This window comes from Enterobacter cloacae complex sp. 277I4, assembly GCF_050031465.1.
In the GTDB taxonomy this organism is placed as follows: Bacteria; Pseudomonadota; Gammaproteobacteria; order Enterobacterales; family Enterobacteriaceae; genus Enterobacter; species Enterobacter cloacae.
In genome coordinates this window covers 3,595,260-3,651,461 of record NZ_JBLGWC010000001.1, presented here as the reverse complement: position 1 = coordinate 3,651,461, position 56,202 = coordinate 3,595,260, and the positions used below count along the sequence as shown (strand labels likewise).

The window sequence follows — 56,202 nt, the reverse complement described above, 5'->3', positions numbered from 1 at the left end:
CCAGTTAAAGTAACTGATGATGCCGGAGGCGATGGCATTGGCGATCTTCTGACGAAACGCCGCGGTACCAAGCAGACGCTCTTCTTCCGGGTTAGTAATGAAAGAGGTCTCCACCAACACGGACGGAATCGACGGTGATTTCAGCACCACGAACGCGGCCTGCTCCGTGCTCTTGCTGTGCAGACGGTGCACCGGCTTAATCCGTTTGAGGATATGCGAGCCCAGCGTCAGACTGTTTTTGATGGTATCGGTCTGCACGAGGTCGAACAGCACCTGCTGTAACAGGTGATCTTTATCGGTGGCCTTCTTCCCAGCGACTTCATCCGCACGGTTTTCACGGTCGGAGAGATATTTCGCCATGGCGCTACTGGCGCCGCGATTGGAGAGGGCAAATACCGACGCGCCCGCAGCGGAAGGGTTTGTAAAGCCATCCGCGTGAATGGACATAAAGAGATCGGCACCATGCTTATGGGCAATTTCCACGCGGTCATACAGCGGAATAAAGGTGTCGCCCGTGCGCGTCAGGCGGGCGTCAATGCCGTTGCTGCGTAAAATCGATCGCACATTTTTTGCAATTGCCAGCACGACGTGTTTTTCTTTTGACCCGTTTTTGCCAATGGCGCCGGTATCAATGCCGCCGTGACCCGGGTCGAGCATGACCAGACGCTTCGCGCCTGGTTTTTTGGCTTTGGGTTTGCTGTGTCCGTTACTGGTTTTAAGCGTGCTCTCTTCTTTTGCCTGAGCCTGCTGTGCGATGCCCGTTAACGTTAAGGCCGCCAGCCCCGCTTTGAGAACCTGACGACGCGATGTGAGTGCTTTTAATGGTTTGAATGTGCTCATGCGGCCTGAATAGTAAAAATTGCGGTCCTGGTGTTATATCGTATCGCGTTTAGCGTTACGACAGTCCTTATTGAGAATTGTTTTACTTTTCATTTCAATACGTGACAAAGTGACATTATGCCAAATTTTGGCGAGATTTTCCCCGGTTATTGGCTAAATGCCCTGTTCGCGCCATAATCACTGTTTTTAAACCCGAAAAGGCGGTTAATACCATGGAGATACGCGTTTTTCGCCAGGAAGATTTCGAAGAGGTGATCACCCTTTGGGAGCGCTGCGATTTGCTGCGTCCGTGGAACGATCCAGAGATGGACATTGAGCGTAAGCTGAATCACGACGTCAGTCTGTTTCTGGTGGCGGAAGTGAACGGCGAAGTGGTGGGCACGGTGATGGGCGGTTACGACGGCCATCGCGGCTCTGCTTATTATCTGGGCGTTCACCCGGAATACCGGGGGCGCGGCATTGCCAATGCGCTGCTCAATCGTCTTGAGAAAAAACTGATCGCTCGCGGTTGTCCAAAAATTCAGATCATGGTGCGCGAAGATAACGACGTGGTGCTGGGCATGTATGAACGTCTGGGCTATGAACACGCTGACGTGCTGAGCTTAGGTAAGCGTCTGATCGAAGATGAAGAGTATTGAGATCCACCCGGCAGATTACGACGCGCAGGGGCGTGTCAGGCTGCCTTTCTTATTCTGGTGCGTACTGCTGCTGCAGGCCCGCACCTGGGTGCTGTTTGTCATGGCCGCCGCGTCCCGCGGGCAGGGCGATACATTACTGACGCTCTTTTATCCCGATCACGACGCCTTTTGGCTCGGCCTGTTACCGGGCGTACCGGCGGTGGTGACGTTTTTGTGCAGCGGCCGACGACAGGCGATCCCACGGCTTTGGCGTGCGCTTCGCTGGCTGCTGATCCTGGCCCAGATTGCGCTGCTCTGCTGGCAGCCTGTGCTCTGGTGGTACGGTGAACCGCTTACGGGCATCGGCATTGCGCTGGTGGTTGCCGATATCGTGGCTCTGCTGTGGCTGCTGACTAACCCCCGCTTACGCGCCTGTTTTACGCATGAGTCAGATTAACGCGGCACTTTTTGCCGATGCTGCACTCCAACAAGCGTTGATTTAACACGTAAGGACGTTTCAATGAAATCGCTGCGTTTACTTTTATGCGCTCTCCCGCTGGCGTTAACCGGCTGTTCAACGCTCTCCTCCATTAACTGGTCGGCCGCTTATCCGTGGAACTGGTTTGGCTCTTCGCTGGAAGTGACCGAGCAGGGCGTGGGCAACATTACCGCCGCGACGGCGCTGGATCAGGACGCGCTTCAGGCGGCCCTGAGCAGCGACTATCGTCTGCGCAGCGGCATGAAAACTGAAAACGGCACTATCGTGCGTTACTTCGAAGCGCTGAAAGGAGACAAACTGGCGCTGGTGATTAACGGCGATAAAGGCACGGTAAACCGTATTGCCGTGCTGGACGATGCCATCCCGACGGCGAGCGGCGTGAAGGTTGGTACGCCGTTTAGCGATCTCTATAAACAGGCTTTCGGCAATTGCGCCAGCGCGCCTTCAGACGATGGCGTGGCGGTGCAATGTAAAGCACCGGACAGCCAGCACATCAGCTACCTCTTTACCGGAACCTGGAGCGGCCCTGAAGGCTTAATGCCGTCTGACGACACGCTGAAAAACTGGAAAGTGAGCAAAATTATCTGGCAGCAGTAATTTGCGCCTGAACAATCCGTCTCGCTGAAATCCGGGTATAATACCCGCCATCAATGCCACGTTGTCGTGGCATCTTTATTTCAGGAGGAGCGATGTCTCAGGTTCAGAGTGGCATTTTGCCAGAACATTGCCGCGCGGCGATTTGGATTGAAGCCAATGTGAAAGGGGATGTGGATGCCCTGCGTGCGGCCAGCAAAGTGTTTGTGGATAAACTGGCCACCTTCCAGGCCAAATTCCCGGATGCCCATCTGGGCGCTGTGGTGGCCTTTGGCAATAACGTCTGGCGTCAGCTGAGCGGCGGTGAAGGGGCGGAAGAGCTCAAAGACTTTATCCCTTACGGCAAAGGTCTGGCACCGGCAACCCAGTACGACGTGTTGATCCATATTCTCTCTCTGCGCCACGACGTAAACTTCTCCGTTGCTCAGGCGGCGGTAGCGGCGTTTGGTGACAGCATTGACGTTCAGGAAGAAGTCCACGGTTTCCGCTGGGTGGAAGAGCGCGACCTGAGCGGCTTTGTCGACGGGACGGAAAACCCGGCAGGTGAAGAGACGCGCCGTGAAGTGGCGGTCATCAAGGATGGCGTGGATGCCGGCGGCAGCTACGTATTTGTTCAGCGCTGGGAGCATAACCTTAAGCAGCTTAACCGCATGAGTGTTCAGGACCAGGAGATGATGATTGGCCGTACCAAAGAGGCCAACGAAGAGATCGACGGCGATGTACGCCCGGTGACCTCTCACCTGAGCCGCGTTGACCTCAAGGAAGACGGTAAAGGGCTGAAGATTGTTCGCCAGAGCCTGCCGTATGGCACCGCAAGCGGAACCCATGGCCTTTATTTCTGCGCCTACTGCGCGCGTCTGTACAATATTGAGCAACAGCTGCTGAGCATGTTCGGCGATACCGACGGCAAGCGTGACGCCATGCTGCGCTTCACCAAACCGGTCACCGGCGGCTACTACTTCGCACCATCCATTGAGCGTCTGCTGGCGCTGTAATTCCCTTCCTCCCTCTCCCTTTGGGAGAGGGTTGGGGTGAGGACAACAGGCCACACCCTTATTCCCTTTTCTGCTTGTAAATCACCAAACGGTATATAAAACCGTTACTCCTTTCGACCTCGTTATAAATATTATGACAATAAGATAGTCATCACATTTATAAGGGTGCGCAATGGCCGTTACTGTACTGAAAAAAGGATCCCTGGCACTGGCAGGTTTACTGCTGGTGGCACAGGCGCAGGCGACTGAGCTGCTGAACAGTTCATATGACGTCTCCCGCGAGCTGTTTGCCGCCCTTAACCCGCCGTTTGAGCAGCAGTGGGCGAAAGACAATAACGGCGACAAGCTGACCATTAAACAGTCTCACGCCGGTTCGTCCAAACAGGCGCTGGCGATCCTCCAGGGGCTTAAAGCGGACGTGGTGACCTATAACCAGGTGACCGATGTGCAGATCCTGCATGACAAAGGCAAGCTCATCCCGGCCGACTGGCAGAGCCGTCTACCAAACAACAGTTCGCCGTTCTACTCCACCATGGGCTTCCTGGTGCGTAAAGGCAATCCGAAGAATATCCACGACTGGAGCGATCTGGTTCGTTCTGACGTAAAGCTGATTTTCCCGAACCCTAAAACTTCCGGTAATGCGCATTATACCTATCTGGCGGCGTGGGGTGCAGCGGACAAAGCAGACGGTAACGATAAAGCCAAAACCGAGCAGTTCATGACCCAGTTCCTGAAAAACGTCGAAGTGTTTGATACCGGCGGTCGCGGAGCAACCACGACTTTCGCAGAACGCGGTCTGGGCGATGTGCTGATTAGCTTTGAATCGGAAGTGAACAACATCCGCAAACAGTATGAAGCGCAGGGCTTTGAAGTCGTTATCCCGAAAACCAACATCCTGGCCGAGTTCCCGGTGGCGTGGGTGGATAAAAACGTGCAGGCAAACGGCACTGAGAAAGCGGCAAAAGCCTATCTCAACTACCTGTACAGCCCACAGGCGCAGACCATCATTACTGATTACTACTATCGCGTGAACAACCCTGACGTGATGAACAAACTGAAAGATAAATTCCCCCAGACCGCGCTGTTCCGCGTGGAGGATCATTTCGGCTCCTGGCCTGAGGTGATGAAAACGCATTTTGCCAGCGGCGGTGAATTAGACAAATTGCTGGCGGCGGGGCGTAAGTAATGTTTGCCCTCTCGACTAAACGCGTGCTGCCGGGGTTTACCTTAAGCCTCGGAACCAGCCTGCTGTTCGTCTGCCTGATTTTGTTGTTGCCGCTCAGCGCGCTGGTGATGCAGCTTGCGCAGATGAGCTGGTCCCAGTACTGGGAAGTGGTCACCAACCCACAGGTCGTTGCGGCCTATAAAGTGACGCTGCTGTCGGCGTTTGTGGCCTCGCTTTTTAACGGCGTGTTTGGCCTGCTGATGGCGTGGATTTTAACCCGCTATCGTTTTCCGGGCCGCACGCTGCTCGACGCGTTAATGGATTTACCGTTTGCACTGCCGACGGCCGTTGCCGGTTTGACGCTGGCGTCACTTTTCTCTGTAAACGGTCTGTACGGCGAGTGGCTGGCGAAATTTGACATCAAAGTGACCTATACCTGGCTCGGTATCGCGGTGGCGATGGCCTTTACCAGCATTCCGTTCGTGGTACGTACCGTACAGCCGGTGCTGGAAGAGTTAGGCCCGGAATATGAAGAAGCGGCAGAAACGCTGGGGGCTACGCGCTGGCAGAGCTTCCGTAAAGTTGTCCTGCCTGAGCTTTCCCCGGCGCTGATGGCGGGAGTGGCGCTGTCGTTTACCCGTAGCCTCGGCGAGTTCGGTGCGGTCATTTTTATCGCCGGTAATATTGCGTGGAAAACGGAAGTGACGTCGCTGATGATTTTTATCCGTTTGCAGGAGTTTGATTACCCGGCAGCGAGCGCCATTGCCTCGGTCATTCTTGCCGCATCGTTGCTGCTGCTCTACACAATCAACACTCTGCAAAGTCGCTTTGGTCGACGTGTGGTAGGTCACTGATGGCGGAAGTTACTCAATTGAAGCGATACGATGCGCCCCGCATCAACTGGGGTAAATGGTTTTTGATTGGTACGGGCGTGCTGGTTTCTGCTCTCATCCTCGTGGTACCGACAATCTATATTTTCGTGCAGGCGTTCAGCAAAGGGATTATGCCCGCGCTGGAAAACCTGGCGGACCCGGATATGCTGCACGCCATTTGGCTGACGGTGCTGATTGCGCTGATCACCGTGCCGGTCAACCTGGTATTCGGTACGCTGCTGGCCTGGCTGGTGACGCGCTTTACCTTCCCGGGGCGTCAGATGCTGCTGACGCTGCTGGATATCCCGTTCGCCGTCTCACCGGTGGTGGCGGGTCTGGTTTACCTGCTCTTTTACGGCTCTAACGGCCCGCTCGGTGGCTGGCTGGATGAGCACAACCTGCAGGTGATGTTTGCCTGGCCGGGTATGGTGCTGGTGACTATCTTTGTAACCTGTCCGTTTGTGGTACGCGAACTGGTACCGGTGATGTTAAGCCAGGGGAGCAACGAAGACGAAGCGGCTGTGCTGCTGGGCGCGTCAGGCTGGCAGATGTTCCGCCGCGTCACGCTGCCGAATATTCGCTGGGCACTGCTCTATGGGGTGGTGCTGACCAACGCCCGCGCAATTGGCGAGTTTGGGGCGGTGTCGGTTGTATCCGGTTCCATTCGAGGTGAAACCCTGTCGCTGCCGTTACAGATTGAACTGCTGCAGCAGGACTATAACACCATCGGCTCCTTTACCGCCGCAGCGTTGCTGACGCTGATGGCTATTTTGACCCTGTTTTTGAAGAGTGTGGTGCAGTGGCGTTTAGAAAATCAGGAAAAACGTCAGCATCAGGAGGGAAATCATGAGCATTGAGATTGCCAATATTAAGAAGTCTTTTGGTCGCACCCAGGTGCTGAATGATATCTCGCTGGATATCCCTTCCGGACAAATGGTGGCGCTGCTGGGGCCGTCTGGCTCGGGTAAAACCACGCTGCTGCGTATCATCGCCGGTCTTGAACATCAGACCAGCGGACATATCCGTTTTCACGGCACCGACGTGAGCCGCCTGCATGCCCGCGATCGTAAAGTCGGCTTCGTGTTCCAGCATTACGCGCTGTTTCGCCACATGACGGTGTTCGACAACATTGCGTTTGGCCTGACCGTGCTGCCGCGTCGCGAACGCCCGGATGCGGCAACCATCAAAGCGAAAGTGACCAAACTGCTGGAAATGGTGCAGCTGGCCCACCTGGCTGACCGTTTCCCGGCGCAGCTTTCGGGCGGCCAGAAACAGCGTGTCGCACTGGCGCGCGCGCTGGCCGTGGAGCCACAAATACTGCTGCTTGATGAGCCGTTTGGCGCGCTGGATGCGCAGGTGCGTAAAGAGCTGCGCCGCTGGCTGCGTCAGCTGCATGAAGAGCTGAAGTTCACCAGCGTCTTCGTCACCCACGACCAGGAAGAGGCGATGGAAGTCGCGGACCGCGTGGTGGTCATGAGCCAGGGGAACATCGAGCAGGTGGACGAGCCAGAGCAGCTCTGGCGTGAACCTGCCACCCGTTTTGTCCTGGAGTTTATGGGCGAAGTTAACCGTCTGCAGGGCACCGTACGCGGCGGACAATTCCACGTCGGGGCACACCGCTGGCCGCTGGGATACACGCCTGCCCATCAGGGGCCGGTGGATCTGTTCCTGCGCCCGTGGGAAGTGGATGTCAGCCGTCGTACCAGCTTGGATTCACCGCTGCCGGTGCAGGTACTGGAAGCTAGCCCTAAAGGTCACTACACACAAATGGTGGTACAACCGCTGGGCTGGTATACCGAGCCGCTGACGGTGGTGATGCGCGATGAAGAGGCGCCACACCGGGGTGAACGCCTGTTTGTGGGGTTGCAGCATGCCCGTATTTATCACGGTAACCAGCGCATCGAGACGCGCGAGGATATTGCTCTGGCGGAGTCAGCCTGATAGGTTATTAGGATGTTTATCGCCCGGTGGCGCTGCGCTGACCGGGCCTACAGCTAAAACTGCGTCTTGTAGGCCGGGTAAGCGAAGCGCCACCCGGCTTTTTTATTGAGTAAAAATCGTGAATACACTCGAACACACCATTGGCAACACTCCACTGGTCAAGCTTCAGCGCATGGGGCCTGACAACGGCAGCGAAATCTGGGTCAAACTCGAAGGCAATAACCCGGCGGGGTCAGTCAAAGACCGCGCGGCGCTGTCGATGATTGTCCAGGCTGAGAAGCGCGGTGAAATTAAGCCAGGCGACGTGCTCATTGAGGCCACCAGCGGGAATACCGGCATTGCGCTGGCGATGATTGCCGCGCTGAAAGGCTACCGCATGAAGCTGCTGATGCCGGACAACATGAGTCAGGAGCGCCGCGCCGCGATGCGGGCTTACGGTGCTGAACTGATACTGGTGACCAAAGAGCAGGGGATGGAAGGGGCGCGCGACCTGGCGCTGGCGATGGCTGAGCGCGGTGAAGGCAAACTGCTGGATCAGTTCAATAATCCGGATAATCCCTACGCCCACTATACGACCACTGGCCCGGAAATCTGGCAACAAACCGACGGGCGTATCACCCATTTTGTCTCCAGCATGGGCACCACCGGCACCATCACCGGCGTGTCGCGTTTTCTGCGCGAGCAGGAAAAACCGGTCGCCATTGTCGGCCTGCAGCCGGAAGAGGGGAGCAGCATTCCGGGTATTCGTCGCTGGCCTGCGGAATACATGCCGGGCATTTTTAATGCTCAGCTGGTGGATCAGGTGCTGGATATTCATCAGCGCGAGGCGGAAAATACCATGCGCGAGCTGGCGGTACGCGAAGGCATCTTCTGCGGGGTTAGCTCGGGTGGCGCGGTAGCAGGTGCGATGCGTGTGGCGCAGGAGAACCCTGGTGCAGTGGTGGTGGCGATTATCTGCGATCGCGGCGATCGTTATCTGTCTACCGGCGTCTTTGGCGAAGAGAGTTATTCGCAGGGGGCGGGGATTTAAGCGTCATGGAGATGATTTTATTCCGGGATAAGACCCGGGCGCAGCAAACCGATATTGTCGCGGTGCAGTCGCAGGTGGTGTACGGCAGCGTGGGGAACAGCATTGCGGTACCCAATATTCGTACCCACCGGCTTAACGTGACCGCCGTGCCGACGGTGCTGTTCAGCAACACGCCGCACTATGACACCTTTTACGGCGGGGTGATCCCCGATGAGTGGTTCAGCGGCTACCTGAAGGCGCTGGAAGAGCGCGAGATCCTGCGCGAGCTTAAGGCGGTCACCACGGGCTACATGGGCAGCGCCAGCCAGATTGTTCTGCTGGCGCAGTGGCTGAAGACGATCAAAGTGCAACACCCGGAGTTGCTGGTGCTGGTTGACCCGGTGATCGGGGATATCGACAGCGGTATGTACGTTAAACCTGATATTCCTGAGGCGTATCGTGAGCATCTGCTGCCGCTGGCGCAGGGCATTACGCCCAACGTATTCGAACTGGAAGTGTTAAGCGGTAAACCGTGCCGCACGCCAGAGAGCGCCATCGCCGCCGCGCAGGGGCTGCTTTCCGATACGCTGAAATGGGTGGCGATAACCAGTGCGCCAGTGGCCGACGACCCGCAGAATATTCACGTCGTGCTGGTGAGTAAAGAGGGCGTTACCGTAAGCGCGCACCCGCGCGTCGAGACGGATCTGAAAGGAACGGGCGATCTGTTCTGTTCAGAACTGGTCAGCGGTATCGTGGGGGGAAAAACCGTTGCTGACGCCATACGCATGGCAGGCGATCGGGTGACTGACGTCATGATCTATACGCAGTCGAAAGGTTACGACGAGCTTATCCTCCCCGCATAAACAAAAATGGCGCCCGAAGGCGCCATTTTTCTGTGCGGTAAGAATTACTTCTTGATGCGGATAACCGGGGTTTCACCCACGGTGACGCTGCCAGACAGTTTGATCAGCTCTTTGATTTCGTCCATGTTGGAGATAACAACCGGCGTCAGGGTAGACTTGGCTTTTTCTTCCAGCAGTGGCAGATCGAATTCAATCACCGGGTCGCCAACTTTAACACGCTGGCCTTCTTCTGCGATACGTTTGAAGCCTTCGCCTTTCAGTTCAACGGTGTCGATACCGAAGTGAACGAACAGTTCGATACCGCTATCAGATTCGATAGAGAACGCATGGTTGGTTTCAAAAATTTTACCGATGGTGCCGTCAACTGGAGCAACCATTTTGTTGCCAGTTGGTTTGATAGCAATGCCATCACCAACGATTTTCTCAGCAAACACTACATCCGGCACGTCTTCGATGTTGACGATCTCGCCGGAGAGCGGAGCAACAATCTCAATAGTTCCGGAGTCTTTCTTATCATCAGAAACCAGAGATTTCAGTTTATCGAACAAACCCATGATCTTCTCCTAAGCAGTAATTTGGGCCGCATCTCGTGGATTAGCAGATTGTTTTTTCTTCAATGAACTTGTTAACCAGCGTCATTAACTCGTCCGTTGTCGGTTGAGCAAGAGCCTGCTCTGCTAACACCTTCGCATCTTCGAAGTTCGTGTTACGGATAATCTTCTTAATGCGCGGGATGGAAATGGCGCTCATAGAGAATTCGTCCAGACCCATACCCAGCAACAGAAGTGTAGCACGTTCGTCGCCTGCAAGCTCACCACACATGCCAGTCCATTTACCTTCTGCATGAGAAGCATCAATAACTTGCTTGATCAAGTTCAGTACGGACGGTGACATTGGCTGGTAGAGATGTGAAATCATATCATTACCACGGTCAACTGCCAGGGTGTACTGCGTTAAATCATTGGTGCCGATACTAAAGAAATCAACTTCTTTGGCTAAATGACGCGCAATGGTCGCGGCTGCTGGTGTTTCCACCATTACGCCGATCTCAATTGACTCGTCAAATGCTTTACCTTCGTCACGCAGTTCCTGTTTGTAGATCTCGATCTCTTTCTTCAGTGCACGCACTTCTTCAACAGAGATGATCATCGGGAACATAATGCGCAGCTTACCGAAAGCAGAGGCACGCAGAATCGCACGCACCTGGTCACGCAGGATCTCTTTACGATCCATGGCGATACGCACTGCACGCCAGCCCAGGAATGGGTTCTCTTCTTTCGGGAAGTTCATATACGGCAGCTCTTTGTCGCCACCGATGTCCATGGTACGGACGATAACGGCCTGAGAGCCACAGGCTTCAGCCACCGCTTTGTACGCCGCAAACTGCTCTTCTTCAGTTGGCAGGGCGTCACGGTCCATGAACAGGAATTCAGTACGATACAGACCCACACCTTCCGCGCCATTGCGCTCAGCGCCATCGACGTCGCGTACGGTACCGATGTTAGCGCACACTTCTACCTGATGGCCGTCCAGCGTGATGGCTGGCAGGTCTTTCAGTTTAGCGAGTTCCGCTTTCTCGGTGGCAACCTGCTCCTGAACGGTACGCAGTTGCTCGATCACATCGTTAGTTGGGTTGACGTAAACCACGTTGTTTACGGCATCCAGAATCAGATAGTCGTCGTTTTTCACCTGAGTGGTGACGTTACCGGTACCCACGATGGCAGGCAGTTCCAGAGAACGCGCCATGATTGAGGTGTGGGAGGTACGGCCACCGGCGTCGGTGATGAAACCCAGCACCTTGTTCAGGTTCAGCTGTGCGGTTTCAGACGGGGTCAGATCAGCGGCAACCAGGATCACTTCGTCCTGAATCGCGCTCAGATCGATGATGGCCAGACCCAGGATGTTGCGCAGCAGGCGCTTACCGATGTCACGTACGTCAGCCGCACGCTCTTTCAGGTATTCATCGTCCAGCTCTTCCAGGGCAGATGCCTGACCTTCGATAACTTCATGCGCAGCCGCGTCGGCCGTCATGCCTTTATCTTTAATCAGGGCTATGATTTCCTGCTCCAGCTCCTCATCTTCGAGCAGCATGATGTGCCCTTCGAAGATAGCTTCTTTTTCTTCACCGAAAGTTTCGCCAGCTTTAGTTTTGATTGCTTCCAGTTGCGCAGATGCCTTGGCACGACCGCTCAGAAAACGTTCAACTTCCTGATCAACCTTGTCGGCAGAAATTTTTTTCCGGTCGATGACGATCTCGTCTTCTTTCAGCAGCAATGCTTTGCCGAAAGCGATACCCGGGGATGCTAAAATGCCTGAAATCATAACCCTACCTTACTTGTGACTGATATTTAAAAGAACCCGGAAACTTACTCGAGCTCAGCCATCAGTTTTACCAGATGCTCAACTGCTTTCTGCTCGTCTTCACCTTCAGCAGAGATAGTGACAACGGTGCCCTGAGTCAGGCCCAGAGTCTGCAGTTTGAACAGGCTTTTTGCGCTAGCGCTTTTGCCGTTGGAAGTCACAGTGATTTCAGAAGTGAAGCCTTTCGCTTCTTTAACAAACTGAGCAGCAGGGCGGGTGTGCAGACCGTTCGGAGCGGTAATGGTAACTTCTTGCTGGAACATTGTATTTCCCCAACTTATAGGTTTAGTGTTGTGGAACTAAAGTCTAGCCTGGCGACTGAACTTTAGCCTGTATTGTTAGCGCTGACGTTTCGATCGTCATTAAACATTATGCAGCGAAAGCAAGACTTGAACCAAATCATAAAATCGATTCAGCAAGGGTATTTCGTTCGCTGATTAATTTCACGCATCAAAATAATTGCTGGTTTAAATACCAGACCCAACGGGGTGAATCAATGCCAGGAGGGGTAAAACTTTGAAGCAGGCCACAAAAAAGCACCTAAAAAGGTGCTTTTTTACGCGTTATTAACATGCTGGCATTACTGTTGCAGTTCTTTCTCGGTAAACAGATCGGCAAACAGTGCAGTGCTTAAGTAACGCTCACCTGACGAAGGTAGGATAACCACAATATTCTTGTTGGTAAAGGACTCATCTTCCTGAAGTTTGAGCGCCGCCGCAACGGCCGCACCAGAAGAGATACCGGCCAGAATACCTTCTTCTTCCATCAGGCGGCGTGCCGTCGAGATGGCTTCTTCGTTCGTGATCGTGACGACTTTATCGATAAGCTTCAGATCCAGGTTACCCGGAATAAAGCCTGCGCCGATACCCTGAATCTTGTGCGGGCCCGGCTTGAGCTCTTCACCCGCCAGCGCCTGGGTGATTACCGGCGAGTCGGTCGGCTCAACGGCCACGGTGATCAGGTCTTTTTTACCTTTCGTGCCTTTAATATACCGTGACACACCGGTCAGCGTACCGCCGGTACCCACGCCGGAGATAAACACATCAACCTGGCCATCGGTATCTTCCCAGATTTCAGGCCCGGTGGTTTTCTCGTGGATTTCCGGGTTTGCCGGGTTGCTGAACTGCTGAAGCAGCAGGTATTTCGCCGGATCGCTGGCAACAATCTCTTCGGCTTTCTGAATGGCACCTTTCATGCCTTTCGCGCCTTCGGTCAACACCAGGTTTGCGCCCAGCGCTTTGAGCAGCTTGCGGCGTTCGATGCTCATGGTTTCAGGCATGGTCAGCGTCAGCTTATAGCCACGCGCCGCAGCCACATAGGCCAGCGCAATACCGGTGTTGCCGCTTGTAGGCTCCACCAGCTCAACGCCTGGCTTGAGCACGCCACGTTTTTCGGCATCCCAAATCATATTTGCACCGATACGGCATTTTACGCTGAAGCTCGGGTTGCGGGATTCGACCTTCGCCAGAATGCGTCCATTACCGATACGGTTCAGTCGAACCAGGGGCGTATGACCGATAGTCAGCGAGTTGTCTTCATAAATCTTACTCATGGCCTGTCCTTAACTGTATGAAATTGGGATACCGACCCAGCATACCTGCTAAGCAGGTAGGGGGAAGTAAGGAATTCGCATATCTATATACTGCAAGGAAATAATGGGGATCAGTATGGAATAAGGGATAGCATAAGCCATCCCTTGTTTACACATTTTTGCATTACTTCCATAACGCGTGCTTAGCACGGTAGCAGTCGACCCACATTGCCGTTGCGCCGCACACCGCAACGGGCATGATGAAAAGATTAAGGAAGGGGATCAAGGTGAACAGGCTGGTAAGCGCGCCAAACTGCATATTGGCCACTTTCTGCGTGCGCAGCGCGGTACGCATCTCTTTAAAGGGCACCTTGTGGTTATCAAACGGGTAGTCGCAGTACTGAATAGCCAGCATCCAGGCGCTGAACAGGAACCACAGCACAGGCGCCACCGTCTGGCCGATACCGGGCACCAGATAAAGGAGAAGCAGTACAATTGCACGGGGGAGATACCAGGCGAATTTTTGCCATTCGCGCTTCATGATGCGCGGAATATCTTTCATGATCCCCAGTACGCCCGTGTCCGGTGGCGTGGCACCTGTCAGACGCGCTTCGAGCTGTTCCGCCAGCAGGCCGTTAAACGGCGCCGCAATCCAGTTGGCAATCGTTGAGAAGAAATAGCCGAACACCAACAGCACAGAAATCACCGCGAGTGGCCACAGCAGATAGCTCAGCCACTGCAGCCAGTCAGGTACATAACTCATCATGGCCGGGACCCAGCTTTCAAGCTTCGTGAAAAGCCACCAGAAGGCGCCGCCCATAAGAATAATGTTGATCAGCAAGGGCAGAATGACGAAACGTCGAATACCCGGCAGGGAGACCAGTTTCCAGCCCTGAGAAAAATACCAGACGCCGCTGCGTGGGGGAGAAGATGATGTTGAAACCATAACCAGGCTGTACTCCTTTTTTCACAACCAGTGGAATTGCCCGCCTATATTATCCAGTTACGGACCAATGACCAGTTCGGAAATGTTCGAAAAAACAGCAAAAAGCACGATTTAGTTCATCTTTATGCTGTGAATGCTCTGCACACACTTGCACTTGACGTAAACGGCAAATACTCTTAGTGAGTAAATGTTTGCCGTGGTGGCAAGGTGTTAGAACAACAGAGAATATAATGATGCAGGATTTGCGTCTGATATTAATCATTGTTGGCGCGATCGCCATAATCGCTTTACTGGTACATGGTTTCTGGACCAGCCGTAAAGAGCGTTCTTCTATGTTTCGCGATCGCCCACTGAAGCGCATGAAGTCCAGTCGTGACGACGATGACAGTGAATATGACATCGACGATCGTGATGACGACGGCGTGGGTGAAGTTCGTGTTCATCGGGTCAATACTGCGCCCGGCGCGGCTCATGGGGAGCATGAAGCCCCCCGTACTGCGCAGCACCAGTATCAACCGCCGTATGCTTCTGCACAGCCGCGCCAGCCTGCGCCGCAGCCTGTGGAAGAGCCGGTGCGTCAGCCGCCGCAGCAGCCTGTTCAACAGCAGCCAGCTGCGCCGCAGCCGGTTCCACAGCAACCCGTGCAGCAGCCTGTACAACCGCAGCCTGCTCAGCCGGTGCAGCAACCGCCGCAACAGCCTGTTCAGGCGCAGCCTGCACCACAGCCAGCCCCGGCACCGCAGGTTGAGCCAGAGCCCGTTGTAGAGCCAGAACCGGTTGTTGAAAAACCGCAGCGTAAAGAAGCGGTGATCATCATGAACGTGGCCGCCCATCACGGCAGCCATCTGAACGGTGACGTGCTGCTTAACAGTATTCAACAGGCTGGCTTCAAGTTTGGCGACATGAATATTTTCCATCGCCACCTGAGCCCGGACGGTAGCGGCCCGGCGTTGTTTAGCCTGGCCAACATGGTTAACCCTGGCACCTTCGACCCTGAAATGACGGGCGATTTCGTGACGCCGGGCGTGACGATCTTTATGCAGGTTCCGTCTTACGGTGACGAACTGCAAAACTTTAAGCTGATGCTGCAGTCCGCTCAGCACATCGCTGACGAAGTCGGTGGTGTGGTGCTCGACGACCAGCGTCGCATGATGACGCCGCAGAAACTGCGCGAGTATCAGGACCGCATCCGCGAAGTTAAGGAAGCCAACGCGTAATCGACGCGTTTTCTTCAACTCCTCCTCAACCCCCGCCTGTCGGGGGTTTTTTCTCATTGATGGTGCGATATGGACTCAATCGAACAACAAATCACTGAACTGCGAACCACGCTTCGCCATCATGAATATCTTTATCATGTGATGGACGCACCGGAAGTGCCGGATGCGGAGTACGATCGCCTGATGCGTGAACTGCGCGATTTAGAGGCGCAGCACCCGGAGTTGATCACCCCGGACTCCCCAACCCAACGTGTCGGCGCTGAACCGCTAGGTGCGTTCAGCCAGGTACGTCATGAAGTGCCGATGCTCTCTCTGGATAACGTCTTCGATGAAGAGAGCTTTCTCGCCTTTAATAAGCGTGTGCAGGATCGACTCAAAAGCAGCGACGCCCTTACCTGGTGCTGTGAGCTGAAGCTGGATGGCCTGGCCGTCAGCATCCTCTACGAAAACGGCGTGCTGGTCCGTGCCGCAACGCGCGGTGATGGCACCACCGGGGAAGACATCACCACCAACGTGCGTACCATCCGCGCGATCCCGCTGAAGTTGCACGGCGACAATATTCCTGCTCGTCTGGAAGTGCGCGGTGAAGTTTTCCTGCCGCAGGCGGGCTTCGAGAAAATCAACGAAGAGGCGCGTCGCACCGGTGGGAAGGTGTTTGCGAACCCGCGCAACGCGGCGGCAGGCTCTTTACGCCAGCTGGACCCGCGTATTACCGCGAAGCGACCGCTTACTTTCTTCTGCTATGGCGTCGGTATTCTGGAAGGAGGGGAGCTGCCGGACACCCACCTCGGGCGTTTGCTGCAGTTTAAAGCGTGGGGCTTGCCGGTCAGCAACCGCGTGCAGCTTTGCGACTCACCGGAGGCGGTTCTTGCGTTTTATCGCAAGGTTGAAGAAGACCGCCCGACGCTCGGTTTTGATATCGATGGTGTGGTGATCAAGGTTAACTCGCTTGCGCTTCAGGAGCAGCTAGGCTTTGTGGCGCGAGCACCGCGCTGGGCTGTGGCGTTTAAATTCCCGGCCCAGGAGCAGATGACCTTTGTCCGCGATGTGGAGTTCCAGGTGGGCCGTACCGGAGCCATCACGCCGGTTGCGCGTCTGGAGCCGGTGCACGTGGCCGGTGTGCTGGTGAGCAACGCCACGCTGCATAACGCGGATGAAATCGATCGTCTTGGCCTGCGTATTGGTGACAAAGTGGTGATTCGCCGGGCGGGAGATGTGATCCCGCAAGTGGTCAACGTGGTTCAGTCAGAACGCCCTGATGATACGCGCGCCATCGTGTTTCCGACGCATTGCCCGGTATGTGGCTCAGACGTAGAGCGTGTGGAAGGCGAAGCGGTGGCTCGCTGTACCGGGGGATTAATCTGTGGCGCGCAGCGTAAAGAGTCACTCAAGCATTTCGTTTCCCGACGGGCAATGGACGTTGACGGCATGGGCGACAAAATTATCGATCAGCTGGTTGAGAAAGAGTATGTCCATACGCCTGCGGATCTTTTCAAACTGACGGCGGGTAAGCTGACCGGTCTTGACCGCATGGGGCCGAAGTCGGCTCAGAATGTGGTGAATGCGCTGGAAGCCGCCAAAGAGACCACGTTTGCCCGTTTCCTCTATGCGCTTGGTATTCGTGAGGTGGGTGAAGCCACCGCAGCAGGTCTGGCGGCGTACTTTGGCACGCTGGACGCGCTGGAGCAAGCGAGCATTGAGGAGCTGCAAAAAGTGCCTGATGTCGGCATTGTGGTGGCCACGCACGTCTTTAACTTCTTTGCCGAAGAGAGCAACCGCGACGTCATCGGCAAACTGCTGGAGCAGGGCATTAAATGGCCTGCGCCGGTCGTCGTCAATGCCGAAGAGATCGACAGCCCGTTTGCCGGTAAAACGGTAGTACTGACCGGCAGTCTCAGCCAGCTTTCACGGGATGATGCGAAGGCGCGTCTGGTGGCGCTGGGGGCAAAAGTGGCGGGCAGCGTGTCGAAGAAAACGGATCTGGTGATCGCCGGGGAAGCCGCCGGTTCCAAGCTTGCAAAAGCGCAGGAGCTCGGGATTGAGGTAATCGATGAAGCAGAAATGATGCGTCTGCTGGGAGAGTAACGTGGAAAAAGAGCAGCTCGTCGAGATCGCCAATACAGAGATGCCGTTCGGTAAATATAAGGGCCGCAGGCTGATTGATTTGCCGGAAGAGTACCTTCTGTGGTTTGCCCGAAAGGATGAATTCCCGGCGGGACGACTGGGTGAGCTGATGGCCATCACGCTACTGATTAAAACCGAGGGGCTGACCCAGCTGGTTCAGCCCCTGAAACGTCCTTAAGCCTTCGCGGCGCGGGTCTCTTCCTGCGCCAGTTTTTCCGTCTGACGCTTGTAACGACGCGCCAGTACCGCACAGACCATCAGCTGGATCTGATGGAAAATCATCAGCGGCAGTACCATCATCCCAATCACTGAGGTCGGGAACAGAATGTTGGCCATCGGGATGCCGTTTGCCAGGCTTTTCTTCGAGCCGCAGAACACAATGGTGATTTCGTCTGCTTTGTTGAAGCCACATTTGCGTGCCACAAAGACGTTTACCGCAATGACAATCGCCAGCAGGACGATACTGACCACCACGATAAACAGCAGCGAGCCTGCGCCCACCTTATGCCAGATACCATTCACCACGGCTTCGCTGAAGGCGGAGTAAACCACCAGCAGGATCGACGTCTGATCGGTTTTTGAGATCCATTTCTTGTGCTTCGCCACAAACGCCCCCGTCCACGGACGAGAAAGATGACCAAGGACAAATGGCAGAAGCAGCTGCAGACAGATTTTCCCGACCTGCTCCAGATTACCGCCTGCACCGTGCATATTCATCAGCAGGCCAACCAGCAGCGGCGAGACGAAAATCCCTAACAGGCTTGATGCCGATGCCGAGCAGACAGCGGCCGCGACGTTGCCGCCTGCCAGCGAAGTAAAGGCAATCGCGGACTGGACGGTGGCTGGCAAAATACAGAGGTAGAGGAAACCGGTATAGAGCGCCGGGTCAACATTGACCGGAGCCCACCACGCAAACAGCACGCCGAGTATTGGGAAAAGAATAAAGGTGCTGCACATGACCCACAGGTGGAGTCGCCAGTGGCTTCCCCCTGCGATAATGGCTTCGCGGGAGAGTTTGGCGCCGTGCATAAAGAACAGCAGCGCGATGGCCGCGGTGGTGAGTCCTTCAAAGAATGGCACAAAACCGCCGCGCGCGGGGAAGAAGGAGGCCAGTAAAACAGTGACGACCAGGGTAAGTGTAAACGGATCAAGAATACGAAATAGTTTCATAATGACTCCTGAAAACAGATGTCGCTATTGTGCTTTGTTCCCTTTGAGAAATAAAATTGATTTATTGCATCTATTCATGAATTAAACAGATGAATTATTCCTTACGTCAGCTTCGCGTTTTTGTCACCGTGGCCCATGCCCGCAGCTTCAGCCGGGCAGGGGAGATCATTGGCCTGAGCCAGTCGGCCGTCAGCCACAGTGTGAAAGAACTGGAACTCCAGACAGGTGTGCGTCTACTCGACCGCACCACGCGTGAAGTGGTATTAACCGAAGCCGGACAGCAGCTGGCACTGCGACTGGAGCGGTTACTGGATGAACTGAACAGCACGCTCAGGGATGTCGGGAGACTGGGGCAGCAGCTTTCTGGCACCGTACGGGTGGCAGCAAGCCAGACGATTTCGGCGCATCTTATTCCGCAGTGTATTGCTGAGGGTAACCAGCGCTATCCGGATATCGATTTTGTGCTGCACGACAGGCCGCAACAGTGGGTGCTGGAGAGCATCCGCCAGGGCGATGTGGATTTTGGCATCGTCATCGATCCCGGCCAGGTGAGTGACCTGGAGTGTGAGATTGTGCTTTCTGAGCCTTTTTTGCTGCTCTGTCGGGACGACGATCCGCTGGCAATGCTGCCTCATGTTAGCTGGCAGACGCTGCAGGGCGCGAAACTGGTTTTACAGGATTATGCATCGGGCAGCCGTCCGTTGATTGACTCCGCGCTGAATGCTCAGGGGGTAAAAGCAACCATCGTGCAGGAGATTGGTCACCCGGCTACGCTGTTTCCTATGGTTGAGGCAGGCATTGGGATCAGCGTATTGCCTGCCCTGGCACTGCCGTTGCCACAGGGGAGCCGGCTGGCTGTAAGACGGTTGACCCCGGTGGTTGACAGAAAGCTGATGCTGGTTCGACGAAAAAATCGTTCTCTTTCGGGGGCGGCACAGGCTATCTGGGAAGTGGTGCGTATCCAGGCGCAACGGTTAACCGAAGCCCGCATACGCGACCCACTGTTTAATGCTGCAGATGATTAGATGTAAATATCGATCTGATTGACATCTGATGGGTTGTTTACCCCTTCCACTTTGCCCTGCTTCTGATCTTGTTTCTTCTGGGCCTCTTCCGCCTGCTGGCGCAATAGTTGTGCAAGCTGTGTCTGCAGCACTTTAAGCTGTGCCTGAATGAGCTCCTGCTGTTTTTTCTTCTCTTCCGGGCTGCCGGCACTCTCTGGCAGCTCTTTTAGCTGTTGAGTCAGTTTGGTGATTTGCTCCGTGATGCGGCTGATTTGGGCAGCAATATCGTTGCCACTGGAAGCACTCCCACCACTGTTACTGGTTTGAATAGGGTGGGTTGATGTCTGAATGGTCGTCATAGTCTTTCCTCTTACCATAAAACAGAGATATCGGCACCGATGGTGGGAGCTTGAGGAAAACTGCTATATCTGGCAGGGCGTTAGGCTGGCTGGAGCGGCTACAGGAAGTTTCTGTGCAAAAGATTCGAACCGTCCATATCGCAGATAGCAAAAAAGCGCCTTTAGGGCGCTTTTTTACATTGGTGGGTCGTGCAGGATTCGAACCTGCGACCAATTGATTAAAAGTCAACTGCTCTACCAACTGAGCTAACGACCCGAAATGGTGGGCGATGACGGGCTCGAACCGCCGACCCCCTCCGTGTAAAGGAGATGCTCTACCAACTGAGCTAATCGCCCATTTCGGAACTACTGCGATAAGGTGAGAATGGTGGGCGATGACGGGCTCGAACCGCCGACCCCCTCCGTGTAAAGGAGATGCTCTACCAACTGAGCTAATCGCCCAATCTCAATACTTATCTACACTGCGAGTCTACGTGAAGTAGATGGTGGGTGATGACGGGCTCGAACCGCCGACCCCCTCCGTGTAAAGGAGATGCTCTACCAACTGAGCTAATCACCCCCGCTGTGTGGAGTCGCATTATAGGGAGAGTTGAAAATGAGTCAACGCATTTTCTAAAGTTTTTATTCGTTCGTCGTAAAATTAAACAAAACGATCGTGAAATGGGCTGTGGCGCATGATTTCTAAACAAAAACAGCAAACTCGGTCACGATAAAGGGATCGACATTGAGGAATCGCCGCACAGTGATAGAATATTGCCCATCGTTTTTTCCCCAGGATTTGCCGATTGCCGGCATCTTTATAACGTAAGGCCATTTCATGAAAATCAAAACTCGCTTCGCGCCCAGCCCGACAGGCTACCTGCACGTCGGTGGTGCACGTACTGCTCTCTATTCCTGGCTTTTTGCACGCCACAACAAAGGTGAGTTCGTGCTGCGTATTGAAGACACCGATCTCGAGCGCTCCACGCCGGAAGCAATTGAAGCCATTATGGATGGGATGAACTGGCTGAATCTGCAGTGGGATGAAGGTCCTTACTTCCAGACCAAACGTTTTGACCGTTATAACGCGGTAATTGACGAGATGCTGGTCGCGGGTACGGCATACAAATGCTATTGCTCTAAAGAGCGCCTGGATGCGCTACGTGAAGAGCAGATGGCGAACGGCGAAAAGCCTCGTTACGACGGCCGCTGCCGCCATGACCACAGCGAGCATGCCGCTGATGAACCTTGCGTGGTGCGTTTTGCTAACCCACAGGACGGCTCTGTTATTTTTGACGACCAGATCCGTGGCCCAATCGAATTCAGCAACCAGGAGCTGGACGATCTGATCATCCGCCGTACCGACGGTTCTCCAACCTATAACTTCTGCGTGGTGGTTGACGACTGGGACATGGAAATCACCCACGTTATCCGTGGCGAAGACCATATCAATAACACCCCGCGCCAGATCAACATCCTGAAAGCGTTAAATGCCCCTGTTCCGGTCTATGCGCACGTTTCAATGATCAACGGTGACGACGGTAAAAAGCTGTCTAAACGTCACGGTGCGGTCAGCGTTATGCAGTATCGCGACGACGGCTATCTGCCGGAAGCGCTGCTGAACTACCTGGTGCGTCTGGGCTGGGCTCATGGTGATCAGGAAATTTTCAGCCGCGAAGAGATGATCGATCTGTTCTCTCTGAACTCTGTGAGCAAATCCGCCAGTGCATTTAACACTGACAAGCTGCTGTGGCTGAACCACCACTACATCAATACCATGCCGCCGGAATATGTGGCGACTTACCTGCAGTGGCACATTGAGCAGGCCAATATTGATACCCGTACTGGCCCTGAGCTGGCGGACCTGGTGAAACTGCTCGGCGAGCGTTGCAAAACGCTGAAAGAGATCGCCGAAAGCTGCCGCTATTTCTATGAAGAGTTTGATGAGTTCGATGCGGATGCCGCGAAGAAACATCTGCGTCCTGTTGCGCGTCAGCCGCTGGAAGTGGTACGTGACAAACTGGCTGCCCTCACTGAGTGGACCGCCGAGAATGTGCATCATGCGATTCAGGCTACCGCTGACGAACTGGAAGTCGGTATGGGTAAAGTAGGTATGCCACTGCGCGTAGCGGTGACCGGTGCGGGTCAGTCTCCGGCGCTGGATGTTACCGTTCACGCGATCGGTAAGTCTCGCAGCGTGGCGCGCATTAACAAGGCTCTGGGATTTATTGCTGAACGTGAAAACCAGCAGTAAAACAGCCTGAGATGCAAAAACGGCAGGGTAACCTGCCGTTTTTTTATGCGTGTAATTCAGCAATACCCAGGCGCGTAAGAAAACCACTGATGCCTTCGCGTTTTAGCAACACGTGCAGTCGTTCCTGTTCCAGCTGCGTCATGTTTTCAAGTGTGTCGACAATCTGCACGAGCAGATTCGACGACGCAGGATCGCCGTAGGGCATCGTTGCTTCTGCCAGGTGGTAAACCGCCTGACGGTTGCGAATGGCAGGGAGGTTCATGATATGCTCCTTCACCCGAGCATCAATGTGGATCAGCCGCGCCCGTCCCCCTTTCACGCCATTGATCCCTTCGGTTTTCCAGCCCTGCTGACGAATCCAGCGGTTAACGGTTTGCCGGGCAACACCCAGGCTGTTCGCCAGCTCTTCCGTGGTCATTTTGCTGCGTAATCTTTTCATATCAGTTATGGTCGCGAATCCCTAAACGTTGCAACAATCCGGTAATCCCTTCCCGCAGTAACAGCGATGTCATCTGCTTTTGCTCTTCCGGCGTCATTTCATTCGCCAGCGTCAGAAGTAATGTGTGCAGAGAACCGTTTTGCAACGCATTTTCCGGCATATCTGCGGTTTCCGTTGCCCGGCGCGCGCTGCGGATAAAGTCACGCACTTTCTCGTTCACATGTACCAGGCGCGCTTTCCCGCCCTGAACTCCCGGTTTTGGCGATGTAATCCAACCCTCTTTGCGTACCCATTTATTGATGGTCTGGCGGCTATAGCCAGTGAGGAGGGCTAACTCTTCTGGCGTCATTCGTTCCTTGATCATACAATTTCCTGAATATTTGTGGGGTCAATTAACGGTTCATTTTATAGCACCGTTTTAGGTGAAAACGTGACAGGCTTAACTCCTGACTGCGAGGCGGCTCGCAAAGTGGTTCATTTGCATGATTTTTCGGCGATTGAACGGCAGTGATTGATTTTGCCGTTGACACTCCGCAGCGGAATTCATATTATGCCGCCCGTCAACATGACAGCTTTACGATGGGGCTATAGCTCAGCTGGGAGAGCGCTTGCATGGCATGCAAGAGGTCAGCGGTTCGATCCCGCTTAGCTCCACCAAACTCTGAACCCAACAGAGTAGGGTAAGTAAAGTAACATGTGGGGCTATAGCTCAGCTGGGAGAGCGCTTGCATGGCATGCAAGAGGTCAGCGGTTCGATCCCGCTTAGCTCCACCAAAATTTGAACCCTCGTCGAAAGACGGGGGTTTTTTTATGTCTTTGTAACGACCTTCACCCTTTTTTGTTGCCAAATTAGCAGCGTTCCTATACCTCGCCTCAATCCAAATCAATAAACGAGTCTATAAATGGACTTCAACTTGATTCGAGCAATTAATAAACCTATTATCCGTCCGGCCAATAATTTGCATGGTAAAACAGATTATCCAATTTAATGAATAGAAAAACTTACAATAATGTAAAGATATTTATGATTGCTCTGGCGCTGTGTTTGATTACGGTGCCCTTTTCCCGTTATATCTCTCCACGCGCTATAGTAAATGGTCATGATGTTTATCTGGCATGGCTGCCGTTAAGCGTTATGCTGGCCGTCATTTTGTTATTTGGGCGTCGGGCAATCATTCCCATTCTTTTAAGTTTCACTATTGCTAACATCTACAATATTAATTTAGCACCACTACAATATTTAGTATTATTGATCTGTCAGACGTTTTCTGTTTTTGCTGCCTGCGCTGTCCTGCGCCTTGTGCTGGGCAAGCGCTGGCGTCACTGCGTGCCGAACAAACACATTGGGCAACGTATATTCTGGCTGGGCTTTATGGTGCCGATAGGCATTAAAGGGTTGATGTATCTGGCTGGCTTTTTATTTGATTTTCCCGTGACTATCTCAACATTCTTTGGCGAAGGCACCGTAATTTATAACATCGTTGATATTCAAAGCTTGATATGCGCAGCGTTGATTTTCACCATGATGTTCTATTATCCATTAAGAATGATAATTAATCCCCGCTATGTCAGAACCTTTTGGCTGCGGAGCGTGAAGCCAGTGTTTTTTCACAAAAAATCTTTGTATGTATTCATCTGGCTGGCTTTTTTAATTTTCACCCTTGCCGTGTTATGTGCGCCATTTGAGTCACCGGTTATTGCTGGCTATTTAATGCCAGTCATTTTTATTCTCTTTACGCTAGGCATCAGTCGCCTCAGCTATGCGCTCATCTCTTTACTGTGGGCTGCATCCGCTCTGCTGCTGTTGACCTATAACTACAACTTCCTTAATGGCGTCGAATCTGGGCATTCACTCTCCTTTATCCTGTCTGTGCTGATCTCTTTCGCTATTTGTCTGCTTTACATGTCGCGGCTCTACCAGCGAAGCAACTGGTTGAAGCAGGACTGGCAGGACAGGGCGCTGACCGACCCGCTGACTGGTTTACCGAATATTCGGGCGCTGGAAGAGTTTCTTCAGGCTCAGCCGGATGCAAAAATCTGCTGCCTGCGGATGGACAACCTGGAATTTTTAAGCCGCCACTACGGCATTCTCATGCGGGTGCATTGCAAACGTAGGGTAACCACCTCCCTGCAGCCGCTGTTGCAGAAAGATGAGAAGCTCTTCCAGTTGCCAGGCAGCGAGCTGGTCATTGTATTGCTGGGGCCTGAAACCGCTGAACGGCTGCAGCATATGGTCGATCAATTAAACAGCCGAAAAATTTACTGGAACAACACGGGGCTGGATATCGAGTTTGGCGCATCCTGGGGAATGGTCGAAAACGGCGAGAACTTGCACCATACGCTGGGCCAACTGAGCTGGCTGGCCGAGCAGTCATGCGGAGCGCATAACGTACTCGCGCTCACCAATAGCCTGGAGGCCGCGTCGGGGCAAACCACAGAACGGGTGCTGATGTTAGCGCGTATCAAACATGCCCTGGATGCCGGTCAGTTTCATTTATATGCCCAACCAATCCAGAAAGCGGACGGCAGCGGTTATTACGAAATACTGGCGCGCATGGAAAGCGAGGGTGAGATTATCACGCCTGACCGCTTCATCCCGCTGATTGCCCAGTTTAACCTGAGCCACCGCTTTGATATGTGCGTGCTGGAAAAACTGCTGTTGTGGTTGCGCGATCATCCTGCGTCGCAGGGTGGCACTCGCTTTTCTGTCAATCTGATGCCTCTGACGCTGATGCAAAAAGAGGTGGCTACCGAGATTAGCGTGTTGTTCGAACACTATGGTATCGCGCCGCAGGACGTTGTCCTTGAGATCACGGAAGAGCAGGCCTTCTCGAACTCTGGCAGCAGTATTAAAAACCTTCAGCAGCTGCGGGATCGTGGGTTCCGTATTGCGATTGATGATTTTGGTACCGGCTATGCCAACTACGAACGACTCAGACGCCTTCAGGCGGATATCATAAAAATAGATGGCTGCTTTGTTAAAGATATCTGTACCGACGACATGGACGCGATGATTGTGCAATCGATTTGTAATCTGGCAAAAACCAAATCACTGAGTGTGGTGGCAGAATATGTGGAGACGCCGGCGCAACGCGACATGCTGCTGCGTTTTGGTGTGGATTACCTGCAGGGATACCTGATAGGCAAACCGACGCCGCTTGACGCACTGCAGGCATAAAAAAACCGGGAGCCAGGCTCCCGGTTCTCATATAACGTGACGGGTTACAGTACCAGTGCTGCGATAGACGCTGACAGTACGCTCACCAGCGTTGAGCCGTAAACCAGTTTCAGACCGAAGCGAGAAACAACGTTACCCTGTTCTTCGTTCAGACCTTTAATCGCACCGGCGATGATACCGATGGACGAGAAGTTCGCGAAGGAAACCAGGAACACGGACAGGATGCCTTCCGCACGTGGAGAGAGCGTGCTGGCGATTTTCTGCAGATCCATCATTGCAACGAATTCGTTAGAAACCAGTTTGGTCGCCATGATACTGCCAACCTGCAGCGCTTCGTGAGCAGGGACACCCATCACCCAGGCAACAGGGTAGAAGATGTAGCCCAGGATGCCCTGGAAGGAGATGCCCAGAACCGCGGCGAACAGGGCGTTCAGGGCAGAGATCAGGGCGATGAAGCCGATCAGCATCGCGGCAACGATAATCGCCACTTTAAAGCCCGCCAGAATATATTCACCCAGCATTTCAAAGAAGCTCTGACCTTCGTGCAGATTTGCCATCTGCAGGTTCTCTTCGCCTTCCTCAACACGGTATGGGTTGATCAGTGACAGTACGATAAAGGTACTGAACATATTCAGCACCAGAGCAGCAACCACATATTTTGGTTCCAGCATGGTCATATACGCGCCCACGATAGACATGGAAACGGTGGACATTGCTGTTGCGGCCATGGTGTACATACGGTTACGGGACATCTTGCCGAGAATATCTTTATACGCGATAAAGTTCTCTGACTGGCCCAGAATCAGGGAGCTGACGGCGTTGAATGATTCCAGCTTACCCATACCGTTAACTTTGGACAGTACGGTACCAATGGCGCGGATCACAATCGGCAGAACACGGATGTGTTGCAGAATACCAATCAGCGCAGAGATGAAGACGATTGGGCAAAGTACTTTCAGGAAGAAGAACGCCAGCCCTTCGTCGTTCATTTTACCGAAGACAAAGTTCGTCCCTTCGTTGGCGAATCCGAGCAGTTTTTCGAACATTTCGGAGAAGCCTTTTACGAAGCCAAGCCCCACGTTGGAGTTCAGGAAGAACCACGCGAGCAAAACTTCAATAACGAGAAGCTGAACAACAAAGCGAATGCGGATTTTTTTACGGTCATGGCTGACCAGCAACGCAAGCGCAGTAACGACAACGAGTGCCAGGACAAAGTGAAGGACGCGGTCCATATTTGCTCCAAATATGAGGCAGGTTTAATTTTCGTGCACATTCTATGTAACAACCGAAAAGAAAACGAGATCGAGGACACACTATAGTTACATCCTGTGACGAGTCTCAAAAATAGTGATCCACAATACATTTTTGTTATGTTAGGTAAATGAGTGAAAAGTTAAGTTTGTGTGCTAGTCTTCACAAAAGAGCGCGCGATTTCGGTTTCTGTTAGAGCGCCCCCGCTTACCCGCCTGTCTATCGTTCATAGCTATCAGAGAAATCACTGCAACCGTTACAAATGATCTTGATAATCATTCTCATTTTGATAGCATTAAACATAGCAAAGGCTATATTTCAGAGGCAGAAATGACAAACAGTCGCGTAGAGGGTAGCAGTGGCAGAGCAGCGCGCAAGTTGCGGTTCGCATTAATGGGACCTGCGTTCATCGCTGCCATTGGCTATATCGATCCAGGCAATTTTGCGACCAATATTCAGGCCGGGGCCAGCTTTGGCTATAAGCTTCTGTGGGTGGTTGTCTGGGCTAACCTGATGGCTATGCTGATTCAGATGCTCTCCGCGAAACTGGGTATTGCCACCGGTAAAAACCTGGCGGAACAGATCCGCGATCATTACCCGCGCCCGGCGGTATGGTTGTACTGGATCCAGGCGGAAATCATTGCGATGGCAACCGATCTTGCCGAATTCATTGGTGCGGCAATTGGTTTCAAGCTGATCCTCGGCGTATCACTGCTGCAGGGGGCGGTGCTTACCGGCATTGCCACCTTCCTTATTCTGATGCTGCAGCGTCGGGGGCAAAAACCGCTGGAAAAAGTCATCGGCGGCCTGCTGCTGTTTGTCGCTGCGGCCTATATTGTCGAACTGATTTTCTCGCAGCCTAACCTGGCGCAGCTCGGTAAAGGGATGGTAATCCCAAGCCTGCCAACCTCTGAAGCGGTGTTCCTCGCCGCCGGGGTGCTGGGGGCGACCATCATGCCACATGTGATTTACCTTCATTCCTCGTTAACCCAGCACCTGCACGGGGGGACGCGCAAAGAACGCTATTCGGCAACCAAATGGGATGTGGCTATCGCCATGACGATTGCCGGGTTTGTGAATCTGGCGATGATGGCTACCGCTGCCGCAGCGTTCCACTTTAACGGTCACACCGGCATTGCCGATCTCGACCAGGCCTATCTGACGCTGGAGCCGTTACTGAGCCATGCGGCTGCGACCATATTTGGCTTAAGCCTGGTGGCGGCAGGTCTCTCCTCTACGGTGGTGGGAACACTGGCCGGGCAGGTAGTCATGCAGGGGTTCGTCCGCTTCCATATACCGCTGTGGGTACGTCGCACCGTCACAATGTTGCCGTCATTTGTGGTGATCCTGATGGGGCTGGACCCAACACGCATTCTGGTCATGAGCCAGGTGCTGCTGAGCTTCGGGATCGCACTTGCGCTGGTGCCGCTGCTGATCTTTACCAGCAACAAACATCTGATGGGCGAACTGGTTAACACCACGCTGGTGAAACGGACCGGATGGGTCATCGTGGTTGTGGTAGTGGCGCTGAACCTGTGGTTACTGATAGGCACGGCATTGGGGTTATAAAAGAAAAAGGAGCCGGGAGGCTCCTTTTTTAGATTAGTGACGACCGTGGCCGTGACCATGTCCACCGCGACCTTTACCGCCGCGATCCCAGCCGCCACGGCGGTCATCACGGTCGTTCCAGCCTTCGCGATAACCACGCTCGTAGGCGTTGTTTTTGTACCAGCCGCGGTGCAAACCATTATCATGTTTCCACCAGCGGTCGCCGCGCCACTCATAGTGACGGTGCCAGTAGTCACGGTCGCGCCAGTAGCCACCGTCCCAGTATCTGCCGTAGTCGTCACGATCGCCAATTTGTAATTTTACTGATGGCAACAGGGTGATTTCGCCAGCAGTGGCGACCAGCGGGGCCGAAGCCAGTAATACCGCTGCAAGAATCAGTGACCTGAACATACTCTTCTCCTTCACGATCGGGGCCTTAGGGGGCCTGTTAACGCAATTTTACGAGTTGGGAAAGCCTTGTTTCATCGCCTCAACTCCGAATTCAGGCGTGATAGCACTTTTTGCTAAAATAGGATTTATTTTGAGCTATTCAGGATCCCGTCAATGGTGGCAAGCTCTTCCGCCGTGAAATGGCGGTTCTCCAGCATGCCCACTGCATCGTCTATTTGCCCGGTTTTACTGGCGCCAATCAGTACGGAAGTTACCGCCTCGTGGCGCAAAATCCAGGCCAGCGCCATCTGAGACAGCTTCTGTCCCCGGCTTTCTGCCAGCGCGTTCAACTTTTTGACTTTTTCCAGTTTCTCCTGGGTTATCTGATCCGGGTTCAGGAACTTACTCCCGCTCGCAGCACGGGAGTCAGCCGGAATGCCGTTCAGATAACGATCGGTCAGTTGACCACCCGCCAGCGGCGAGAACGGAATGCAGCCGACACCTTTTTCCTGCAAAACGTCCAGCAAGCCCGCTTCCGGCGCACGTTCAAACATTGAATATTTCGGCTGATGGATCAGACACGGCGTGCCGAGGTCATGAAGTATGTCGATAGCCTGCCGTGCAAGCTCGGCCGGGTAATTGGACAAACCGACATACAGGGCTTTCCCCTGACGCACCAGATGGTCAAGCGCTTTCATTGTCTCCTGCAGCGGCGTTTCCGGGTCTGGACGGTGGTGGTAGAAGATATCGACATACTCCAGCCCCATACGTTTCAGACTTTGATTCAGGCTTGCGATGAGATATTTGCGCGATCCCCAGTCACCGTAAGGGCCGTCCCACATGGTATAGCCCGCTTTCGTCGAGATGATCAGCTCATCGCGCCACGGCAGAAAATCTTCCTGCAAAATGCGGCCGAAATTGCGTTCGGCAGAACCGGGGGGCGGACCATAGTTATTGGCAAGGTCGAAGTGTGTAATACCAAGATCAAACGCGCGCTGTAAAAGTTGACGGCTGTTTTCGATAAGCGTGGCGTCACCGAAGTTGTGCCAGAGCCCAAGAGAGACGGCGGGTAATTTAATGCCACTTTGCCCACAGCGACGATACAGCATTGTCTGATAACGGTTTTTATCTGGCTGATAGTGCATTCTCATGACCTCTGGCGCTAAAAAGTAAGAACAGTGTATGCGTTTACACTGATGCGAAAAAACAGAGCATAGCGCAGCCTTTTTTGTAAAGCATTCTTTCCATACTCTTCTTTCTGCCATTTCTGGACAGCCATCACGCTTATTTAATACTCAAAGTGAGGTCAACGTCAGAAGGACACCTGTTATGCGAACCCCGTACTGCGTCGCCGATTACCTGCTGGACCGTCTTACAGATTGTGGTGCCGATCATCTGTTTGGCGTGCCGGGCGACTATAACCTGCAGTTTCTCGATCATGTCATCGACAGCCCGGATATCTGTTGGGTGGGCTGTGCCAATGAGCTAAACGCATCTTATGCCGCTGACGGATATGCCCGATGTAAGGGCTTTGCCGCGCTGCTGACAACATTTGGCGTAGGGGAATTAAGTGCCATGAACGGCATGGCTGGCAGCTTTGCTGAGCATGTTCCGGTGTTACACATTGTGGGGGCACCGGGTACGGCCTCACAGCAAAAAGGGGAGCTGCTGCACCACACGCTGGGTGATGGTGAGTTCCGTCACTTCTACCATATGAGTGAACCGATCACGGTCGCGCAGGCGATCCTGACCGAACAAAACGCCTGCTATGAAATCGACAGAGTATTAACAACCATGCTGCGGGAGCGACGTCCAGGCTACCTGATGCTGCCTGCTGATGTGGCTAAAAAATCAGCCACGCCGCCTGTAAACGCTCTCACGTTTAAGACAGCGCATGCCGATCACGCCTGCCTGAAAGCGTTCCGAGACGCCGCCGAGAGCAGGCTGAAAACAAGCAAGCGTACCGCGCTGTTGGCCGATTTCCTGGTCCTGCGCCACGGCATGAAACATGCCCTGCAGAAATGGGTGAAAGAGGTGCCCATTGCCCACGCCACCATGCTGATGGGCAAGGGCATTTTTGACGAACGCCAGCCCGGTTTTTATGGCACGTACAGTGGTTCGGCAAGCGTCGGGGCGGTAAAAGAGGCCATCGAAGGGGCGGATACGGTACTGTGCATTGGCACGCGTTTTACTGATACCCTGACGGCGGGGTTTACCCATCAGCTGACGCAGGCGCAAACGATAGAAGTGCAGCCCCATGCCGCACGGGTGGGGGATGTCTGGTTTACCGGTATCCCTATGTCTGACGCGATCGAGACGCTGGTGGCTCTCTGCAAACAGTATGTCCACGATACCCTGGTGCCAGTCTCTCACAGCGGTATCGCCTTCCCGCAATCGGAGGGCTCGCTCACTCAGGAAAATTTCTGGAGCACCCTGCAAACCTTTATTCGCCCGGGTGACATTATTCTTGCCGACCAGGGGACATCAGCCTTTGGTGCGATCGATCTGCATCTGCCGGCAGACGTGAATTTTATCGTCCAGCCGCTGTGGGGCTCCATTGGCTACACCCTGGCCGCGGCGTATGGTGCCCAAACCGCCTGTCCAGACCGGCGCGTCATTGTGCTCACGGGGGATGGCGCCGCGCAGTTGACCATTCAGGAACTGGGCTCGATGCTGCGTGATAAACAGCACCCCATTATCCTGGTGCTCAACAATGAAGGGTACACCGTAGAAAGGGCCATTCATGGACCGGAACAGCGCTATAACGACATTGCCTTATGGAACTGGACGCAAATTCCGCAGGCACTGAGCCTGGATCCTCAGGCACAGTGCTGGCGGGTCAGTGAAGCGGAACAGCTGGCGGAGGTGCTCGAAAAAGTGGCACACCACGAGCGACTGTCACTGATTGAAGTGATGCTACCCAAAGCGGATATCCCGCCGCTGTTAGGGGCGATTACCAAAGCGCTGGAAGCGCGTAACAACGCCTGATCACTTGTCGTTACGCCAGGCCATCATCATCGGTTTGCCCGCCAGCAGGAGCCAGGCGGGCAACATCACGATGCAAAGTAACGGGATGAGAGTAGTATCCGGAACCACCACCGCGGCCATAAACAGGCTCAGCCAGGCATCACGTGTCACCACCAATACCAGCCCCAGAATAGAGCAAGAGACGGTAATCGCCGCCGGAACCGCATCCACATGTTCATGCAGCATCAGCCCCAACGCGACGCCAACAAAGACCGCCGGGAAGATCCGGCCGCCACGGAAACCGCACGCTGCCGCCACCACCAGCGCAGCCAGCTTTATGAGCGCAAACAGCAAATAATCGGACACGCTAAACACCTGACTGAAGGCCAGCTGTTGCATCTCATCCAGACCTTTAAACAGCGTTACCTTACCGCCGATGGCCCCTAATATGCCGAGGATCAATCCGCCGACCCCGAGGATAAGCACCGGATGCTTGAGCTTATGCACCAGCCGGTGCAGACGCGGCAGACACCATACGGCGATCATCCCCAGCGCAATGGCAATAGCGACCACAACCGCACCGCTGAATATATCGGCTATCTGCATCTGGCCGTAGTGGGGAAGGGAGAGCGAGAAGTGTGGATTGAAAAACAGACTGGTGGTGAGCGCACCGGCCGCGGCGGCCATCAGTGGCGCAAAGAGTTTATCCCAGAGCGGCACGTCGTTATTGCTGGAAAGCGTCTGCGAGAAAATCAGCGCGGCCGCGACCGGCGTGCCGAAGAGCGCGCCAATGGTGCCGGCCGATGCCAGAATCGTCCAGTCCAGGGCCCCGACGCGGGGTAAAATGCGTGAGCCGAGATACACCGCCAGACCGATGTTGACCGCCATGATCGGGTGTTCCGGCCCCAGGCTAACGCCGCCCGCCAGACCGATAATCAACGCGATAATAAGTCCTGGCAGCGCTGCAGGAGCGACCGGGGCACCAATCAGCGGTTCCAGCGCCGGATCAGGCCCGGCGTGCCCTGGGCTAAAGCGGATCACCAGACCCACCGCAACCCCCGTCAGGGTCAGCATCATTATGATCCACGCCGGCGAATCAACGCTGATACCCACCTGAGCCGGAAGCGCCGTCCATAACATCGTTTGCAGCACCGAGGCGACTTTCATCACGACGATAAGCACCAGGCTTGAGACAATACCAATAATTAAGGCCGGGATTGCCAGCAACAGCATGGTTCTGGCTCGCGGGTGGAGCATGATAATTTCCTTGTACAAAAAGGTATTACGTTACTTTGCACAATCAGCATTGTGGCAATAGTGCAAAAGGTGCTGAAACGGTAAAGTTATTCTGTGACGAAGATCGATAATCCCGGGGCATTCACCTTCCGGTCGTTGTTGTTATCACGCCTTGAATTTACAGTGTTCCAAAGATTTATTCTGACTTTAGCGGAGCAGTAGAAGAATGACAAAGTATGCTTTGGTAGGAGATGTGGGCGGCACTAACGCGCGCCTGGCATTATGCGATGTAAGTAGCGGTGAAATTTCCCAGGCGAAAACCTATTCAGGGCTGGATTACCCCAGCCTTGAGGCCGTTGTACGCGTCTATCTGGAAGAGCACAAGGTCAGCGTTGACGATGGCTGTATCGCGATTGCCTGCCCGATTACCGGCGACTGGGTCGCGATGACCAACCATACCTGGGCATTTTCCATCGCCGAGATGAAAAAAAACCTCGGCTTTGCACATCTGGAAATCATCAACGACTTTACTGCGGTGTCGATGGCCATCCCGATGCTGAAGCCAGAGCACCTGACTCAGTTTGGCGGTACTGCACCGGTAGAAGGCAAGCCGATTGCCGTTTACGGTGCCGGTACGGGGTTGGGCGTTTCGCATCTGGTTCATGTTGATAAGCGCTGGGTGAGTCTGCCGGGTGAAGGTGGCCACGTGGATTTTGCGCCGAACAGCGAAGAAGAGGGCATTATTCTGGAAGAGCTACGCGCTGAGATCGGCCACGTGTCGGCTGAGCGCGTGCTTTCCGGCCCGGGGCTGGTAAACCTGTATCGTGCCATTGTGAAGTCTGACGGCCGTCTGCCGGAAAATCTGCAGCCGAAAGACGTGACCGAGCGCGCACTGGCAGACAGCTGCATCGACTGCCGTCGCGCACTGTCGCTGTTCTGCGTGATCATGGGGCGTTTTGGTGGCAACCTGGCGCTTACGCTCGGCACCTTCGGTGGCGTTTACATTGCCGGTGGCATTGTGCCGCGCTTCCTGGAGTTCTTCAAAGCGTCGGGCTTCCGCGGCGGGTTCGAAGACAAAGGACGTTTTAAAAGCTACGTGCAGGACATTCCTGTTTATCTGATTGTGCACGACAACCCGGGTTTACTTGGCTCGGGCGCCCACCTGCGTCAGGTGCTCGGCCAGATCCTCTAAAACCCAGCCCCTCTCTTGCGGGAGAGGGGATTTACAGGTGCATTAACTGGCGGAACTCTTTAACCTTGCTGCGGCTCACTGGCACCTGAAAATCAAGATCCTTCAGGCGCAAAATGTAGGTATTGTTAAACCACGGCTCGATCTCGCGGATCTTGTTTAAATTCACACAAAACGAGCGGTGACAGCGGAAGAAATGCGCTGTCGGCAGCTTGCTGCAAAACTCGGTAATGTTCATCGCCATCACGTACGATTCCCGCCGCGTATAAACAAACGTCATCTTTTCATGGGCTTCGGCATAGTAGATATCGTTAACCGGCGTCACGATGATACGTTCATCCTTCACCAGGTTAATCGTGTCATTCTCACGTACTGCGGGGCTTGCGGTGACAGGGGCGTTCTGCTGTTGCCACGCGGCCTCCAGCTTTTGCAGCATGGTGACGATGCGCGACTCCTGGTAAGGCTTAAGGATATAGTCAAACGCCTCCAGCTCGAAGGCTTCAACCGCGTGCTCCTTCCAGGCGGTGACGAAGACAATAAACGGCTTATGGGCAAACTGATTGATGTTTTGCGCCAGTAATACGCCATCCAGCGACGGAATGTTGATATCAAGAAAAATGGCATCAACGCGGTTATGCTGCAAAAACTTCAGCACGTCCAGACCATCGTCAAACGTGCCCACGATCTCCATCTGACTGTGCGTTTTGATGAGCCAGCTCAGCTCCTGTTGAGCCAGAAACTCATCTTCTACAATGATCACTTTCACGGGTTACTCCGGCCTAAGGCAACAGGGATGTAGACGCATGAACGGGAGAGCGTTCATTCGGAATATAAAAGGCGATCTCGGTGCCCGGTTCAAGGCGCTGAATATGCAGCCCGTCGCCGTACAGCAGTTTGACCCGGTGGTGGACATTCAGCAGCCCAATCTTATTCCCCGGCATCTCGTTGGCCTCAACGCGCTCAATGACTTTAGGATCAATTCCGTGGCCGGTATCGCGCACGGCAATCCGCACGCGGTTGCCGCTTTCGGTCACGCTGATGGTCACCACCCCTTTCCCTTTACACGGCTGAATCCCATGGACGATAGCGTTCTCAACCAGCGGCTGGATCAGCAGGCTTGGGATCACACAGTTGACCTCTTCATCAATATCGTAAATGACCGTGAGTTTGTCACCAAAGCGCGCCTGCTCAATCGCAATGTAATCCTTGATCTGATAAAGCTCTTTTTTAATGTCGATCTGCTCGTCATCTTTTAGCTCAATGTTGTAGCGCAGATAGCGTGACAGATTGAAAATCAGCTGACGTGCGGTATCCGGATTAAGTCGAATGGACGAGGAGATCGCATTCAGCGCGTTAAACAGAAAATGAGGATTAATTTTACTCTGCAGCGCGCGCAGCTCTGCCTTATTTGCCATCTCGCGCAGCTGTTCCGCGCGTGAGACCTCCAGCTGGGTAGAGATAATCTGCGACAGCCCGATGGCCATCTCCTGCAGGGAGGAGGTGATCTGGTGCGCGTGGCAGTAGTAAATTTTCAGGGTTCCCGTCACCTCGCCTTTCTCCCACAGCGGGATCACCAGCATGGAGTGAATTTCAGGCGTTCTGTGGGCTTCATCATTGTTTTTAATGATGATTTTACCGTAATTGATCGCCTGCCTGGTGGTGGGGCTGATGGTGTCATCGCTGTCCTGATAGTTATGCTCACCCACGCCAACATAGGCCAGGACGTGGTCGATATTGGTAATGGCCACGGCATCGGCATGAATATCGCGACGGATGATATCGCAGACCTGACGTAAGGATTCAGCGTTAACATGGCGGAAGAGCGGCAGCGTTTTGTTGGCGATATCCAGCGCCAGCTTGGCCTGACGTGCGGCGCTGGCCTCTTTTTCCCCTTCAACGCTTTGCACCAGCAGCACAATAAAACCGATACAGACGCTGCCGAGGATCATCGGAATGCCGATTTTAGAGACAATATCCAGCCCCAGCGCGATGGTGGGAGCCCAGACGACCACCAGAACCATGGTCAGCGTTTCGCACAGCATGCCCGCGATGATCCCGGCGCGCCAGTGCTGCTTTTTCGGGATTTTGCGGTTAATCCAGCCGGAAAGGACGCCGGCGATGATGCTGGTGATAAAACACGGCACCGCCGTCACGCCGCCGATATCTATCAGGTAACGATGTGTCCCGGCAATGAGACCCGTAATAATGCCCACCCAGGGGCCAAACAAGATCCCGCCGGACATCACGGCGATAACACGCACGTTGACCAGCGACCCTTCTACCGGCACCCCGGACCAGGTGCTGAACAGGGCGAACAGTGAAAAGATAGCGGTAACGGCCAGCAGCTCTTTTGCCGAGTGGGCGGACTTGTGCAAAAGCTCGCGGAACAGGCGAATACGAATGAGGAAAAACAGGCAAATCAGCATTAATGCCGCACGGTCAAAAACCGCCAGCAGCATATCGAATATTTCGTGCACGAGTCGACCAGCGAAAAGAGGAAAGCCCAATGATAAAAAACCTGACGCCTGTTGACCAGCTATCCGTCGGGTTTATCAAATGAGGAAAAACCATAATCTTCAAAGGGGATTGAGAGTGGCTTCCTGAAGATGCCAGATTTTTTACACATGGACAATGACAAGGTAACAGCTTTGATATCATCATGTTAAATACTGGGTATTAAAATTGCACAATAAGCAGGAACGCTTCCGCTTTCGGTATCTGAAGGTTCCCGTTTTTAACGCGACATCTTTTTTTTGCTTAACCCCTCGACAGCATGTTTTTTTTCAGGTTATTTTCTAAACACGCCACATAAGTGGCAGCGTCGCTCGGACGGTCCGGGCGCTAACGTTAATCTGAGGAATCTATGGCTGAATTCAGTCCTGAACGCCGTTTTACGCGTATCGATCGTCTCCCCCCTTATGTTTTCAATATCACTGCTGAACTGAAGATGGCTGCGCGTCGTCGCGGCGAAGATATTATCGATTTCAGCATGGGTAACCCTGACGGCCCAACGCCTGCGCATATTGTTGAGAAACTCTGCACGGTCGCCCAGCGCCCGGATACGCACGGTTACTCCACTTCTCGCGGCATTCCTCGATTACGTCGTGCGATCTCTCGCTGGTATCAGGATCGCTATCAGGTTGATATCGATCCGGAAAGTGAAGCCATTGTCACCATTGGCTCGAAAGAGGGGCTGGCGCACCTGATGCTGGCTACGCTGGATCATGGTGATACGGTGCTGGTGCCTAATCCAAGCTACCCCATCCATATTTACGGCGCGGTGATTGCCGGCGCGCAGGTTCGCTCTGTGCCGCTGGTGGAAGGGGTCGATTTCTTTAACGAGCTGGAACGTGCGATTCGTGAAAGCTATCCGAAACCGAAGATGATGATCCTCGGCTTCCCGTCTAACCCTACGGCGCAGTGCGTAGAACTCGACTTCTTTGAGAAAGTCGTTGCACTGGCGAAGCGTTACGATGTGCTGGTGGTACACGACTTAGCCTACGCCGATATTGTGTACGACGGCTGGAAAGCGCCTTCCATTATGCAGGTTCCGGGCGCACGTGATGTGGCGGTGGAATTCTTTACCCTGTCGAAAAGCTACAACATGGCGGGGTGGCGTATTGGCTTTATGGTGGGTAACAAAACGCTGGTGAGTGCACTGGCGCGTATTAAGAGTTACCACGATTACGGCACCTTTACCCCACTGCAGGTGGCAGCTATCGCCGCGCTGGAAGGCGATCAGCAGTGTGTTCATGATATTGCCGCCCAGTATAAACGCCGTCGCGATGTGCTGGTGAAAGGGCTGCATGAGGCTGGCTGGATGGTGGAAATGCCGAAAGCGTCAATGTATGTCTGGGCAAAAATCCCTGAGCCTTACGCGGCGATGGGGTCACTGGAGTTTGCCAAAAAGCTGTTGCAGGACGCGAAAGTCTGCGTCTCGCCGGGCATTGGCTTCGGTGATTATGGCGATACCCATGTACGGTTCGCGCTGATTGAAAACAGCGACCGTATTCGTCAGGCGGTGAGGGGCATTAAGAGTATGTTCCGCGCCGACGGGCTTCTCGCATCAAAGAGTGCCGTTGAACAGCACGAATCTTAATGACATAAAAAAAACAGGAGCCAACGGCTCCTGTTTTTTTGACTGCATGTTCTTCGCTAGATCATCAGGGCGAAGGTTCCGGCCCACACTAAAACAATCACCGAAATGCCCATAAAGAAATATTTCACGTTTCATCGCTCCGCGTATCTTCTGGTACGCACTTAAAAACAGAGTCCACCTGATTATAGAGAACTGACATTTGCCTGAGACGGAAATGAGAATTATCCCGTTACGATGCAAACTCCAGCTCAGAATTCTGTGCTTTCCTGTTGCCAGACGGCGCTAATGTACGCCTAAAAATGAGGGGTGACAAGGGGCATTTTTTTAAATACTTTCCGTAACTTACGGGTGTCGTGGAACGGCGACAGTTTGATTTCAGAGCGCAATAAATCCACGTTGAGCGACGGCAAGAAAAGACAATTACTCAGGGTGATTACAGGTGATTGAAAAGGTTAGTTTCTTAGCGAAACTAACCTTTCTCCACATTAGATATAGAGAGACGCTTCGCCATGCGGCCGCGTTTTGAAACGGCGATGCATCCACAGATACTGCTCCGGCGCGCGCATAATTTCGGTCTCGATAACTTTATTGATGAACGCTGCGGCTTCGCATTCATTTTCCGGATAGTTTGCCATCTCCGGTGAGATGTGCAGACGATAGCCAGATTTATCAACCTTTCTCACCATTGTCACGGTCAGCATTGCGGCGCCTGACAGACGCGAAATCACGAACGTGCCGTTGGTGGTGGCGACATTTTTAACCGCAAAGAAGGGCGCAAAACTGCTGCCTTTACGTCCGTAGTCCTGATCGGGTGCAAACCAGACGGCTTCGCCTTTCTTCAGGGCGCCGACCATACCGCGCAGATTGTTACGGCTGATCATCTCCTTATTGGAACGCATGCGACCACGGGTTTGTACCCACTCCATCAGCGGACTGTTGTGCGGGCGGTAGGTGGCCATCATCGGCTGACAAAGCCCCATTACTCGGCCGCCCAGCTCCAGTGACATAAAGTGGACACCAACCACCATCACGCCACGGTTTTGAATTTGCGCGCGTTTCAGGTTTTCGAGACCTTCAACGTCAAACCATTTGCGGACGCGCTCATCAGGCCAGAACCAGGCCATACCGGTTTCAAGCAACGCCATACCGATAGATTTAAAGTTCTCGGCAATCAGTGTTTCGCGCTGCTGCGCATTATACTGGGGAAAGCACAGTTCGAGATTTTTACGGGCAATAGATTCACGACGTTTGAGGAAGTGGCGGGATGCGCTGCCGAGCCTGGAGCCCAGTACGCGGATCACAGGATAAGGAAGTTGAACCAGAAGCCAGAGTACGCCAAGACCAAACCATGTAAACCAGTAACGCGGGTGTAAAAACGCACGTTTGAAGTGGGATTGAGACAAAATAGTGAACCTATGTAAAGCCTTTGAAAGTAACGCATAAAGCGATACCACGTGCCAATTAGACCGTTGGACAAGGTCATGGTTGCAGGCTTTACCGATCTTTACGGCGTTGCCTGACCACTGCTGACGTTGGGTGGGCGGCGTAATGTAGCACCGTTATACGATATGTGCTATTACTCGTTTTTGATTAAAAAAGCGGCACCTGGAAAGGGTGTTGATTTTGTTGCTGTTGTTGATTATCACGCATGCCAGACGGTGAATCCGTGCGCTCAATTCCCGTCGGACAAGCTAACGATCTCCCCTGGAGGGTGTAAATGGAAACCTATTTACAAACCGTAAGGGATGAGTGGATTCAGTTAATCAATGAAACGGATCCCCTCGTTCATCAACTTACTGCGCAACTGGCCAGCGATCATGCTTCTGGTCTGATTACGGAGTTCTATCGTGTGGTCCTGGCCGACCCTCATGCAGCGGAGTTTCTGACCACTGAGCAGGTTGAAAGGCAGCTGCAGGAAGCGCTGCGCCGTTGGCTTGTTGATGTTCTCTCCTGCCGGGTTGAACAGGTTGATGAACAGATGCGGGCTCAGCAGCGCGCCGCCGATGTTCACGCCCGAATAGGTATATCGGTCGACCTGGTTGAGATGGGTTTCCGGATCCTGAAAAAGCTGTTGTTACCCCTTATTAATGCCACACCACACCCTTCTGAGACCAAGTTAAGCATCTATCACTACGCCATTAACAGCATTGATCTGGCAATGGAGGTGATGTCGCGCGCGTATGTCTTCAGCGAGAACAATGCGGCAAAAGAGGACGAGAACTATCGAATCTTCTCGCTGATGGAAAATGCGGAAGTCGAGAAGGAGCGGCAGACCGCCGCATTGCTGACGTGGGAACTGTCGCTGCTTTATAAAGTGATGCTGGACTCCAGCATCGACAATAGCCGGCCGCTCGGGCAGTCCGACTTTGGGCTGTGGTTCAGTCATAAGGGACGTCACTACTTCAGTGGTATTGCCGAAGCAGGGCATATCTCTCGTCTTATCCAGGAGTTCGACGCGGCTTTTCATGACGTTCGTCAGACAGACGATGCCCTTCACGACAGGCTGCGGCAGGTGCAATTTTTGCGGCTGACGCGAACGACCTTCTCGCAAATCGTGACCCTGCTGCATGAGCTGTTTGATGAGGTAGCCCGGCACGAGGTGGGCGTGGATGTGCTCACGCGTCTGCTCAACCGTCGCTTCCTGCCAACCATTTTTAAACGTGAAATTACCCAGGCAAGTCGTTCTGGTACGCCGCTGTCGGTGTTGCTTATTGATGTCGATAAGTTCAAGCAAATCAACGATACCTGGGGGCACAACACGGGAGATGAAATATTAAGAAAGGTTGCCGGGGCGTTTTATGACAACGTTCGCACCTGTGACTATGTCTTCCGCTACGGCGGAGATGAGTTTTTGATTGTGCTAACGGAAATCACCGAAGCCGATACCCTGCGCATTGCCGAGCGGATCCGCCGACGCGTGGAAAAAATTAAGGTTCATTCCCCGACAGGCGAGCCAATACCGTTGTCGCTTTCGATTGGGGCGGCCATGTTTAATGGTCATCCTGACTACGAACGTCTGATTCAGGCTGCGGATGAGGCGTTGTATGGGGCAAAACGACGGGGGCGAAACTGCGTGGAGTTATGGAAAGCGCAGTGACGTTTACTATCAAAGTGTCCCCTGCAGGAATCGAACCTGCAACTAGCCCTTAGGAGGGGCTCGTTATATCCATTTAACTAAGGGGACGAGGCGGCACGAGTATACCGTTATTTACACTTTGCGTTAAGCGCATTGCCGCCCGACTGCTCAAAGAGTCACCATTCAGGCCGATTTATTTGCCGATTTTTCATCATTTTCCTGCGCTTTCAGCTCGGCTTTACGCTTATTAGACATGTCGTTACGGATCTGGGCATGACTCAACAGCGCAAAAATAAAGGTTCCGCCGCAGATGTTGCCCGCAAGCGTGGGTAGTGCAAATGGCCAGAAGAAATCGGTCCAGTGAAGCGTGCCGTTAAACACCAGATAGAGGATTTCTACAGTACCCACCACGATATGGGTGGTGTCGGCCAGCGCAATCAGCCACGTCATTAATATGATTACCACAATTTTGGCACTGCCTGCGGAAGGGAACATCCAGACCATTGTCGCGATAATCCAGCCAGAGATAATGGCGTTAGAGAACATCTCCACGGGCGTGTTTTTCATCACATCCATACCGATTTTCACAAACGCATCCCGGGTGGGTTCATCAAATATCGGCATATATTCAAACGCCCAGGCGGCGATACCCGTGCCGATGAGGTTGCCCAGCAGGACCACGCTCCACAGACGCATCAGTAAGCCAAAGTTACCCAGAGTCGGGTTTTGCATGACAGGCAGAACGGCGGTGACCGTGTTTTCAGTAAAAAGCTGCTGGCGGGCCATAATGACGATGATAAAGCCGAAGGTGTAGCCCAGGTTCTCCAGCAAAAAGCCACCGGGTACACCTTCAAGCTGCACATGGAAAATGCCCTTCGCAAGTAGCGATGCCCCCATGGAGAGGCCTGCCGCGATAGCGGACCACAGCAGGGCCATGGCATCGCGCTCCATCTCCTTTTCTCCATCCTGACGGATATGTTCATGGATCGCCATAGCACGGGAGGGAAGGCGATCTTCATCAATTTCTATCTCTTCACCGCGCTCTTTTTCCTCGCTCTCAATTTCAAGTTCTTCATTGCTCTCGCCAATTTTCTCTTCGCCCACGTCTTTCATAACCGCTCCAGTTGGATGTTCTTTCTTTTAAGCGTAGCGGCTTTTAACAAAATGCCCGTGGGGATGCTCTTAAAGTGAGGGTAATGGCAACAAAGGTGAGACATCTCATTCAAAGCCATTATAAAATTGCCAGCGAAACGAATTCTAAAAGCCAGGCTATGCTGAGATCAGAGTGACGGTGGTTACTGCCCGTAATTGTGCTCATAGACATCGGTAAACGTGCTGATACAATCACTTGCACGTTTACAGACGGAGCATCAAATGCTCCGTTACGGATGGCAATCAACGATAGCCATACTGAACAGGGAGAATTTTATGAAACTTCGGCTGTCGGCGCTTGCGCTGGGCGCGACGATGCTTGTGGGCTGCGCCAGCTCCGGGGAGCAAACGGGACGCTCCGATCCTCTCGAAGGATTTAACCGCTCAATGTATAGCTTCAACTATAACGTGCTGGATCCGTATGTGGTTCGCCCGGTGGCGGTTGCATGGCGTGATTATGTTCCCCAGCCTGCGCGTAACGGGTTGAGCAATTTCACCAGTAACCTTGAAGAGCCAGCGGTGATGGTCAACTACTTCCTGCAAGGCGATCCGTATCAGGGGATGGTGCACTTTACTCGCTTCTTCCTGAACTCCCTGCTGGGGATGGGGGGCTTTATCGATGTCGCCGGCATGGCGAACCCGAAACTGCAGCGTGAACAGCCGCACCGCTTCGGGAGTACGCTGGGTCATTATGGCGTCGGTTACGGCCCGTACGTTCATCTGCCGTTCTATGGCAGCTTTACCGTGCGTGATGATGGCGGTGATATGGTGGATACGCTGTATCCGGTTCTTTCGTGGCTGACCTGGCCGCTGTCGATTGGTAAATGGACGGTAGAAGGGATTGAAACACGTGCGCAACTGCTCGATTCCGACGGTCTGCTGCGTCAGTCTTCCGATCCATACATCATGGTGCGTGAAGCTTACTTCCAGAATCATGACTTTATTGCCAATGGTGGCAAGCTGAAGCCGGAAGAGAATCCAAACGCGAAGGCAATCGAGAACGAATTAAAAGATATCGATTCGGAATAAATAAAAAAGGTGAGCGATGCTCACCTTTTTTGATCCCTGCGCGAATTAGAACGCGTAGTTGAAGTTCAGGCCATACAGCCAGGCTTTACCTTCGGAAGAGAACTCATACGGACCTTCCTTGAAGCTGACTTTTTGACCGTGCATATACGAAACACCCGCATCGACAGAGGCATCTTTGTTGAATGCATAGGTCGCACCGGCGCTCAGCCAGAAGCGGTCCTGATCCGGAATGGAGATAGAACGTTTGTCAGCCGGAACCGGGCTATCATCGAAGGCAATACCGGTACGGAACGTCCAGTTGTCATCCATATAGTAGGTGGTACCCAGTGCGATGCGGTAGGCATCACGGAAGCTTTCATCTTTATAGAACAGCGTGTCGCCTTTGCTGTTGGTCGCTTTCAGCTCCTGGAACTGGCTCCAGCTGGTGTAGGTCAGGCTATAGTGAATCGCCCACTGTGGTGCCACGCGGTTATAACCGGACAATTCCCACATTTCCGGTAAGTGCAGACTCAGAGAACCGCCAGTGGTACGGCCATCGGTGCCCATTGGCAGGCCGAAGGTGCCGAGGATCTGGTTATAAGCAGAAGGCAGGCTGCTCTTGTAGTCGCCGTCAAAGTCGATTTTCACTTCGGAACGGTAGGTGAAACCGTAACGGTTGTTTTTATCGAGTTCATAAAGGATACCGGCGTTCCAGCCAAAGCCCCACTCGTCACCCTTCAGATACGCGATCTGGGTGTCTGCCGGGATCCCTGCAACCTGTTGTGCCAGAGGCGGCGGCAGTGCGCCGGAGCCCGCAACGATTTTGCCGAGATCGCCCGCGTAACGTTCGATTTTCGCTTTAGCATAAACGGCATCAAAGCCAACGCCGAAGCTCCAGTTACTGTTCAGACGGTAAGCACCGCTCAGGTTCAGGTTCAGAGTCTCAAGGTCGGTCTTACCGCCATAGGCTCCTGCTGCGTAGTCGTTATTAAACTCGGTCGCTAAACCATAGTTAGAGGTTACGGATGCACCCCAGCCAAACTGGTCGTTGATTGGCGCAACGAAGTGCAGGTTTGGCACCCATGCCGTTGGTGCGATGTTATCGGAATTCAGGCTGGCTCCGCTCGGGGAACGGCCCGTAATATCCACACCCGGATCAACAAAGATGGCGCCCGCTGAGAACGTTGGGCGATCAAACATCATGATCAGCGCAGGGTTACGACTGGCGTTACCTGCATCATCAGCAATTGCACCTTCCCCGGAATACGCACGGCCAAGGCCAGAGGAAGAAAATTCGTTTAACTGGAAGCCCGCTGACCAGGCGGACGTAGAGACGATTGCCACTGCGACTGCCAGCGCAGTCTTGTTGAACAGGGTTTTCTGGCTCATGACCATAACCTCATTGAGTTATTTTTATTCAATAATTGTTACATACCGTAACAGGAGCGCGAAGTGTAGGGTCTGAGGTATGACTTACAAATCAGACCAGTGGCCAGAGTATAGGTCTGACCAGCTAGAATGTTGCAAGTTTGTTTATTAATATTTTCAAACATGTTTCTTGAAACGAGATCTGGTTGGCAAAAATGTGACCATCACGACTCACCCAAAAGGGCGAATTTTGTTTTAGATCATTTTTTAGTGTGATATTGGTCACTTATCCCGTTTTGCGCCATTAACGGCTGGAGAGCGTCTGCATCGGGGCGTAAAATATCAGCATCGTGTTTGTCTCGCGTCCTGCGCGAATACAGAGGAAATTGAGATATGAGTAAATGCAGTGCTGATGAAACCCCGGTTTGCTGCTGTATGGATGTTGGTACCATCATGGACAACTCCGATTGCACCGCCTCTTACAGCCGCGTGTTCACCAACCGTGCCGAAGCGGAAGAAACCCTGGCGGCGCTGAGCAAGCGCGCGCGCGACGTAGAATCCGATCCGTGTGAAATCAAGTCCACCTTCACGGAAGTGGACGGCGGCGTGAAGCTGGATATCGACTTTGTCTTCGCCTGCGAAGCTGAAACGCTGATTTTCCAACTCGGTCTGCGTTAATCTCCGCGGCCTGATGCCCTCTCCTACGGGTGAGGGTGCAAACACTCAAAACGGTAACCTCTGGGTTACCGTTTTGTTTTTACCTCGGGGCATTTTCTTTTTTCTTCTCTGTGTTTTAGTTCGCATTTTTTCGTTTCCCCAATTGGCTGAATGTAAAAAAATGGTTAAGACTATTTATCAGGTCAGACCACTTTATGTTTGCAAAATTTTTACAGGGGAATGTTATGAGTCAGGCATTACCGCTTATCACCCGACAAGGTGACCGCATTGCCATTGTCAGTGGATTGCGTACGCCGTTTGCGCGTCAGGCGACAGCGTTTCACGGCATACCGGCCGTCGATCTGGGGAAAATGGTGGTGGGGGAGATGCTGGCTCGCAGCGAAATACCGCCTGATGTCATTGAGCAGCTGGTTTTTGGCCAGGTTGTTCAGATGCCAGAAGCTCCCAACATTGCACGAGAAATTGTCCTTGGCACCGGAATGAACGTGCATACGGATGCTTACAGCGTCAGCCGTGCGTGTGCAACCAGCTTTCAGGCGGTGGCAAACGTGGCCGAAAGCCTGATGGCGGGCACCATCCGCGCCGGGATCGCCGGCGGGGCAGACTCATCCTCCGTGCTGCCGATAGGGGTCAGTAAAAAGCTGGCCCGCGTTCTGGTGGATGCAAATAAAGCGCGCACCGCCGGGCAAAAACTCAAGCTCTTCTCGCGTTTACGCCTTCGTGACCTGATGCCTGTTCCACCTGCGGTGGCTGAATACTCCACCGGACTGCGCATGGGCGACACCGCCGAGCAGATGGCCAAAACCTACGGCATTACCCGGGAGCAGCAGGATGCGCTGGCTCACCGTTCCCATCAGTTGGCGGCGAAAGCCTGGTCGGAAGGCAAGCTGAACGACGAGGTGATGACCGCGTATATCCCGCCTTACCGCGAACCGCTGGTGGAAGACAACAACATTCGTGGCACCTCGACGCTGGCGGACTATGCCAGACTGCGTCCGGCATTCGACCGCAAACACGGCACCGTTACGGCCGCCAACAGTACTCCGCTGACGGATGGTGCTGCCGCGGTTATCCTGATGACCGAATCGCGAGCCAAAGAGCTGGGCCTTACTCCGCTCGGTTATCTGCGCAGCTACGCGTTCACGGCGATCGACGTCTGGCAGGACATGCTGTTAGGCCCGGCCTGGTCCACGCCGCTGGCGCTGGATCGTGCAGGGTTGACCCTCGCTGATTTAACGCTGATTGATATGCACGAGGCCTTTGCCGCACAAACCCTGGCCAACGTCCAGCTACTTGCCAGCGAACGTTTTGCTCGCGATGTGCTTGGCCGCGCCCATCCCACTGGAGAAGTGGACCAAAGCAAATTTAACGTACTGGGCGGCTCTATCGCCTACGGTCATCCGTTTGCGGCAACGGGCGCAAGGATGATCACCCAAACATTACATGAGTTACGTCGCCGTGGCGGCGGTTTTGGCCTCGTCACCGCCTGCGCGGCGGGTGGTCTTGGGGCAGCAATGGTTCTGGAGGCTGAATAATGGCAATGGCATCTGCATTTAATCTGACGGTTCGCCTCGATAACGTGGCTGTGATTACCATTGATGTCCCCGACGAAAAGATGAATACCCTGAAGGCGGAATTTGGTGTTCAGGTGCGCGAGATGTTAAAGCAGATCCGCGAGAACAAAGCGATTCGCGGCCTGGTGTTTATCTCGGCAAAGCCAGACAACTTTATTGCCGGGGCCGATATCAACATGATCGCCCGGGCGCAAAGCGCGCAGGAGGCGGAAGCTCTGGCGCGCCAGGGGCAGCAGGTGATGGCGGAGATCCATTCGCTGCCGATCCCGGCGATCGCCGCGATCCATGGTGCATGCCTGGGCGGTGGGCTGGAGCTGGCGCTGGCCTGTCACAGCCGTATTTGTACTGACGACGCGAAAACCGTTCTTGGGTTGCCGGAAGTACAGCTTGGGCTGCTTCCCGGCTCCGGTGGAACGCAGCGTCTGCCGCGGCTGGTTGGCGTTAGTACAGCGCTGGAGATGATCTTAACCGGCAAACAGCTGCGCGCCCGTCAGGCGCTGAAAGCGGGGCTGGTTGATGACGTCGTTCCGCATTCCATTTTGCTGGAAGCCGCCGTAGAGCTGGCGCTGAAGGGACGTCAGGCAAGACGTGCTCTGCCGGTACGTGAGCGCGTCCTGGCCGGGCCGCTGGGGCGGGCGCTGCTGTTTAGCATGGTGGGCAAGAAAACCGAACAAAAGACCAAAGGCAACTATCCGGCGGCGAAGCGCATTCTTGAGGTGATTGAAACCGGGTTGTCGCAGGGCAGCAGCAGCGGTTATGCCGCTGAGGCAAAAGCCTTTGGTGAACTGGCGATGACGCCGCAATCGCAGGCGTTGCGCAGCATCTTCTTTGCCAGCACTGACGTTAAAAAAGATCCGGGTAGTGACGCTGAACATGCGCCGCTCAACGCCGTTGGCGTTCTCGGGGGCGGACTGATGGGCGGCGGCATTGCGTTTGTCACAGCCAGCAAAGCCAAATTGCCCGTACGTATCAAAGACATCAACCCGAAAGGGATCAACCACGCACTGCAGTACAGCTGGCAGAACCTTGATCGGAAGGTTAAACGCCGCCATATCAAGGCAAGCGAGCGGGATAAAACCGTGGCCATGATCAGCGGCACTACGGACTACCGTGGTTTTGCCCATCGCGATCTGGTCATTGAAGCGGTGTTTGAAGACCTGGCGCTTAAGCAGCAGATGGTTGCGGACGTTGAGCAACATTGTGCGCCGCACACGATTTTCGCCTCGAACACCTCTTCATTACCGATCGGTGATATCGCAGCGAAAGCCGCGCGTCCTGAGCAGGTGATTGGCCTGCACTTTTTTAGTCCGGTTGAAAAAATGCCGCTGGTTGAAGTTATTCCACACGCGTCAACCAGCCCGCAGACTGTTGCTACGGTAGTGAAACTGGCGAAAAAGCAGGGCAAAACCCCGATCGTCGTGGCAGATAAAGCGGGATTCTACGTCAACCGCATTCTGGCGCCGTATATCAACGAAGCGATGCGCCTGCTGGTGGAAGGGGAGAAGATCGAACATGTCGACGAGGCGCTGGTCAAGTTTGGTTTCCCCGTTGGCCCAATCCAACTTTTGGATGAGGTAGGAATAGACACCGGCACTAAAATTATACCTGTGCTGGAGGCCGCATATGGCGAGCGTTTTAGCCCGCCTGCAAACATTGTTTCTGCAATTTTGAAGGACGATCGCAAAGGCAGAAAAAATGAACGCGGTTTCTATCTTTACGGTGCAAAAGGGCGTAAAAGCAAGAAACAGGTCGACCCTTCGGTCTATGGGCTTATCCCAACAACCGGACAGGCGAAACTGTCTGCCGTTCAGTGTGCTGAACGCTGTGTGATGATGATGCTTAATGAAGCCGCACGCTGTTTTGGCGAGCAGGTGATTAAAAGCGCACGCGATGGCGATATTGGCGCCGTATTTGGTATTGGTTTCCCGCCGTTCCTTGGCGGCCCGTTCCGTTACATGGACACCCTCGGAGCGGGTGAAGTGGTTGCGATTCTGCAACGTCTTGCCACGCAGTATGGTCCCCGGTTTACACCCTGTGACGAATTATTGCAGATGGCGGAACGGGGCCAGACATTTTGGCCAGCAAGGGAAACTGTCCTCGTAAGTTGAGGTCAAAGAAGGGTAAATCCGGCGGTGAATGAATCTGATTTGGCGATTTTGTAAACAGAGATTGACTATACTTACGCCATTGAGGTAAAAAACAGCGTTTCATTCACCGAATGGATCAGGCACAATGCCCGGCCATCGGGTTTTCTACCTCAAGCATTAATCGCGGGTAGTTAACGCCGGTGATTCTGGTTAACAAAAGCGGTGCAATATGCAAGTTTTTATCATGCGTCACGGCGACGCGGCACTCGATGCCGCCAGTGACTCAGTACGTCCTTTAACCGTCTGCGGCTGCGACGAATCTCGTCAGATGGCGAACTGGCTTAAAGGTCAAAAAGTGGACATTGAACGCGTTCTGGTGAGTCCGTTCCTGCGTGCTGAACAGACGCTGGATGTGGTAGGGGAGTGTATGAACCTGCCGACCAGCGTGGATGTTCTCCCTGAACTCACGCCGTGTGGTGATGTCGGCCTTGTCAGTGCCTACCTGCAGGCGCTGTGCAATGAAGGTGTCGCTTCTGCACTGGTCATTTCCCACCTGCCACTAGTTGGCTATCTGGTATCTGAACTGTGCCCGGGCGAGACGCCACCGATGTTTACGACCTCCGCCATTGCCAACGTCACCCTCGACGAAACCGGCAAAGGGGTCTTCAACTGGCAAATGAGTCCATGCAATCTCCGGATGGCGAAAGCAATCTGAGGTGACGTGCGATAAGGCGGGAGCAACTATGCCTCCCGCCATGTTTTCAGGGCAGTTCTGGCGGTTGCCACTCCTCAACCTCAATCAACACCAGCAAGGCGGCATCTCCGCCGTACTCTTTGGGCGCCTGATGAAACGCCATCACGTGTGGATGCTGAGCCAGCCACAGCGGCGTTTGTTGCTTAAGAACATGTTTACCGTGGCCGTGCATCACGCAGGCACAAAACACATGTTCGCGGCGACAGGCGGCAATCAACGCCCCCAGCTCCTGTTTCGCCTGCATCTGCGTCAAACCATGCAAATCGAGAAACAGCTCGGGTGAATAATCTCCCCGGCGTAATTTTTTCAGCTCAAAGTGGCTGACATCTTCGCGAACGTACTTGACCGCACCCTGCGTGTTAAGCAGCGGCTGAAACTCATCGGAAAAATAGTGGCTATTATCCGCCTGCTCCTGCAATAGCCTTTTGACCGGTACTTCGCTGACTTTTTTGCGCATCGGCCGGTGGACAATGGTGTCCTGCTTGATTTGACGCGTCCCGGTCATGAGCTGACGGAAGAGCGCCTGATCCTCCTCGCTGAGCGATGTTTTCTTTTTCATTCGTCGTTCTCATCTCGTATTTCCGATAGTGTACCCGACTAAACGCATTTTTTAACCTCAAGCGGTATGCGTCATTGCTGATTTATCGCCGTCTTCATGGCAAACTAGCCGCCGAAAATTATGCGAGCATGCCCTGGAGGAAAGAGTGGATAAAATTTTTGTCGATGAAGCAGTAAACGAGCTGCATACCATACAGGACATGTTGCGCTGGTCGGTTAGCCGCTTCAGCGCCGCCAATATCTGGTACGGACACGGCACGGATAACCCGTGGGATGAAGCTGTTCAACTGGTGCTGCCTTCTCTCTACCTGCCGCTCGATATTCCGGAAGACATGCGCACCGCGCGTCTGACCTCCAGCGAAAAGCACCGCATCGTTGAGCGTGTGATCCGCCGCGTGAACGAGCGTATTCCGGTAGCCTATCTGACCAACAAAGCCTGGTTCTGCGGTCACGAATTCTATGTTGATGAACGCGTGCTGGTGCCGCGCTCGCCAATTGGTGAGCTGATCAACAACCACTTCGAAGGGCTGATTAACCGTCAACCGCAGCACATTCTGGATATGTGTACCGGCAGCGGCTGCATTGCCATTGCCTGCGCTTATGCCTTCCCGGAAGCGGAAGTGGACGCGGTGGACATCTCCACCGACGCACTGGCGGTAACCGAGCACAACATTGAAGAACACGGGCTGATCCACCATGTTACGCCTATCCGCTCCGATCTGTTCCGTGACCTGCCGACGCTGCAGTACGATCTGATCGTAACCAACCCGCCGTACGTGGATGCGGAAGATATGTCCGATCTGCCAAACGAATACCGTCACGAGCCAGAATTGGGTCTGGCATCGGGTTCTGACGGCCTGAAGCTGACCCGTCGCATTCTGGCCTGCGCACCGGATTATCTGACCGACGACGGCGTTCTGATTTGTGAAGTGGGCAACAGCATGGTACATCTGATAGAGCAGTACCCGGATGTGCCGTTCACCTGGCTTGAGTTCGACAACGGCGGTGACGGCGTCTTTATGCTGACCAAAGCGCAGCTGCTCGACGCGCGCGAACATTTCAGCATCTACAAAGATTAATCCAGCGGGCTTCGGCCCGTTTCACAACGCTCACACACAAATAACGACATCGGAGCCGTGATGGCAGGAAACAGTATTGGACAAATATTCCGCGTGACCACCTTTGGTGAGTCGCACGGGCTGGCACTGGGCTGTATCGTTGACGGCGTACCGCCAGGCATCGAACTCACCGAAGCCGATTTACAGCACGACCTTGACCGTCGTCGTCCGGGCACCTCTCGCTACACCACGCAGCGTCGCGAGCCGGACCAGGTCAAAATTCTCTCAGGCGTTTTTGAAGGCCGCACCACCGGGACCAGTATTGGTCTGCTGATTGAAAACACCGACCAACGTTCTCAGGACTACGGTGCCATCAAGGATGTGTTCCGTCCGGGCCACGCTGACTACACCTACGAACAAAAGTACGGTTTTCGCGACTATCGCGGCGGTGGACGCTCCTCCGCCCGTGAAACTGCGATGCGCGTCGCCGCAGGGGCGATTGCCAAGAAATACCTGCAGCAGAAATTTGGCATCGTGATCCGCGGGTGCCTGACCCAGATGGGTGACATTCCGCTGGCCATTAAAGACTGGGAGCAGGTTGAACAAAACCCGTTCTTCTGTGCTGATGTTGAGAAGCTGGAGGCGCTGGACGAGCTGATGCGTGGCCTGAAAAAAGAGGGCGACTCTATCGGTGCAAAAGTGACCGTGGTGGCTGACGGCGTACCGCCAGGCTGGGGTGAGCCTGTATTTGACCGTCTGGACGCGGACATTGCCCACGCGCTGATGAGCATCAACGCGGTGAAGGGCGTCGAAATTGGCGACGGTTTTGACGTGGTTCAGCTTCGCGGCAGCCAGAACCGTGACGAAATTACAAAAGAGGGCTTCCAGAGCAATCATGCGGGTGGCATTCTCGGCGGCATCAGCAGCGGGCAGCAGATTATTGCCAATATCGCGCTGAAGCCAACGTCCAGCATTACCGTGCCGGGCCACACAATTAACCGCTCTGGTGAAGAAGTTGAGATGATCACCAAAGGACGTCACGATCCGTGTGTCGGAATCCGCGCGGTGCCAATCGCAGAAGCCATGCTGGCAATCGTGTTGATGGATCACTTCCTGCGCCAGCGTGCGCAGAATGCGGATGTGACGACCACCATTCCACGCTGGTAACTATGAAAAAAACCGCAATTGCTCTGCTGGCGCTACTCGCCAGTGGGGCCAGTCTGGCCGCCACGCCATGGCAAAAAATCACTCACCCGGTGGCGGGAAGCGCGCAGTCGATTGGTGCGTTCTCCAATGGCTGTATCGTTGGTGCGCAGGAGCTTCCTCTGCAGTCGGATACTTATCAGGTGATGCGTACCGACCAGCGTCGTTACTTCGGCCACCCGGATCTGGTGCTGTTTATCCAGCGTCTGGGCAACCAGGTGCATAACCTGGGGCTGGGTACGATGCTGATTGGCGATATGGGTATGCCTGCTGGCGGTCGTTTCAACGGTGGGCACGCCAGTCACCAGACCGGGCTGGATGTGGATATTTTCCTGCAGTTGCCTAAAACGCGCTGGACCTCGGCCCAACTGCTGAAGCCGCAGGCGCTGGATCTGGTGGCGCGCGACGGCAAAAGCGTTGTGCCGTCGCTGTGGACCCCGGATGTTTTCAGCCTGATTAAGCTGGCAGCTAAGGACAACGAGGTCACGCGGATCTTCGTTAACCCGGCCATCAAGCAGCAGCTCTGCCTGGATGAGGGAACCGATCGCGACTGGCTGCGCAAAGTGCGTCCGTGGTTCCAGCATCGTGCGCATATGCACGTACGTCTGCGCTGCCCGGCAAACAGTCTGGAATGTGAAGATCAGCCGCTACCACCGCCAGGCGATGGCTGCGGTGCGGAACTGCAAAGCTGGTTTGAACCGGCAAAACCTGGAACCTCTAAGCCTGAGAAGAAGACACCGCCTCCGTTGCCGCCTTCCTGCCAGGCGCTACTGGATGAGCATGTACTTTAATGGATAATTTCGTCGACCTGTTTATGGTGTCACCGCTGCTGCTGGTGGTGCTGTTCTTTGTGGCAATGCTGGCCGGTTTTATCGATGCCCTCGCGGGCGGTGGCGGATTGCTTACCGTTCCGGCGCTGCTGGCGGCGGGCATGAGCCCGGCTCAGGCGCTTGCCACCAACAAGCTTCAGGCCTGCGGCGGGTCCCTTTCTGCGTCGCTCTATTTTATTCGCCGTAAGGTGGTTAATCTTGCCGACCAGAAGCTCAATATTCTGATGACCTTCATCGGCTCAACCTCCGGTGCGCTGTTGGTTCAGCATGTACAGTCTGACATTTTGCGTCAGATCCTGCCGGTGCTGGTCATCTGTATTGGCCTCTACTTTCTGCTGATGCCAAAGCTCGGTGAAGAGGACAGGCAGCGTCGGCTGCATGGTCTGCCTTTCGCGCTTATCGCAGGCGGCTGCGTCGGGTTTTACGATGGCTTCTTTGGCCCAGGCGCCGGGTCGTTCTATGCCCTGGCGTTTGTCACGCTGGCCGGATTTAACCTCGCCAAATCTACCGCCCACGCTAAAGTGCTGAATGCCACCTCGAACGTCGGCGGCCTGCTGCTGTTTATCATCGGCGGCAAGGTTATCTGGGCAACCGGGTTTGTGATGATGGCGGGGCAGTTTTTAGGCGCGCGCGCGGGCTCGCGTCTGGTATTAAGCAAAGGACAGAAGCTGATTCGCCCGATGATCGTCATCGTCTCGGCGGTGATGAGCGCCAAGCTTCTTTATGACAGCCATGGACAGGAGATCCTCACCTGGCTGGGGATGAACGCATGAACAGTACGCATAACTATGAACAGCTGATTGAGATTTTTGACGGCTGTTTTGCTGATGATTTTAATACCCGTCTGATTAAAGGCGACGACGAACCGATCTATCTTCCTGCTGATGCAGAGGTGCCCTATAACCGCATCGTGTTTGCGCATGGTTTTTACGCCAGTGGCCTGCATGAGATTTCACACTGGTGCATTGCGGGAAAAGCGCGTCGCGAGCTGGTGGACTTTGGTTACTGGTACTGTCCGGACGGACGTGACGCGGCCACGCAGGGTCAGTTTGAAGATGTGGAAGTCAAACCGCAGGCGCTGGAGTGGCTGTTCTGCGTGGCGGCGGGTTTCCCGTTCAACGTCAGTTGTGACAATCTCGAAGGGGATTTCGAGCCAGACCGTATTCTCTTCCAGCGCCGCGTGCATGCGCAGGTGATGGAGTATCTTGAGAAAGGCATCCCGGAACGCCCGGCACGTCTGATCAAGGCTTTACAGAATTATTACCATACGCCGGAGATCACGGCGGAATGCTTCCCGTGGCCGGAAGATCTTTAACAGAGGAAAGAAGATGATCGCAGAATTTGAATCACGCATTCTGGCGTTAATTGATGACATGGTGGAACACGCCAGTGATGATGAGCTGTTCGCCAGCGGTTATCTGCGTGGTCACCTGACGCTGGCCGTTGCCGAGCTGGAAGCCGGGGACGATCACTCTGCCGAGGCCATTCATGATGAAGTGAGCCGCAGCCTGGAAAAAGCCATCCAGGCGGGCGAGCTTTCTCCGCGCGACCAGTCTCTGGTGCTGGGTATGTGGGACAACCTGTTCCAGCAGGCGAAAGCGAAGTAAGCGTTTCACCTCCCTCTCCCGGTGGGAGAGGGCACCCTATTTAACCTGTTTCCCCTTCAGCAATTTCCGCACCCACAAACGATTCGGATTCAGCCCTGCGAGCGTGGTGCTGTCCAGCGGAATGGGCTCATCGCTCATTTGCGCCGCTAACGCTTCAGCCAGCAGCGGTGCAGAACACAACCCGCGCGAGCCCAGCCCGCCCAGCATAAACAGCTCCGGATAGACCGGTGAGACCACAGCCGTCTCCTTGTGTTCAGCCAGATCCTGATACGCCTCAAGCGTTGCCTCATAGTCCGGTACATTTCCCGCCATGGGCAGATGATCGCGGGTGGCGCAGCGTACGCCGCAGCGCGCTTCGCCCTCGCTGACGTCAACCTCTCTCGCCCACGCCGCGTCCGGGAAGCAGTCAATCAGGCGCTGGCGGTTCTGCTGCTGATCCTCCTCGCGGTAATGCGTGTCTGTTTCACCGCGATGGTAACTGGCACCAATGCAGTGATGAGCATTAGACGGATTTTGCGGCGTCAGGTAGCCGTCATAGCACAGCACCTGGCGCAGTTGGCTCAGTGCAGATGCGGTCGGAATATGGCTCACCTGGCCGCCAACCGGATAAAC

54 protein-coding genes and 7 tRNA genes (2 of these 61 running past the window's edge) are annotated in these 56,202 nt (G+C 54.1%); 34 read left to right on the top strand and 27 right to left on the bottom strand.

From position 1 onward, the window contains the following. A protein-coding gene (gene amiA, locus ACQG19_RS17820) for an N-acetylmuramoyl-L-alanine amidase AmiA (protein ID WP_013098210.1) crosses the window boundary here: on the bottom strand, nucleotides 1-840 show its 5' portion. 36 nt of this gene lie to the left of the window's left edge; only the first 840 of its 876 coding nucleotides appear in the window; the start codon lies at nucleotides 838-840; the stop codon falls past the left edge of the window. A gap of 212 nt (nucleotides 841-1,052) precedes the next feature. On the opposite strand from amiA, the gene ACQG19_RS17815 reads away from it, so the two are divergent. From ACQG19_RS17815 to pdxK, 10 genes are all read left to right on the top strand, one after another. Further along, on the top strand, nucleotides 1,053-1,478 hold the full coding sequence (locus tag ACQG19_RS17815) for a GNAT family acetyltransferase (protein WP_014832842.1): 426 nt from the start codon (nucleotides 1,053-1,055) through the stop codon (nucleotides 1,476-1,478). Then, nucleotides 1,465-1,914, top strand: coding sequence for a DUF2919 domain-containing protein (locus ACQG19_RS17810; RefSeq protein ID WP_014832841.1), 450 nt, complete (start codon nucleotides 1,465-1,467; stop codon nucleotides 1,912-1,914). The genes ACQG19_RS17815 and ACQG19_RS17810 overlap by 14 nt, the downstream gene beginning before the upstream one ends. A 63-nt stretch (nucleotides 1,915-1,977) precedes the next feature. Continuing rightward, entirely contained in the window at nucleotides 1,978-2,553 is a 576-nt protein-coding gene (locus ACQG19_RS17805) for an RpoE-regulated lipoprotein (RefSeq protein ID WP_013098207.1), read from the top strand. A 92-nt stretch (nucleotides 2,554-2,645) separates the two neighbouring features. Beyond that, on the top strand, nucleotides 2,646-3,545 hold the full coding sequence (locus ACQG19_RS17800; protein ID WP_013098206.1) for a Dyp-type peroxidase: 900 nt from the start codon (nucleotides 2,646-2,648) through the stop codon (nucleotides 3,543-3,545). Between the two features lie 172 nt (nucleotides 3,546-3,717). Continuing rightward, the gene (cysP, locus tag ACQG19_RS17795; RefSeq protein WP_426725966.1) at nucleotides 3,718-4,731 is read left to right on the top strand and encodes a thiosulfate/sulfate ABC transporter substrate-binding protein CysP; all 1,014 of its coding nucleotides are present in this window, start codon (nucleotides 3,718-3,720) and stop codon (nucleotides 4,729-4,731) included. After that, the gene (cysT, locus tag ACQG19_RS17790) at nucleotides 4,731-5,564 is read left to right on the top strand and encodes a sulfate/thiosulfate ABC transporter permease CysT (RefSeq protein ID WP_013098204.1); all 834 of its coding nucleotides are present in this window, start codon (nucleotides 4,731-4,733) and stop codon (nucleotides 5,562-5,564) included. Before cysP ends, cysT begins: the two co-directional genes overlap by 1 nt. Then, on the top strand, nucleotides 5,564-6,439 hold the full coding sequence (gene cysW / locus ACQG19_RS17785; protein ID WP_013098203.1) for a sulfate/thiosulfate ABC transporter permease CysW: 876 nt from the start codon (nucleotides 5,564-5,566) through the stop codon (nucleotides 6,437-6,439). The genes cysT and cysW overlap by 1 nt, the downstream gene beginning before the upstream one ends. After that, complete coding sequence (gene cysA / locus ACQG19_RS17780) at nucleotides 6,429-7,523, top strand: sulfate/thiosulfate ABC transporter ATP-binding protein CysA (protein ID WP_013098202.1); 1,095 nt, start codon at nucleotides 6,429-6,431, stop codon at nucleotides 7,521-7,523. The genes cysW and cysA overlap by 11 nt, the downstream gene beginning before the upstream one ends. A 118-nt stretch (nucleotides 7,524-7,641) precedes the next feature. Further along, nucleotides 7,642-8,553 carry a cysteine synthase CysM gene (cysM, locus tag ACQG19_RS17775; protein WP_013098201.1) on the top strand — a complete coding sequence of 304 codons (912 nt, stop codon included), beginning with the start codon at nucleotides 7,642-7,644 and terminating at the stop codon, nucleotides 8,551-8,553. A 5-nt stretch (nucleotides 8,554-8,558) separates the two neighbouring features. Further along, on the top strand, nucleotides 8,559-9,395 hold the full coding sequence (gene pdxK, locus ACQG19_RS17770) for a pyridoxine/pyridoxal/pyridoxamine kinase (protein ID WP_048972563.1): 837 nt from the start codon (nucleotides 8,559-8,561) through the stop codon (nucleotides 9,393-9,395). Between the two features lie 44 nt (nucleotides 9,396-9,439). Here the strand turns inward: pdxK and crr are convergent, their stop codons facing one another. The 5 genes from crr to cysZ all read right to left on the bottom strand — a co-directional run bounded on the left by crr (nucleotide 9,440) and on the right by cysZ (nucleotide 14,233). After that, nucleotides 9,440-9,949, bottom strand: coding sequence for a PTS glucose transporter subunit IIA (crr, locus tag ACQG19_RS17765; protein ID WP_003861316.1), 510 nt, complete (start codon nucleotides 9,947-9,949; stop codon nucleotides 9,440-9,442). Nucleotides 9,950-9,989: 40 nt separating this feature from the next. Beyond that, on the bottom strand, nucleotides 9,990-11,717 hold the full coding sequence (gene ptsI, locus ACQG19_RS17760; RefSeq protein WP_013098199.1) for a phosphoenolpyruvate-protein phosphotransferase PtsI: 1,728 nt from the start codon (nucleotides 11,715-11,717) through the stop codon (nucleotides 9,990-9,992). A 44-nt stretch (nucleotides 11,718-11,761) separates the two neighbouring features. After that, nucleotides 11,762-12,019 carry a phosphocarrier protein Hpr gene (ptsH, locus tag ACQG19_RS17755; protein ID WP_000487600.1) on the bottom strand — a complete coding sequence of 86 codons (258 nt, stop codon included), beginning with the start codon at nucleotides 12,017-12,019 and terminating at the stop codon, nucleotides 11,762-11,764. Between the two features lie 317 nt (nucleotides 12,020-12,336). Further along, nucleotides 12,337-13,308, bottom strand: coding sequence for a cysteine synthase A (cysK, locus tag ACQG19_RS17750; protein WP_029881759.1), 972 nt, complete (start codon nucleotides 13,306-13,308; stop codon nucleotides 12,337-12,339). A 163-nt stretch (nucleotides 13,309-13,471) separates the two neighbouring features. Beyond that, nucleotides 13,472-14,233 carry a sulfate transporter CysZ gene (gene cysZ, locus ACQG19_RS17745; protein WP_013098197.1) on the bottom strand — a complete coding sequence of 254 codons (762 nt, stop codon included), beginning with the start codon at nucleotides 14,231-14,233 and terminating at the stop codon, nucleotides 13,472-13,474. A 230-nt stretch (nucleotides 14,234-14,463) separates the two neighbouring features. Between cysZ and zipA the strand changes: the two genes are divergently transcribed. From zipA to ACQG19_RS17730, 3 genes are all read left to right on the top strand, one after another. After that, the gene (zipA, locus tag ACQG19_RS17740; RefSeq protein WP_023622070.1) at nucleotides 14,464-15,450 is read left to right on the top strand and encodes a cell division protein ZipA; all 987 of its coding nucleotides are present in this window, start codon (nucleotides 14,464-14,466) and stop codon (nucleotides 15,448-15,450) included. A gap of 69 nt (nucleotides 15,451-15,519) precedes the next feature. Then, the gene (gene ligA, locus ACQG19_RS17735; RefSeq protein WP_246931973.1) at nucleotides 15,520-17,535 is read left to right on the top strand and encodes an NAD-dependent DNA ligase LigA; all 2,016 of its coding nucleotides are present in this window, start codon (nucleotides 15,520-15,522) and stop codon (nucleotides 17,533-17,535) included. A gap of 1 nt (nucleotide 17,536) precedes the next feature. Beyond that, nucleotides 17,537-17,752: a DUF3820 family protein gene (locus ACQG19_RS17730; protein ID WP_003861328.1), complete on the top strand. Its 216-nt coding sequence runs from the start codon at nucleotides 17,537-17,539 to the stop codon at nucleotides 17,750-17,752. Here ACQG19_RS17730 and ACQG19_RS17725 read toward each other — a convergent pair. Then, nucleotides 17,749-18,744, bottom strand: coding sequence for a bile acid:sodium symporter family protein (locus ACQG19_RS17725; protein ID WP_029883927.1), 996 nt, complete (start codon nucleotides 18,742-18,744; stop codon nucleotides 17,749-17,751). The two genes, ACQG19_RS17730 and ACQG19_RS17725, sit on opposite strands and share 4 nt — an antisense overlap. 89 nt (nucleotides 18,745-18,833) lie before the next feature. Here ACQG19_RS17725 and ACQG19_RS17720 point away from each other — a divergent pair, with 89 nt between their 5' ends. Further along, nucleotides 18,834-19,769 carry a LysR family transcriptional regulator gene (locus ACQG19_RS17720; protein WP_013098193.1) on the top strand — a complete coding sequence of 312 codons (936 nt, stop codon included), beginning with the start codon at nucleotides 18,834-18,836 and terminating at the stop codon, nucleotides 19,767-19,769. On the opposite strand, the gene ACQG19_RS17715 is transcribed toward ACQG19_RS17720, so the two are convergent. The 5 genes from ACQG19_RS17715 to ACQG19_RS17695 all read right to left on the bottom strand — a co-directional run bounded on the left by ACQG19_RS17715 (nucleotide 19,766) and on the right by ACQG19_RS17695 (nucleotide 20,666). Next, the gene (locus ACQG19_RS17715; protein ID WP_013098192.1) at nucleotides 19,766-20,107 is read right to left on the bottom strand and encodes a FlxA-like family protein; all 342 of its coding nucleotides are present in this window, start codon (nucleotides 20,105-20,107) and stop codon (nucleotides 19,766-19,768) included. The two genes, ACQG19_RS17720 and ACQG19_RS17715, sit on opposite strands and share 4 nt — an antisense overlap. Before the next feature lie 180 nt (nucleotides 20,108-20,287). Beyond that, a tRNA-Lys gene (locus ACQG19_RS17710) sits at nucleotides 20,288-20,363 on the bottom strand. Between the two features lie 4 nt (nucleotides 20,364-20,367). Further along, nucleotides 20,368-20,443: transfer RNA gene (locus ACQG19_RS17705), tRNA-Val, on the bottom strand. A gap of 29 nt (nucleotides 20,444-20,472) precedes the next feature. Beyond that, nucleotides 20,473-20,548: transfer RNA gene (locus ACQG19_RS17700), tRNA-Val, on the bottom strand. A gap of 42 nt (nucleotides 20,549-20,590) precedes the next feature. After that, nucleotides 20,591-20,666, bottom strand: a tRNA-Val gene (locus tag ACQG19_RS17695). A gap of 258 nt (nucleotides 20,667-20,924) precedes the next feature. On the opposite strand from ACQG19_RS17695, the gene gltX reads away from it, so the two are divergent. Further along, the gene (gltX, locus tag ACQG19_RS17690; protein WP_038420306.1) at nucleotides 20,925-22,340 is read left to right on the top strand and encodes a glutamate--tRNA ligase; all 1,416 of its coding nucleotides are present in this window, start codon (nucleotides 20,925-20,927) and stop codon (nucleotides 22,338-22,340) included. A 43-nt stretch (nucleotides 22,341-22,383) separates the two neighbouring features. Here the strand turns inward: gltX and ACQG19_RS17685 are convergent, their stop codons facing one another. Then, on the bottom strand, nucleotides 22,384-22,779 hold the full coding sequence (locus ACQG19_RS17685) for a YfeC-like transcriptional regulator (RefSeq protein WP_013098190.1): 396 nt from the start codon (nucleotides 22,777-22,779) through the stop codon (nucleotides 22,384-22,386). Nucleotide 22,780: 1 nt separating this feature from the next. After that, nucleotides 22,781-23,143, bottom strand: a complete 363-nt coding sequence (locus tag ACQG19_RS17680) for a YfeC-like transcriptional regulator (protein ID WP_020690601.1) — start codon at nucleotides 23,141-23,143, stop codon at nucleotides 22,781-22,783. 217 nt (nucleotides 23,144-23,360) lie between these two features. Here ACQG19_RS17680 and ACQG19_RS17675 point away from each other — a divergent pair. From ACQG19_RS17675 to ACQG19_RS17665, 3 genes are all read left to right on the top strand, one after another. After that, nucleotides 23,361-23,436: transfer RNA gene (locus tag ACQG19_RS17675), tRNA-Ala, on the top strand. 41 nt (nucleotides 23,437-23,477) lie between these two features. After that, nucleotides 23,478-23,553, top strand: a tRNA-Ala gene (locus ACQG19_RS17670). Nucleotides 23,554-23,767: 214 nt separating this feature from the next. Then, complete coding sequence (locus tag ACQG19_RS17665) at nucleotides 23,768-25,957, top strand: EAL domain-containing protein (protein ID WP_222168724.1); 2,190 nt, start codon at nucleotides 23,768-23,770, stop codon at nucleotides 25,955-25,957. A 44-nt stretch (nucleotides 25,958-26,001) separates the two neighbouring features. Here the strand turns inward: ACQG19_RS17665 and ACQG19_RS17660 are convergent, their stop codons facing one another. Beyond that, nucleotides 26,002-27,189: a NupC/NupG family nucleoside CNT transporter gene (locus tag ACQG19_RS17660; RefSeq protein ID WP_013098187.1), complete on the bottom strand. Its 1,188-nt coding sequence runs from the start codon at nucleotides 27,187-27,189 to the stop codon at nucleotides 26,002-26,004. A 349-nt stretch (nucleotides 27,190-27,538) separates the two neighbouring features. Between ACQG19_RS17660 and ACQG19_RS17655 the strand changes: the two genes are divergently transcribed. Beyond that, nucleotides 27,539-28,777: an Nramp family divalent metal transporter gene (locus ACQG19_RS17655; protein ID WP_038984362.1), complete on the top strand. Its 1,239-nt coding sequence runs from the start codon at nucleotides 27,539-27,541 to the stop codon at nucleotides 28,775-28,777. A 33-nt stretch (nucleotides 28,778-28,810) separates the two neighbouring features. Here ACQG19_RS17655 and ACQG19_RS17650 read toward each other — a convergent pair whose 3' ends face one another. Then, the gene (locus tag ACQG19_RS17650; RefSeq protein WP_013098185.1) at nucleotides 28,811-29,167 is read right to left on the bottom strand and encodes a DUF2502 domain-containing protein; all 357 of its coding nucleotides are present in this window, start codon (nucleotides 29,165-29,167) and stop codon (nucleotides 28,811-28,813) included. A 125-nt stretch (nucleotides 29,168-29,292) separates the two neighbouring features. Then, entirely contained in the window at nucleotides 29,293-30,291 is a 999-nt protein-coding gene (mgrA, locus tag ACQG19_RS17645; RefSeq protein ID WP_246931971.1) for an L-glyceraldehyde 3-phosphate reductase, read from the bottom strand. Nucleotides 30,292-30,475: 184 nt separating this feature from the next. Here mgrA and ipdC point away from each other — a divergent pair, with 184 nt between their 5' ends. Then, the gene (gene ipdC, locus ACQG19_RS17640) at nucleotides 30,476-32,134 is read left to right on the top strand and encodes an indolepyruvate decarboxylase (RefSeq protein WP_246931970.1); all 1,659 of its coding nucleotides are present in this window, start codon (nucleotides 30,476-30,478) and stop codon (nucleotides 32,132-32,134) included. Here ipdC and ACQG19_RS17635 read toward each other — a convergent pair whose 3' ends face one another. Next, a complete protein-coding gene (locus ACQG19_RS17635; protein ID WP_029881751.1) occupies nucleotides 32,135-33,370 on the bottom strand; it encodes an ion channel protein in 1,236 nt (411 codons plus the stop codon). It abuts the gene before it with no gap. Nucleotides 33,371-33,575: 205 nt separating this feature from the next. Here ACQG19_RS17635 and glk point away from each other — a divergent pair, with 205 nt between their 5' ends. Continuing rightward, a complete protein-coding gene (glk, locus tag ACQG19_RS17630; RefSeq protein ID WP_013098181.1) occupies nucleotides 33,576-34,541 on the top strand; it encodes a glucokinase in 966 nt (321 codons plus the stop codon). 31 nt (nucleotides 34,542-34,572) lie between these two features. On the opposite strand, the gene ACQG19_RS17625 is transcribed toward glk, so the two are convergent. Both ACQG19_RS17625 and ACQG19_RS17620 read right to left on the bottom strand, forming a co-directional pair. After that, nucleotides 34,573-35,304 (bottom strand): LytR/AlgR family response regulator transcription factor, encoded by a 732-nt coding sequence (locus tag ACQG19_RS17625; RefSeq protein ID WP_013098180.1) that lies wholly within the window; start codon nucleotides 35,302-35,304, stop codon nucleotides 34,573-34,575. 13 nt (nucleotides 35,305-35,317) lie between these two features. Further along, on the bottom strand, nucleotides 35,318-37,015 hold the full coding sequence (locus ACQG19_RS17620; RefSeq protein ID WP_045292187.1) for a sensor histidine kinase: 1,698 nt from the start codon (nucleotides 37,013-37,015) through the stop codon (nucleotides 35,318-35,320). A gap of 386 nt (nucleotides 37,016-37,401) precedes the next feature. Here ACQG19_RS17620 and alaC point away from each other — a divergent pair, with 386 nt between their 5' ends. Continuing rightward, nucleotides 37,402-38,637: an alanine transaminase gene (gene alaC, locus ACQG19_RS17615; protein ID WP_020690608.1), complete on the top strand. Its 1,236-nt coding sequence runs from the start codon at nucleotides 37,402-37,404 to the stop codon at nucleotides 38,635-38,637. Nucleotides 38,638-38,693: 56 nt separating this feature from the next. Here the strand turns inward: alaC and ypdK are convergent, their stop codons facing one another. Beyond that, entirely contained in the window at nucleotides 38,694-38,765 is a 72-nt protein-coding gene (gene ypdK, locus ACQG19_RS17610) for a membrane protein YpdK (protein WP_099458937.1), read from the bottom strand. 357 nt (nucleotides 38,766-39,122) lie between these two features. Next, a complete protein-coding gene (gene lpxP, locus ACQG19_RS17605) occupies nucleotides 39,123-40,043 on the bottom strand; it encodes a kdo(2)-lipid IV(A) palmitoleoyltransferase (RefSeq protein WP_246932015.1) in 921 nt (306 codons plus the stop codon). A gap of 311 nt (nucleotides 40,044-40,354) precedes the next feature. On the opposite strand from lpxP, the gene ACQG19_RS17600 reads away from it, so the two are divergent. Beyond that, the gene (locus tag ACQG19_RS17600; RefSeq protein WP_013098174.1) at nucleotides 40,355-41,734 is read left to right on the top strand and encodes a diguanylate cyclase; all 1,380 of its coding nucleotides are present in this window, start codon (nucleotides 40,355-40,357) and stop codon (nucleotides 41,732-41,734) included. A gap of 15 nt (nucleotides 41,735-41,749) precedes the next feature. Here ACQG19_RS17600 and ACQG19_RS17595 read toward each other — a convergent pair. Next, nucleotides 41,750-41,821: transfer RNA gene (locus ACQG19_RS17595), tRNA-Arg, on the bottom strand. 75 nt (nucleotides 41,822-41,896) lie between these two features. Further along, nucleotides 41,897-42,826, bottom strand: coding sequence for a formate/nitrite transporter family protein (locus tag ACQG19_RS17590; protein WP_038420289.1), 930 nt, complete (start codon nucleotides 42,824-42,826; stop codon nucleotides 41,897-41,899). A gap of 315 nt (nucleotides 42,827-43,141) precedes the next feature. On the opposite strand from ACQG19_RS17590, the gene mlaA reads away from it, so the two are divergent. After that, complete coding sequence (mlaA, locus tag ACQG19_RS17585; RefSeq protein WP_013098159.1) at nucleotides 43,142-43,894, top strand: phospholipid-binding lipoprotein MlaA; 753 nt, start codon at nucleotides 43,142-43,144, stop codon at nucleotides 43,892-43,894. A gap of 45 nt (nucleotides 43,895-43,939) precedes the next feature. Here mlaA and fadL read toward each other — a convergent pair whose 3' ends face one another. Next, nucleotides 43,940-45,262 carry a long-chain fatty acid transporter FadL gene (gene fadL, locus ACQG19_RS17580; protein WP_014832806.1) on the bottom strand — a complete coding sequence of 441 codons (1,323 nt, stop codon included), beginning with the start codon at nucleotides 45,260-45,262 and terminating at the stop codon, nucleotides 43,940-43,942. Between the two features lie 372 nt (nucleotides 45,263-45,634). Here fadL and ACQG19_RS17575 point away from each other — a divergent pair, with 372 nt between their 5' ends. The 4 genes from ACQG19_RS17575 to sixA all read left to right on the top strand — a co-directional run bounded on the left by ACQG19_RS17575 (nucleotide 45,635) and on the right by sixA (nucleotide 50,295). After that, entirely contained in the window at nucleotides 45,635-45,919 is a 285-nt protein-coding gene (locus ACQG19_RS17575) for a YfcZ/YiiS family protein (RefSeq protein WP_014832805.1), read from the top strand. A 224-nt stretch (nucleotides 45,920-46,143) separates the two neighbouring features. Beyond that, entirely contained in the window at nucleotides 46,144-47,454 is a 1,311-nt protein-coding gene (gene fadI / locus ACQG19_RS17570) for an acetyl-CoA C-acyltransferase FadI (RefSeq protein WP_246931968.1), read from the top strand. After that, complete coding sequence (gene fadJ / locus ACQG19_RS17565) at nucleotides 47,454-49,601, top strand: fatty acid oxidation complex subunit alpha FadJ (RefSeq protein ID WP_246931966.1); 2,148 nt, start codon at nucleotides 47,454-47,456, stop codon at nucleotides 49,599-49,601. Before fadI ends, fadJ begins: the two co-directional genes overlap by 1 nt. A 208-nt stretch (nucleotides 49,602-49,809) precedes the next feature. After that, a complete protein-coding gene (gene sixA / locus ACQG19_RS17560; protein WP_014832802.1) occupies nucleotides 49,810-50,295 on the top strand; it encodes a phosphohistidine phosphatase SixA in 486 nt (161 codons plus the stop codon). A gap of 46 nt (nucleotides 50,296-50,341) precedes the next feature. On the opposite strand, the gene smrB is transcribed toward sixA, so the two are convergent. Continuing rightward, complete coding sequence (gene smrB / locus ACQG19_RS17555; RefSeq protein ID WP_013098153.1) at nucleotides 50,342-50,893, bottom strand: endonuclease SmrB; 552 nt, start codon at nucleotides 50,891-50,893, stop codon at nucleotides 50,342-50,344. 145 nt (nucleotides 50,894-51,038) lie between these two features. On the opposite strand from smrB, the gene prmB reads away from it, so the two are divergent. The 6 genes from prmB to ACQG19_RS17525 are packed head-to-tail and all read left to right on the top strand — an operon-like array spanning nucleotide 51,039 to nucleotide 55,590. Continuing rightward, on the top strand, nucleotides 51,039-51,971 hold the full coding sequence (gene prmB / locus ACQG19_RS17550; protein ID WP_013098152.1) for a 50S ribosomal protein L3 N(5)-glutamine methyltransferase: 933 nt from the start codon (nucleotides 51,039-51,041) through the stop codon (nucleotides 51,969-51,971). Between the two features lie 60 nt (nucleotides 51,972-52,031). Next, complete coding sequence (aroC, locus tag ACQG19_RS17545) at nucleotides 52,032-53,117, top strand: chorismate synthase (protein WP_023619788.1); 1,086 nt, start codon at nucleotides 52,032-52,034, stop codon at nucleotides 53,115-53,117. Between the two features lie 2 nt (nucleotides 53,118-53,119). Beyond that, nucleotides 53,120-53,944, top strand: a complete 825-nt coding sequence (mepA, locus tag ACQG19_RS17540; RefSeq protein WP_020690615.1) for a penicillin-insensitive murein endopeptidase — start codon at nucleotides 53,120-53,122, stop codon at nucleotides 53,942-53,944. After that, on the top strand, nucleotides 53,944-54,756 hold the full coding sequence (locus ACQG19_RS17535) for a sulfite exporter TauE/SafE family protein (RefSeq protein ID WP_013098149.1): 813 nt from the start codon (nucleotides 53,944-53,946) through the stop codon (nucleotides 54,754-54,756). The genes mepA and ACQG19_RS17535 overlap by 1 nt, the downstream gene beginning before the upstream one ends. Then, a complete protein-coding gene (locus tag ACQG19_RS17530) occupies nucleotides 54,753-55,298 on the top strand; it encodes an elongation factor P hydroxylase (protein WP_013098148.1) in 546 nt (181 codons plus the stop codon). The genes ACQG19_RS17535 and ACQG19_RS17530 overlap by 4 nt, the downstream gene beginning before the upstream one ends. 13 nt (nucleotides 55,299-55,311) lie before the next feature. Then, nucleotides 55,312-55,590 (top strand): YfcL family protein, encoded by a 279-nt coding sequence (locus tag ACQG19_RS17525; RefSeq protein ID WP_013098147.1) that lies wholly within the window; start codon nucleotides 55,312-55,314, stop codon nucleotides 55,588-55,590. A gap of 36 nt (nucleotides 55,591-55,626) precedes the next feature. On the opposite strand, the gene mnmC is transcribed toward ACQG19_RS17525, so the two are convergent. Further along, nucleotides 55,627-56,202: the 3' end of a bifunctional tRNA (5-methylaminomethyl-2-thiouridine)(34)-methyltransferase MnmD/FAD-dependent 5-carboxymethylaminomethyl-2-thiouridine(34) oxidoreductase MnmC gene (mnmC, locus tag ACQG19_RS17520; RefSeq protein ID WP_246931964.1), read on the bottom strand. The gene runs 1,422 nt beyond the window's last position; only the last 576 of its 1,998 coding nucleotides appear in the window; its start codon lies beyond the right edge, outside the window; its stop codon occupies nucleotides 55,627-55,629.

Bases quoted from the DNA above. Each gene is read 5' to 3' on its own strand.
- ACQG19_RS17725 (WP_029883927.1), bottom strand. From the start codon at position 18,744: ATGAAACTATTTCGTATTCTTGATCCGTTTACACTTACCCTGGTCGTC.
- ptsI (WP_013098199.1), bottom strand. From the start codon at position 11,717: ATGATTTCAGGCATTTTAGCATCCCCGGGTATCGCTTTCGGCAAAGCA.
- cysP (WP_426725966.1), top strand. From the start codon at position 3,718: ATGGCCGTTACTGTACTGAAAAAAGGATCCCTGGCACTGGCAGGTTTA.
- ACQG19_RS17660 (WP_013098187.1), bottom strand. From the start codon at position 27,189: ATGGACCGCGTCCTTCACTTTGTCCTGGCACTCGTTGTCGTTACTGCG.
- ACQG19_RS17590 (WP_038420289.1), bottom strand. From the start codon at position 42,826: ATGAAAGACGTGGGCGAAGAGAAAATTGGCGAGAGCAATGAAGAACTT.
- ACQG19_RS17815 (WP_014832842.1), top strand. From the start codon at position 1,053: ATGGAGATACGCGTTTTTCGCCAGGAAGATTTCGAAGAGGTGATCACC.
- sixA (WP_014832802.1), top strand. From the start codon at position 49,810: ATGCAAGTTTTTATCATGCGTCACGGCGACGCGGCACTCGATGCCGCC.
- pdxK (WP_048972563.1), top strand. From the start codon at position 8,559: ATGGAGATGATTTTATTCCGGGATAAGACCCGGGCGCAGCAAACCGAT.
- ACQG19_RS17655 (WP_038984362.1), top strand. From the start codon at position 27,539: ATGACAAACAGTCGCGTAGAGGGTAGCAGTGGCAGAGCAGCGCGCAAG.
- glk (WP_013098181.1), top strand. From the start codon at position 33,576: ATGACAAAGTATGCTTTGGTAGGAGATGTGGGCGGCACTAACGCGCGC.
- ACQG19_RS17650 (WP_013098185.1), bottom strand. From the start codon at position 29,167: ATGTTCAGGTCACTGATTCTTGCAGCGGTATTACTGGCTTCGGCCCCG.
- ACQG19_RS17805 (WP_013098207.1), top strand. From the start codon at position 1,978: ATGAAATCGCTGCGTTTACTTTTATGCGCTCTCCCGCTGGCGTTAACC.
- ipdC (WP_246931970.1), top strand. From the start codon at position 30,476: ATGCGAACCCCGTACTGCGTCGCCGATTACCTGCTGGACCGTCTTACA.
- fadL (WP_014832806.1), bottom strand. From the start codon at position 45,262: ATGAGCCAGAAAACCCTGTTCAACAAGACTGCGCTGGCAGTCGCAGTG.
- ACQG19_RS17600 (WP_013098174.1), top strand. From the start codon at position 40,355: ATGGAAACCTATTTACAAACCGTAAGGGATGAGTGGATTCAGTTAATC.
- cysW (WP_013098203.1), top strand. From the start codon at position 5,564: ATGGCGGAAGTTACTCAATTGAAGCGATACGATGCGCCCCGCATCAAC.
- ACQG19_RS17715 (WP_013098192.1), bottom strand. From the start codon at position 20,107: ATGACGACCATTCAGACATCAACCCACCCTATTCAAACCAGTAACAGT.
- cysA (WP_013098202.1), top strand. From the start codon at position 6,429: ATGAGCATTGAGATTGCCAATATTAAGAAGTCTTTTGGTCGCACCCAG.
- ACQG19_RS17800 (WP_013098206.1), top strand. From the start codon at position 2,646: ATGTCTCAGGTTCAGAGTGGCATTTTGCCAGAACATTGCCGCGCGGCG.
- fadI (WP_246931968.1), top strand. From the start codon at position 46,144: ATGAGTCAGGCATTACCGCTTATCACCCGACAAGGTGACCGCATTGCC.
- mgrA (WP_246931971.1), bottom strand. From the start codon at position 30,291: ATGCACTATCAGCCAGATAAAAACCGTTATCAGACAATGCTGTATCGT.
- ACQG19_RS17685 (WP_013098190.1), bottom strand. From the start codon at position 22,779: ATGAAAAGATTACGCAGCAAAATGACCACGGAAGAGCTGGCGAACAGC.
- crr (WP_003861316.1), bottom strand. From the start codon at position 9,949: ATGGGTTTGTTCGATAAACTGAAATCTCTGGTTTCTGATGATAAGAAA.
- ACQG19_RS17535 (WP_013098149.1), top strand. From the start codon at position 53,944: ATGGATAATTTCGTCGACCTGTTTATGGTGTCACCGCTGCTGCTGGTG.
- ACQG19_RS17810 (WP_014832841.1), top strand. From the start codon at position 1,465: ATGAAGAGTATTGAGATCCACCCGGCAGATTACGACGCGCAGGGGCGT.
- ACQG19_RS17525 (WP_013098147.1), top strand. From the start codon at position 55,312: ATGATCGCAGAATTTGAATCACGCATTCTGGCGTTAATTGATGACATG.
- ACQG19_RS17530 (WP_013098148.1), top strand. From the start codon at position 54,753: ATGAACAGTACGCATAACTATGAACAGCTGATTGAGATTTTTGACGGC.
- mlaA (WP_013098159.1), top strand. From the start codon at position 43,142: ATGAAACTTCGGCTGTCGGCGCTTGCGCTGGGCGCGACGATGCTTGTG.
- ptsH (WP_000487600.1), bottom strand. From the start codon at position 12,019: ATGTTCCAGCAAGAAGTTACCATTACCGCTCCGAACGGTCTGCACACC.
- zipA (WP_023622070.1), top strand. From the start codon at position 14,464: ATGATGCAGGATTTGCGTCTGATATTAATCATTGTTGGCGCGATCGCC.
- ACQG19_RS17680 (WP_020690601.1), bottom strand. From the start codon at position 23,143: ATGATCAAGGAACGAATGACGCCAGAAGAGTTAGCCCTCCTCACTGGC.
- cysZ (WP_013098197.1), bottom strand. From the start codon at position 14,233: ATGGTTTCAACATCATCTTCTCCCCCACGCAGCGGCGTCTGGTATTTT.
- ACQG19_RS17720 (WP_013098193.1), top strand. From the start codon at position 18,834: ATGAATTATTCCTTACGTCAGCTTCGCGTTTTTGTCACCGTGGCCCAT.
- ligA (WP_246931973.1), top strand. From the start codon at position 15,520: ATGGACTCAATCGAACAACAAATCACTGAACTGCGAACCACGCTTCGC.
- mepA (WP_020690615.1), top strand. From the start codon at position 53,120: ATGAAAAAAACCGCAATTGCTCTGCTGGCGCTACTCGCCAGTGGGGCC.
- ACQG19_RS17635 (WP_029881751.1), bottom strand. From the start codon at position 33,370: ATGCTCCACCCGCGAGCCAGAACCATGCTGTTGCTGGCAATCCCGGCC.
- smrB (WP_013098153.1), bottom strand. From the start codon at position 50,893: ATGAAAAAGAAAACATCGCTCAGCGAGGAGGATCAGGCGCTCTTCCGT.
- cysK (WP_029881759.1), bottom strand. From the start codon at position 13,308: ATGAGTAAGATTTATGAAGACAACTCGCTGACTATCGGTCATACGCCC.
- gltX (WP_038420306.1), top strand. From the start codon at position 20,925: ATGAAAATCAAAACTCGCTTCGCGCCCAGCCCGACAGGCTACCTGCAC.
- ACQG19_RS17575 (WP_014832805.1), top strand. From the start codon at position 45,635: ATGAGTAAATGCAGTGCTGATGAAACCCCGGTTTGCTGCTGTATGGAT.
- fadJ (WP_246931966.1), top strand. From the start codon at position 47,454: ATGGCAATGGCATCTGCATTTAATCTGACGGTTCGCCTCGATAACGTG.
- aroC (WP_023619788.1), top strand. From the start codon at position 52,032: ATGGCAGGAAACAGTATTGGACAAATATTCCGCGTGACCACCTTTGGT.
- alaC (WP_020690608.1), top strand. From the start codon at position 37,402: ATGGCTGAATTCAGTCCTGAACGCCGTTTTACGCGTATCGATCGTCTC.
- cysT (WP_013098204.1), top strand. From the start codon at position 4,731: ATGTTTGCCCTCTCGACTAAACGCGTGCTGCCGGGGTTTACCTTAAGC.
- ACQG19_RS17665 (WP_222168724.1), top strand. From the start codon at position 23,768: ATGAATAGAAAAACTTACAATAATGTAAAGATATTTATGATTGCTCTG.